The sequence below is a fragment of the Acidobacteriota bacterium genome, assembly GCA_039030395.1.
GTDB lineage: Bacteria > Acidobacteriota > Thermoanaerobaculia > Multivoradales > JBCCEF01 > JBCCEF01.
Window position 1 is genome coordinate 1 of record JBCCEF010000008.1, and the last position, 57,671, is coordinate 57,671.

The following is a 57,671-nucleotide window of genomic DNA, read 5'->3' on the forward strand; positions in this document are numbered from 1 at the left end:
CGAAGCACGCAGCGCCATCACTCGGTGGATCCGCTGGTACAACCACCAGCGGCCTCACCAGGCCCTGCGCTACCTCAGCCCGGTCGAACACCGGGCGCAACAACTACAGTCGGTGGCTTGACTTGAGGGGGTCACTACACGGCTCCCTTAGAAGAGAATCAGGACCCGATCGACCCGCAGGGATATGTTGTACAGATGGTGCCTAGAGCCGATGTCTCCAAGCTCCTGACATTTCCTGCATCTACCTGGTTTCAAGCCCCGCCTGGCAAGTACAAGGCTTGGGTCGAAGGCAACTGGACGATCAGCCCGTTCCCTGTCGTCCTGGGATTCAGCGACACTCCCTTCCGCAAGCGTGGAAGATCCCTGGGAATCATCGTCGTCCCGGCAGGAAAAGTAGCCTTGGATCCAGAAGCTCAGGCCCCGGAGAAGGGCTACCTGAGCTTGCTCCATACGGAGAGCCACAATCGCGGTACGGCGCCCAAGTTCGAACTTTCCCGTCGAGTCACCGGCCAGGATCTCCACGAAGGCACACTGATGCCGGCCGGGGCGGTGCTTGCCGGTCTCTATGACGAAGATCGGCGCGAGTATCGAACCCTCCAGGAAGTCCTGATCGAATCAGGCAAGCTCTCCCGCATTACCCCTGAACCGCCCGCCCCGGGCACCAGCACTCTTATCGCCGTACTCGAGCGCCCCAATTTCATACTCAGCCATGAAGACCATGACTTAGTGATCACTGCCACCCTCCCCGGGGAAGAGCCGACAACACCCGATTTGGTGGTACCGGCATCGCGGCGAGTGTATGCAGTTTGGTACGAGCTGGAGGCTCTTCAAGCGCGAGTCGATGTTCACTCACCCTCGGTATTCCTCGAACCCCAGGACGTTCAACTACGACCGGGTCATGTCGAAGACATCCGAGCGACTCTACAGCCACTGCCGAGCCTTGATCTGAGCCTCGACCTGGCGCCTCCTTTGCGAGAAAGCTCACTGACGGTGGCAGTGACGACTTATCCAGGTCGCGAAGTGTTGGAGCGCGTGGAACTTCCCCCAACGGCCGCGCATCACCGGTTCGACCGGCTTCCTCGGTCGCCGGTGGAGGTCGTCCTGGAAGTGGATCCCTGGCAGTTTAGAGAGCGGGTTGATCTATCCGACGGAAAGAACCAGCTAGTCGAGTTTCGGCCCCGCCCTCATACTTTGCGCGGCACCGTCTACCGAGGATCCGAAGGACACGAGGCCACAATCTCCTTTCGAAGCGGCCATCCTGATCGAAGACTCGTTGTCGATTCCGATACCCAGGGCGAATACGAGGCGTTCCTCTTCCCAGATTCCTTCTACCGGGCAGTGATGATTCAACTCAAGGATCACAGCGGTCCTCCATTCGTGGATTTGGTAATGCAGCCGCTCGACCAGATCGATACCCTTGACTTTCATCTGCCCGGTGCCACGTACAAGGTCAGAGTCATCGATGAGACGACCGGTGTAGGGATCCCGGATGCGACAGTGTACGCATCCAACCGGTTTCTCGATGGAGGAAAAGAGGGGCCCGAAAGGAGAGTCTCTCAATCCACGACTACCGACGAGGAAGGAATCGCCGAGCTGCAGCCGTTGCGGCCTGGGACTGTTGAACTGACGGCACGCGCTGAGCAGTACTTACCCAGCTCGCCGGTACGGGAAGCGATTCCCGATGCCGAGGACGAGCAGGAACTCGAACTAACTCTTCAGCCCGAAGGAAAGACAGCAAGACTCCGATTGTTACTGCCTTCCGGCCTCCCAGCCTCAGGAGCACGGCTGTTGGCCTTGAGCGATCTCAACCAAAAACAACCGCTATGGGAGGGGCAAGCAGATCACCAAGGAGAGCTCGAAGTACCGCACTCAGTGGATACTGCTCTCCTGCTTGTCCGCCACCCGACCGCCGGTTTTCTGCTCAAGTCCTGGACCGGAGGATCGGATGAAATCGAGTGGTCACTGCCATCGAGGGCCAGTCCACTAAAGATCCAGGTCCTTGACCCGGCCGGAGATCCGGTGGCCCTCGCGATGGTCAAACTCAAGATCGCGGAGCATTGGCTTGCTGGATCTACGCTCGCCTGGCTCACCGAGTCCCGCGGCGGAGCAAATCAGAGAGGAATCTGGCAAGCAACCAGTATTCCAGCCGGCCCGATCGAGATTCTGGCCTGGCGCCGCGAAGCAACACTCTCCGCGTTGGCTGGTGTTCTGGACCCCCAGGCTGTCGCACTCGAATACCCGTGGCCTTCAACTGTTGAGGTGATCGCCGCGGAATAGCAGTTCGCTGCGTATCTACTGCAGTCCCCCATCCGTCATGTCGTAGGCATCGAGCGCCTTTTCCAGCTCGTCGTCCGAAAGGAGCTTCTTTTCCTGCATCAGCTCGCGCACGGTGCGGCCGGTTTTCCAGGATTCCTTGGCGATTTCGGCGGCCTGGTCGTAGCCGATTCGGGGGGCCAGGGAGGTGACCATCGCCAGGGATTTTTCCACCAGCTCGGCGGCGCGCTCGCGGCGGGCGGTGATGCCGTCGACGCAGCGCTCGGCCATCAGCCGGGAGCCGTTGGCAAGGATCTCGATGGACTGGAGCAGGTTGTAGGCAATCACCGGCATCATCACGTTCAGTTCGAAGATGCCGCTCATGCCTGCCAAAGCGATGGTGGTGTCGTTGCCGATCACCTGCGCCGAAACCATCAGCAGCGATTCGGAGATCACCGGATTGACCTTGCCGGGCATGATGGAGCTCCCTGGCTGCAGACTGGGGATCTCGATCTCGCCGATGCCGCAGCGCGGGCCGGAGCCGAGCCAGCGCAGGTCGTTGGCGATTTTGGTGAGGGAGACGGCAAGGGTCTTCAGGGCGCCGGAGGTTTCGACGGCGGCGTCCTTGGCGGCCATCGCCTCGAAGCGGTTGGGAGCCGGCACGAAGGGATGGCCGGTATCCGCGGAGATGGCGGCGATCACCCGGTCGGCGAACTCCGGCGGAGCGTTCAAGCCGGTGCCGACGGCGGTACCCCCCAGAGCCAGTTCGGCGAGGCGCGGCTTGGCCGCCGCCAGCCGGTCGAGGCCGTAGCGGATCTGCTGAGCGTAGCTGCCGAACTCCTGGCCGAGGCGCACCGGCACCGCGTCCTGCAGGTGGGTGCGGCCGATCTTGACCACGTCGTCGAACTCCGACGCCTTCTTCTCCAGCGATCCGGCGAGGGTCTCCAGGGCCGGCTCCAGATCCTCCACCAGGGCGCCGTAGGCGGACAGGTGGATGGCTGTGGGGATGGTGTCGTTGCTCGACTGGCTGGCGTTGACGTGGTCGTTCGGGTGCACGGGGCTTTTCGACCCCAGCTCGCCGCCCATCAGCTCGATGGCGCGGTTGGAGATCACCTCGTTGGTGTTCATGTTGGTGGAGGTGCCGGAGCCGGTCTGGAAGATGTCCAGCGGGAACTGGCGATCGTGCTTCCCTTCGACCACCTCGCGGGCAGCTTGGACGATGGCGTCCTTGACATCCCCGGGAATCAGCCCGAGGTCGGCGTTGACCTTCGCCGCCTCGCCCTTGATCCGCCCCATGGCGGCGATGAAGCGGCGCGGGAAGCGTAACCCGCTCACCGGAAAGTTCTGCCGCGCCCGCTCGGTCTGCGCGCCGTAGTAGCCGTCCGCCGGAACCTCGACCTCGCCGAGGCTGTCCTTCTCGATTCGGGTGTTGCTCATGGGGAATATCCTTTGCCCCGCGCCGTCACGTCGGGGTCGTTTTCGGGGGTAGTGAAGCCTCATTTCCGCACCGCCGCCGGTGCTCTTTCGATCCTCTCACAGACCCGATCCACCGTTGGGTCTCAAGAGATCTCGATCACCCGCTCGTCCGCCACCACCAGCACCCGATCCCCTGCCGCCGGGCGCACCGTGGCGTGGCCGGTAAAGCTGCCGAAGGCGGGCAGCACGCCGACCTGCGGACCGAAGTGGAAGCACGGCAGGCGCAAGCGCTCCCGGCCGCGGCCGGCACCGCGTAGGTGAACCGCCGGGTGGAGGTGGCCGGCGAGGACGTACCCGGAAGGGTCCGGCTCCGGGAAGTGCGCGAGGCGAAAAGGGGCTTCGTCGAAGGGCGCCTCCACGCTACGAATCGAGAACTCCTCGGGTGGATCGCCGGCATGGCGATCGTGGTTGCCGCGCACCAATTCGACGGTCAACTCGCAGTGCCGTTCCCGCCAGCGGCGGAGGGCATCCAGCACTTCGCTGGAGCGTCCGGCGCGGGCGTGCCAGAAGTCGCCGAGGAACACCAGCCGCTCGGCTCCGGTAGCGGCGAGGGCACGACCGAGGCGTTCGAGGTCCGCCGACGTGCCAGCCTCCGGCACCGCCAATCCGCCGGCCCGGAACGCCGCTGCCTTGCCCCAGTGGGGATCCGCCACCAACAGCATCGCCCGCGAGGGCCAGTAGAGAGCCCGTTCCGGCAGCGCGCACATGGATTCACCCGCCACTTCAAGGGCAAGGGCGCCGGCCGGTGGCACGTTCAAGGCTTCAGCCATTGCGCGTTGCCGCTCGCTCGTAGCGCAGGCGCATGCGCCGAATACGGTCCACCAGCCCCTCGCCGGAGGTGGTCTCGCGCATGCGATCCACCAGCAGCGGAAAGGCCAAGGGCGAGGGTCGGCCGCACTCTACCCGCACCACCGTTCCGGCGTTCAGCCGTTCGAGGGTGGCCCGCAGCCGACTGGCTTCGAGCTGGCGCTCGCGCACCTCGCGATAGGCCTGCTGGAGCAAGAGGTTCTCCGGATCGTGCCGGTCGAAGACATCGAAAAACAGCCCGCTCGACGCCTGGAGCTGGCGCATCGTCTTGCCCTTGCCGGGATAGCCCTGGAACACCAGACCGGCGACCCGCGCGATCTCCCGGAACTGGCGGCGGGCGAGTTCGGACGCATCGAGGGCGGCGGGCAGGTCGTCGGCCAGCCCCTCCGGCGACAGCAAGCCGGCGGTCAGCGGCTCGCCGAGGGCCGGCGGCTCCGGCGACAGCAGATCGATGCCGTAGTCGTTGACCGCCCAGGTGAAGGTGTTCGGCGCGATGCGCGACAGCCGGTAGGCCCACAGGGCCGCTAGGCCTTCGTGCACCAAGCGGCCGGCGAAGGGGTAGACGAAGAGGTGGTGCCCCTCCCGCCGGCTCCGGCCCGAGGGGCTGAGCAGGTCCGGCAGTTCTTCGACCAACAGCTCGCCTGCCGCCGGCAGCGCGGAGATCTCTTCCTGGAGGGCCAGCAGGGGCCGCAGCGCCTTCATCTCCAGTCCGGCAAGGCGCCCCTCGCGGGCCTCCGTCAGGCGGCGGCGCACCGCCCGCGACAGGGAGGTCGACAGAGGCATGCGCCCGCCGGCCCAGCGGGGCACCGCGTGGACCTTGCTCTCAGCCACCCGCACCCAAGCGGTGAGGTCGCGCAGAGAGTGTAGCTCCAGGGTCCGGCCTGCGAACTGGAAGCGATCCCCCGGCCGCAGTCGGGCGATGAAGGACTCCTCCACCGTACCCAGCCTCCGACCGCCGCGGAAGCGCACTTCGATCGAGGAATCGCCGACGATGGTGCCGATGGACAGGCGGTGGCGGCGGGCCAGGGCGCCGTCGCGGATCGCTAGCCGGCCGTCCCTCTCCACCAGCTTCGAGAACTCCGGGTAGGCCTTCAAGGCCGAGCCGCCGCGGGTGACAAAGTCGAGGGTCCATTGCCACTCGGCGTCGCTCAACTCGGCGAAGGCGCGACTGCTCCGCGCCTCGGCGAGCACCTGGTCCGGATCGAAGCCTTCGCCGAGGCCGAGGGTCACCAGATGCTGCGCCAACACGTCCAGGGGCAGCACCGGCGGCCGGCGCTCTTCAATCTCCTGCGCCCTGGCCGCGTCGCGCACGGCGGCGATCTCCAGCAGTTCCAGGGCGTGAGTGGGTACGCAGGTCACCCGGCTTTCGCGGCCCGGTGAGTGGCCGCTGCGGCCGGCCCGCTGGAGGAGCCGGGCGACGCCCTTCGGGCTGCCGATTTGGAGCACCCGGTCCACCGGCGAGAAGTCCACCCCGAGATCGAGGGTCGAAGTCGCCACCACGCAGCGGAGCGTGCCCTGCCGCAAGCCGTTTTCCACCCACTCCCGCACCGAGCGGTCGAGGGAGCCGTGGTGCAGCGCCAGCGCGCCCGCCCAGTCCGGCCGCGCTTCGAGGATCGCCTGGTACCAGCGCTCCGCCTGGGAGCGGGTGTTGGTGAAGACCAGCGCGCTTTCGGCCTCGTCCACCGCCGCCACCACCTGCGGCAGCAGCCGCAGCCCGAGGTGGCCGGCCCACGGAAAGCGCTCCATCTCCGGCGGGATCAGGGCGTCGATGGTGATGCGCTTCTTCTCGTCGCCGTGGATCGACAGCGCCTCCGGCCCGGCCAGGGCCACCGCCGCTTCCTCCAGGTTGCCGAGGGTGGCCGACAGGCCCCACACCTTGAGATCCGGGCGCAGGGTGCGGAGCCGCGCCAGGGCCAGTTCCACCTGTACGCCGCGCTTGTTGCCGAGGAGTTCGTGCCACTCGTCCACCACCACCGCCGAGAGGTCCGCAAGACGCGCGTCGAGCTTGGACCGGGTGAGCTGAAGGCAAAGGCTCTCGGGGGTGGTCACCAGCACCGTCGGCAGCCGCCGCTGCTGCCGCGCCCGCACCGCCGGGGAGGTATCGCCGGTACGGCTCTCGATGCGCCAGGGCAGCTCGAGGTCCGCCACCGGCGCCCGCAGCGCGCCGACGGTGTCTTCCGCCAGGGCGCGCATGGGGGTGATCCACAGCAGCCGGAGAGGGGCGGAGCGCTTCGCCGTGCCCTTGGCCTTACCGGCGTCGCGCTCCGCCAGGCCGGCCATCACCTCCGCCAGCCACAGGGCGTAGGTCTTACCGCTGCCGGTGGCCGAGTGCACCAGGCCGCTCCGGCCGCGCCTCCAGGCGGTCCACACTCGCTTCTGGAAGGGCCGCGCCCGCCAGCCGCGCTCCGCCAGCCAACCTTCCACTTGCTGTCGGGGAGTCACGGCCCTTCGCCGCCTTCGGATGCCGGCAGCAGCGCCTTGACGGTCTCCAGGGTGTCGGCGTCGGCGGGCTGTTTGTCCGTCCGCCAGCGGGCCATGCGGGGAAAACGCACCGCCACCCCGGACTTGTGGCGGCTGGAGGCGCGAATGCCCTCGAAGGCCAGCTCGAACACCAGCTCCGCCTTGACCGAGCGCACCGGACCGAAGCGCTCCAGGGTATTGCGCCGAACGAAGCGATCGACCTTGCGGATCTCGGCGTCGGTCAGGCCGGAGTAGGCCTTGGCGAAGGGCACCAGAGCGTCGCCGTCCCACACGCCGAAGGTGTAGTCCGTGTATTGGGACGCGCGGCGACCATGGCCGCGTTGGGCGTAGATCATCACCGCGTCGACGGTGTAGGGGTCGACCTTCCACTTCCACCAGTCGCCCTTCTTGCGGCCTACCCTGTAGGACGACTCGCGGCGTTTGAGCATCAGCCCTTCGGCGCGCTCCCGGCGTGCGGTCTCCCGGCGCGCCGCCAGCTCCTCCCAGGACGCCGACTCGACCGTCGCCGACAGCCGCAGCACCTCGCCGCCGCGGTCAGCGATCAACGCTTTCAGGCGGCGACGGCGCTCGGCGAAGGGCAAGGCGCGCAGGTCCTCGCCGCCCTCTTCGAGCAGGTCGTAGGCGACCAGCACCACCGGCACCTCGGAGAGTATCTTCGGACCGAGCTTCTTGCGGCCGATGCGCCGCTGGAGCTGAGCGAAGGGCATCACCCCGTCGTCACCCCAGGGCAGAATCTCGCCGTCGAGCACAGTGCCGTCCGGCAGCCCCGAGGCGGCCACTTCGAGTTCCGGGAAGCGTTCGGCGATGGGCTCCTCGCCGCGCGACCAGATGAAGGTCAAGCCCTGGCGGCGGATCACCTGGGAGCGGATGCCGTCCCATTTCCACTCGGCGATCCAGTCGTCCACCGGACCGAGGGACAGCGCCAGTTCGTCCACCGCCGCTTCGAGGGGATGGGCCAGGCAGAAGGGGTAAGGGCGCGACACCTCCGCGTCCCGCGTGTCCGGCGACAGCAAGGCACGGTAAGCCTCGGCGGTGGGCTGCCAGGAACCCATCAACCGGTGAGAGAGGGTAGCGTCATCGACGCCGCTCGCCTGCGACAGACCGCGCACCACCAGCCGCCGAGAAACGCCCACCCGGAACGCCCCGGTGATCAGCTTGTGCCAGACGAAGATCTGCTGCTCGCCGAGTTGCCGCCAGGCGGCGACCATGCGCTCGCGCTGGGCCTCGTCGCCGAGGCCGGCCAGCGGCAGCAGGCGCTCTTCCACCCACCGGTGGAGAGGGCAGTCGCTCGGGCGCTCCGCTGCCGGCAGCAGCAGGGCGAGGGTCTCGGCCAGGTCCCCCACCGCTTCGTAGCACTCCTCCAGCAGCCACTCCGGCGTGCCCGTTTCGGCGCTCACCCACTCCCGCAGGAGGCGTGTCTTGACCAGCCTCTTCGGCCGGTTGCCGGAGAGGAAATGCACCGCCCAGGCCGCGTCGCGCGCCGGGGCCGAGCGGAAGTAGTCCGCCAGGGCGGCGATCTTCTCGTTGGTGCGGGTGGTCTCGTCGAGCCGCGCGAAGAGGTCCGTGAAGGCCTTCACGAGGCCTCCCCGCCGGGCGCTGTCTCGGATTTCGATTCCGTCGATTCCGCCTCGTCGAGTTCGCCTTCGAAGCGCGAGGCGACGGCCATCGCCTCGATCCCCCGCTCCCGCAGCCAGCGCACCACCGCCTCGCGGTAGCCGTGGGTCACCCACACCCGCTCGGCGCCGGTCGCCTCCAGCACCTCGACCAGCGCCGGCCAGTCGACGTGGTCGGAGAGCACGAAGCCGCGGTCCATCGCCCGCCGACGGCGGGTGCCGCGGATCCGCATCCAGCCGGAGGCGAAGCCGGTGGAGACCTCTCCGAAGCGGCGCATCCAGGGAGTGCCGTTGGCGGAGGGCGGAGCGACGACTAGAGATCCAGCCCAATCGGTACTGTCCGGCGCGGCGGACACCAGGGTCGTGTCCGGCAAGGCAACGCCGGAGTCACGGTAGTCGCCGGTCAAGTTCTCCACCGCCCCATGGGTGAAGATGGGGCCGATCGACGGATCGACCCCCGCCAGCAGCCGCTGGGCCTTGCCGAGGGCGTAGCCGAAGAGCAGACTCGCCCGCCCGGCCTCGGCGTTCTTCCGCCACCAGCCGTTGACCTGGTCGAAAACCTCCGCCTGCGGCGCCCAGCGGAAAATCGGCAGGCCAAAGGTGGACTCGGTGACGAAGGTGTTGCAGGGCACCAGTTCGAAGGGTGCGCAGGTGGCATCCGGCTCGGTCTTGTAGTCGCCGGAGACCACCCACACCTCGCCGCCGCGATCCAGGCGGATCTGCGCCGAACCGAGGATGTGACCGGCCGGATGGAACGAGACCCTCACCGGCCCCAGGGACAAGCTCTCGCCCCAGGGCACCGTTTCGATCACCGCCTCGTCGCCCATCCGCCGGCGCAGCACCCGTTCCCCGGCCTCGGCGGCCAGGTATGCACCGCAGCCCCAGTGCGCGTGGTCGGCGTGGGAGTGGGTGACCAGCGCCCGCGGCACCGGCCGCCAGGGGTCGATGTGGAAGTCCCCCTCGGGACAGTAGAATCCGCTCTCGTCGAGAATCAGCATCGGTTGGGAAGGACATCATAGGGCGGCGGCCACGGGTGATAACGTCCCGCCGTTGTGGGTTCATTCCCGCAGCACCTCGACACCCCTGGCCGCGAGCAGAATCTTGGGCAAGAGGCCACCCGGGGGGTGATAACGTCGCGCCATCGCCGCCCTTTTTCGGGACCTGGCTTCCTCTCCGCCAGATCATCAAACGACGAGAAACATGATGAAGATCACCGAGACCTTCTCCCCCCAGCTCTTCGCCGGCAAAACGGTGTTCGTCACCGGCGGCGGCAGCGGCATCAATCTCGGCATCGCCAAGAACTTCGCCGCCGTCGGCGCCAAGCTCGCGATCTGTGGTCGGACCCAGGCGCGCCTGGACGGCGCTCAGAAAAAACTGGAGGCGCTGGGCGCCGAGGTGTTCACGGCGGTCGCCGATGTGCGCGACTACGAGGCCCTGGCGGCGGCCTTCGCCGGCACGGCGGACGCCCTGGGGCCGATTCATACGCTGGTGTGCGGTGCCGCCGGCAACTTCTTGGCGCCGGCCGAGGAGTTGAGCCCGAACGGTTTCAAGGTGGTGGTGGATATCGATCTGATCGGCAGCTTCAACGCCAGCCGGGCGGCCTTTGAGCAGTTGAAAAGCACCGAGGGCGCCAACCTGATCTTCATCTCCGCTGGCCAGGCCTTCGTCCCCTACTGGGCGCAAACCCACGCCGGAGCCGCCAAGGCGGGGATCGACAATCTGATGCAGAACCTGGCGATGGAATGGGGACGCTTCGGCATCCGCTCGAACAGCATCGCCCCGGGACCGATCGAGGGTACCGAGGGCATGCGCAAGCTGGCGCCGGAAGACCTGAGCTTCCACCAGCAGTTCAAGGCGGCGATTCCCCTCGGGCGCTACGGCACGGTGGACGACATCGGCCAGGCGGCGGTGTTTCTGGCCTCGCCGCTGGCGGACTACATCACCGGCACCCGCCTGGTGGCCGACGGCGGCCAGAACTTGCCGGGCTCGGGCATCTTCACCGCCATGGCGCTGGAGGCGATGAAGGGCGAGCGGAAGTCCTAGGAAACGATCTTCCCGTCCCTCCGAATCGATCGCTTGATCGAGCGATCTGCTAGTCAGTAGATCGCTACCGAGGTCGAAGACCGAGGCGGCGGCGAGAGCCGCCGAGGACGGGGGTGAGCCACAAGAATCGCACTTCTTGTGGCGAGGGGGGCGCCTAGCCCCCCTAAAACTAGGGCCGCTCTCTGAGCGGCAGGGCGCCGCGTCCTTCCCTCGCCGGCCGCAGCGGACCGTCACCGCGCGGATCATCCGCCTCGGGGACCCGGGGCACACCCCGACGGTGGCCGCCGGGGCGACCGGACCCGGTCATCCCACCGTCCAGGATCACCAGATTGCCCACATCGACGGCGCCGGGTCCCACCCCGTTGCCCACCATCTCGTTGGTGATGATGTCCGTGCGGCCATCGCCGTTGACGTCGCCGGCGGCGGCGCTGTAGCAAAGGGTGTCGCCGATGTCCGGCGACTGGCCCTGGCCGCTGGGGTCGGCCACTCCGCCGCGCGCTCCTTCGATCAGGGTAATGCGCACCCGGCGGGTGGGCGGCAAGCGACCCACCGCGGTGTCGATCACCTCCGGCCAGCGCCCCCGCTGGCCGAAGAAGACGTGCATGCTGCCGGCGTGGAAGCGATCCTGCGGGTTGTCGTGCGGGTTGCCGATCATCAGGTCGGCAATGCCATCGCCGTTGAAGTCGCCGTGGGCCACCGTGTCGGAACCGATGGCGCCGGTGACCGGACCGATAAAGGTGGTCTTCTGCAACCCGCCGGGCAGTTGGTGGATGGCGAAGGTCCGTCCGCGCAGGCGCTCGGCGCGGTAAAGCACGTAGCCGGCGCCGGACACCGGGCGATCCCCGTTCGGGCTCTCGTCGCCTACCAGGTCGCCGACAAAGAGGTCCGGCCGGCCGTCGTCGTCGTAGTCGAGGCCGCCCAGGAGTTCCTCACCGAACGAGACGTTGCGCGGACCGCCGTCGATGGTGGTGAGCGAGGCCGGCGGGGCACCCAGGTCGAGGGTGAAGCCGTTCGGCCAGGGTACCGGCGGAAAGGAATCGTCCCACACGATCCACATGCGCCCTCCGGGGGGTCCGCCGGATCCGTCGCCGGTGAATTGCCCGTCCGGGGAAAGCACCCCGCCGGCGCGGTTGAAGGCGGCGCTGACCAGCACTTCGGCGCGGCCGTTGCGGTCCAGGTCGCCGAGTTGGTGGGTGGCCCCGAAGTGGAAGTCCACAGCGCCCGGCGGCGGCACGACCTTGGCGATCTGCCCGGGCAGCGCACCGGCCCCGAAGCCGGACAGGTCCACTGAGCCGGACGTCGCCAGATGGGAGCCACCGCGCACGATGTAGAGGGCGCCGCGGAACGGCTCACCGGGAATGGACTCCTGATCCGCCGCCATCACCAGCTCATCGATACCGTCACCATCCACGTCGCCGGTGCGGGTCCAGATGCCGAGACGGTCGTTGCCGCTGGCGCCGACGAAGGTGAGCACCTGGATCGAGGCCGGCGGATTGCGCAGATCCAACACCCCAGCGCCATTGGCCAGGTTGCGCAGGGCGGGACTGCCGACCACCACCGTGAGGGCGCCGGCGCCGCTCTTGCCCGGCGCGCTGAAGTTCTGGCGGCAGATCAGAAAATCGCCCAGGCCGTCACCGGTGATATCCCCCATCCACACCTCGCTGCCGGTGGCCTCGAAGGGCGCATCGCCGAGCACCCGCAGCACGCGGCTCTGCCGTACTCCGAGATTGACGTTCGCCCGGGTGGTGCCGTTGCCAAACACCAGATGGGCCTCGCCGGCCAGGGTCCGGCCGGCCGCCGGAGTGGCGGTCATGTGGCCGATGGCGTAGTCGCCGAAGCCGTCCCCGTCCACGTCGAAGCCGCCGGCCACCGGTGTGCCGAAACGCCCGGTGGTGGTGGGTCCCGGCGCGCCGGACACGCGGATCAGCGGATCGCGGCCGGCCTGGAGATCGGCGATGTCGATGGTCAACGCCGGTCCTCGGGTGACACCGCGGGCGGCGACGGGCTCCGTCGGCACGCACCACAGGGTGAGGGCGAGGACGGTGGAACATGCGAGGGTGAGGCGCAGTCTCATGATCATTCTCCTCGGAAGCGGCAAGCAGCGTGGGTGTCGAACGACATGGCTTTGTTCGAAGATTCTACCGAACGACAAAAGCCGGTCCCGTTGGGGACCGGCCCTCGGAGACTCTCGGCAAGCTCTCGCTCAGTCAGTCGTCATCGTCACCGTCATCGTCGCCGTGTCCGCGTCGCCGACGCGGCGAGACGAACTCACCGTCGAAGATCACCAGGTTGCCGACATCGATCGCCGTCGGGTCCACCCCGTTGCCGATCATCTCGTTAGTGATGATGTCCGCCTGGCCATCGCCGTTCACATCGCCGGCGGCGGCGCTATAGCAGAGGGTGTCGCCGTCGTCCGGCGGCGGGAAAATTCCGTCGGGATTCGGCAGGCCGCCGCGCGCCCCCTCCACCAAGGTGATCTTCACTCGGCGCGAGCGCGGCAGCTCGCCGGGCGCCGTATCGATGGTGCGGGGCCAGCGGCCGTGGCGGCCGAAGAGAATGTGCATGGTGCCGGCGTGGAAGCGATCCTGCGGGTTGTCGTGCGGGTTGCCGATCACCAGATCGTCGATGCCGTCACCGTTCAGATCGCCGTGGGTCACCGTGTCGGAACCGATCGCGCCGGCCACCGGACCGAGGATCTTCGACACTCTGAACCGCCGCGGCAGGTGGTCCACATTGAGCGTCTTCCCCCTCAGCCGGTGAGCGCGATAGAAGACATAGCCGACACCGGAACCTGGACGATCCTGGGCATCGGTGCCGTCGCCCACCAGGTCGCCGACGAACAGATCCGGCCGCCGGTCGCCGTCATAGTCGAGGCCGCCGAGCACTTCCTCGCCGAAGGAGACATTCTGGACGCCGCCGCTCAGAGTGGTGGTGGACCACGGCGGATCGGTGAGATCGATCACCTGCCCGGGAGGCCACGAGCCGTAGGGGAAGGCGTCGTCCCAGACGATCCACAGGCGCCCACCGGGGGGCCCCCCGACGGCGTCGCCGGTGAAATTGCCGTCCGGGGAGAGCACCGCACCGGCCCGGTTGAGGGCGGCGGCGATGAACACCTCCGAGCGGCCGTTGCGGTTCAGATCGCCGGTTTGCAGGGTCGAACCGAAGTGGAAATCATCGGAGCCGGCCGGCGGATCGATGCGCAGCATGTCGTCGGTCATCGCGGGCGTACCGAAGTCCGCCAGATCGACCTGGCCGGAGCGCGCCAGGTGAGCTCCGCCGCGCACCACGTACACAGCGCCGCGGAAGGTCTCGCCGGGAATGGAGACCTGATCCGCCGCCATCACCAGCTCATCGACTCCATCGCCGTCGACATCGCCGGTACGGGACCAGATGCCGAGACGATCGTTCTCCGCTGCACCGACAAAGGTCAATACGTGGACCGACGCCGGGGGGCTGCGCAGATCGAGCACTCCGGTGTCGGCGGCCAAGGTCCGCAGCTCCGGCCCACCGACCACCACCGTCAAAGCGCCGGCACCGACCCGCCCACCGGGATCGAAGTTCTGGCGGTGGACCAACAGGTCGCCGAGACCGTCGCCGGTGATATCGCCCATCCACAGCTCCGAGCCGGTGGCCTCGAAAAAGCCGTCGCCCAAGACCCGTAGCACCCGCGGCGAGGGCACCGCGAGATCGACGGCACCGCTCGACGTGCCGTCGCCGAAGACGAGCTGCGCCTCACCGGCGAAGATCCGATCCGGTCCGTTGGTGGTGGTCATGTGGCCGACGGCATAGTCCTGGTGGCCGTCGCCGTCGACATCGAATCCGCCGGCCACCGGGGTGCCGAGCTGGCCGAGGGTGGTGGGTCCCGGAGCGCCGGAAACGCGGATCAGAGGATCCACCCCGGCGGTCAAGTCAGCGATGTCGAGGGTCAGGGCCGGGCCGGCGGGCCGATGGGCCAGGGCCACGGGGGCGAGGGTGAGAGCAACGAGAGCGGCGAGTGCCGCGAGAAGCTTCAGTCTCAAGGTCATTCTCCTTTGGTGCAGTCAAGGGTGGGAAGCAATGAACGACACGATGGAGCGCGCCGCGTCCGGCTCTACCGCTGACTCCGAGGAGAACTACCGAGGGTAGCAAGAAACGAAAAGAGGCGCCTGGGACGGGCGCCGCCGCATGTGATCTACGACAGGTGTACGAGAGGACCCGAAATAGGTTTCAGAGAAACCCAAAAAATGGGAAGTCGTTCATGAGGAACGACGAAAACGGTGGAACGAGGAGGCTGGAAGCTACGGCGACCGGCGAGGCCTCTTCCTCCGGGCCGTCGGGCGCTTGCCAGGAACCTGGGATGGCCGAAGCTCTTGTGGGATCAAGCGCCAGTTGCGCGGATCGAGGGCGGCGGCGCGGCGGAAACTCTCCCGCGCCTCCTCCAATTGCCCGGCCGCAGCCTCGGCCCGGCCGAGATTGAGGTAAATCTCCGGCCGCGGCTCGATCTCTAAGGCCCGGCGGTAGACCTCCACCGCCTCCTCGGGCCGGCCGAGGAGAAGGTACTGGCTGCCCTCGGCCAGGAGAATGCGCGAGTCCACCGGATTGAGGCCGCGCGCCATCTCCATGAACTCCACGTGGTTCCAGTAGATCGCCGGATTCGCTCGACCCGAAGCCGCCAAGCTGACGCTCACCTGCTCCACCTGGTGTAAAAGACGACTGGCCTCCAGCAGGTTGCGAGTGCGCACCACCTGGAAGACAAGGGTCAGCACCAGCAGGAGCAAGACGAGAACCATCCAGCGGCGAACGGTCATCGGCGCTTCCGTTTCTTGGCTTTCTTTCGGCTGGCGGCGGGAGGGCCGGATTTAGGCGAAACCGCAGCCACGGCGGCCGGCTCCGGCAACTCGCCTTCGCCCGGCGACAGAATCCAGGACAGAAAGAGCAGCGCCGGAAAGGCCACCAAGGCCACTCGAAAGGGAAAGTGCGCCACGGCGAGAATGCCGAGCCCTACACATCCCGCATAGGCCAGCGGACGATCCGCGGGTTCCAGCCCTCGCAGCCGGCGCCACAGGACCCACAGGGCCCAGGCCAGCGCCGCCACGCCCACCAGTCCCCACTCCGCAGCCACTTCCAAGAATTCATTGTGGGCGTTGACGAACATCACTTGCCGGGGCCGCTGCAAAAAGAGATGGCCATCGTCCGTCAGGGCGATCTTGGCCTCGGCAAACTCCGCCGAATAGGCGCCGTGCCCCACCCCGGTCAAGGGGTTCCGCTGCACCATCCACCAGGCGGTGCTCCAGCCATCGAGGCGGCCAGTGAGAACTTTGTTCCACTCGCCGGAGGTCAGCTCCGTGACCTTCGCGACCACCTTGGAGCGCAGCGGTGCCACCGCCGCGATGGTCACCAACAGCACCGCCGCCGCTGCTCCCAGGGCGGTCAGAGCACGGCGCCTCGGGAGCTGGACCAGCCACAGGCAGGCACTGCCCAGCACCACCGCCAACACTGCCGCCACGGTCTGCGAAACGGCGATGCCGTAGAGGCAAACCACTACCGTTACGAGGGCCGCCAAGGCCGAAGGCCGATGCTGGCGACGACGCCAGCCCCACTCTTGCGCCAGCAGCGCCGGCAGCACGAGAAAAGCCGCGAGCACCCCGGCATTGCCGGCCAAGGAGGTCAGCCCCAAACGCGCTGCCTCCTCGCCGCCGGAGAACGCGAAGGGCCGGTACAGCTCGTGAAATTGCAGGATGGCGAGGGCTCCCAGAACCACCGCCGGCAACGCCAAGAGCACCAGCAGCCGCCGCTGGCGCCGCGGTGAAAGGCCGACACTCCAACCGATCACGCAGGCCACCCCGATCCATAGATCCGGCAGCGCCTGGCGGACGTGCGCCCCATGGGACGAGACCACCAGGCCGAGGGAGGCGACGAGCCCCAGCGGCAACAGAGCGCGCACCGCCGGCACTTCCCACAGCTCTTTCGGACCGAGGTCCAGGGAGGCGAGGCGAGGATTGAGCAGCGCCCGGAGCGCCAAGGCGAGGAGGGAAGCCAGGGCAAACATCTCGGCGACCATCTGCTTCGGCAGGTCGAAAGCGTCGGCGGCCGCCGGCACCAGCACGAAGGGAGTGACCACCAGCAGCCCGCCGACGAGGATCTCGCCGAGCCCCAGCAACCGCGCATCCGTCGAGCGGGAGATCACGACGTTGGGAGCGAAGAGTGGATCACGAAAAAGGAGTCAATCAACCGATGAGAGGGCTCAAATCAAGGCGTTTTCAGTCTACACCAGAGCCATCCGAGGAGCGCGCCCAGAGCATCCGCGGCAAGGTCCCAAGGATCCCCGCTCCGGTAGCTGAGAAGCATCTGCACCGCTTCCGTCACCGCACCGTAGGCGATGGCCCAGATCAGCGGCAGCCACCGGGCACCCCGGCCGGCCCTCGCCCGGTCGAGGAGCGGCACGAACACCAGAAAGAGCAGGCCGTGGCCGACCTTGTCGAGGGGCAAGGCAAAGGTCGGCAACGAATCACTCACGCCAAAATCCGGCAGCGGCAGCCACAGGAGCATGGCGATGCCGACGGCCCAAGCCAGGGCCGAGGTACGGGCGGGGAAAGGGGATGAATCCGACATGTCGTGGGGAGGGGGTAGCGAAGAGCGCAGCGGGCTCCATCCTATTCGTCTACTATTCCAACATGGCCACCCGTTCGATGCGATCGGTGCGAATCACGCTGGTTGCGAGCGCTCTCCTCCTTGGGCTGATCGCCACCGTGCAGGAGATCTCCCGCCGGCACCGGCAAGGCGATCTGGTGGAGAACTTGAGAACAGCCACCGGTCCGGAGATCGCGGACCGCCTGGCGACCTCGGTCTTGCGCTCGCCGGATCCGGCCCGTGCCCGCCTCGACCGGGCGCGGGCCCTGGTCGCCCTGGAGCTGCTGCCGGATCCGGCCGCCCGGCCGCCGGCCGCGGGCCGCGAGGCCCGTCTCCAATGGGTGCGGGACCAGACCCGGGCAGTCTACCGGCAGCGTCCCTCCGCCTGGCAGGCACCGATGCTCGAAGGCGCCGCCCGCTACCTGGAGCGTTCCCTGGCCCGAGACCCCCGCCTGATCACCGAGGCGCGAGCCTGGGAACAGCCCCTCGAGACCAGCCTTGCCCTTGCCCCCGGCAAAGACGAGGCGAACCGCTTCCTGGCGGCCGCCTACCTGGAGATCTGGCCTTTTCTCTCAGCCGAGAAACAGGCCATCGCGCGCGATCTGCTGCGCCGGGTGATGGCCGACCCAGGGACCTTCAGTGAGTTGATCGAACCCTGGCTGCGGGTAGCCGACGACCGCGCCACGGCCTTTTCCGCCCTGCCGGAGTCCGCCTTCGCCTGGGAGCGATTGCTCCGCACCTATGCCGCCGACCACGACTGGCGCGGCTACCTCGCCGCCCTGCCGCGAGCCGAAGAAGTGCGCCGCTCTCAGCTCGAAAAGCTACTCGACGAGGCGCGCCAACGTCGGGCCGGCGGCGACCGCCGGGTCGCTCGCCAGCGCTACTTCAGCGCGCTCACCGAGGCCCGCCCCGGAGGAGGCGCGCAGCCGATCGTCCAGATCCTCCTGCGGGAGGTCGCCCCGGGGCCCGCGCCGAGCGGCTCGGAACGCACCCTCAACGCCTGGCTCGACTGGTCCCTCGCTCTCTGCGCCATCGACCGTTGTCCCTTTGACCAGCCGGCTCTCGGACGCCTGGGGGTTCTAGCGCGCGACCTGTCCCCGGCCCGAGAGGCCTTCGCCCGGGCGGCCGCCGGCCACTTCGACGAAGCGCTCTTCCTCGAAGAGCGGTCCCACTCGACCGGTAGCGATTGGAGCCCCTATTTCAGCCTCAAGGCCCGCGAGCTGGCTCGCCGGGGGCGGCGCGAAGAAGCTCGGACCGCCCTCCTCGAAGCCCTACCGATGGACCCGCTCACCCGGCGGGTACGACGGGAACTCAGCCCGGATTCCGCCACCGACAGCGCCCCCCTCGCCGCCGACTGGGCCTGGGAAGAGAACATCGCCCGCTTGCCGATGGAGATTTTCGCGCCCTGCCGCCTGGCGGTGGACCTGGCCGACGTACCGGCGGACGGCGCGGTGGTCGAACTACAGATCAACGGCACCGAGGCCGGAGCCTTCTCCGCCCGGGCCAACGCCACCCTGCGCCCCACGGAGCCCCTCGGCGTCCTCGAGCCGGGCCTCCACCTGGTGCAGCTCAGCACCCTCGCCGGCCGGCCGGTGCGGCCGGTGGCCGCGCGTTGTTCGTAGCTCCCTAACGGTCGTCGGCAGCGGGCGCAGCGCTTTGCTCCCACGCCGCCACGCCCTCTTCCGGCTCGACGCCGAGGGCGTCCGCCACCCGGTTGATGTAGTTGAAGTAGGCGATCGCCTGCACCGCATCGTGGATCGCCGCATCGCCGAAGCCGTGCCGGCGCAAGGTCTCGACGTGGTGTCGGCGGTGCGACGCCGGATCCGCCGTCAGGGTCTCCGCGAAGGTGCACAGGGCACGGTCCGCCTCGACCAGATCCGCTCGGCGCCAGTCGCTGGCGATGGCCCGCACGAAATCGTCCGCCGCGGCGTCCTCGGTGATCCCGAAACTGTCGGCGACCTCGGCACGGAGGTCGTGGGCGTGGGCGCGGGTTCAATAGCGGCAGTGGTTGGCGGCGGAAACGACCACCGCCAGCATCTCCCGGTGGCCGCGCGACAGCGGCGAGGGGCCGTGCATCACGGCACCATAGAAGTCCATCGAGGTTCTGAGCACCCGCGGATTCTGGCCCATGATCGAAACGATATTCCACAGTCGCCCGGCACGGGCAACGGCCGCGTCGTACTGGCGCTTGAGAAAGCCCGTCGCGGCCGCCGGCGAGATCACCTCGATCCAGGGCATGGTCAGACCGGAGCCGGCGAAGGCTCTCCGGAGGCCTCGGCAGCCGGTCCCGACTCGCCTTCCACAGCCGGGTCGGACTCAGTGACCCGGTAGGGCCGCAACTCGTCGGCGGTGGCCGCCAAGGCCAGCAGGGTGACCCGCTCGACCCGGCCGAGATCGATCGAGGCGCGGCGGAAATTCGGCTTGTCGTCGTGCCAGCCGCAGAGGAAGACGGCAGGGCGATCCTTCTTCTCGCCGTCCTCCTCGTCGCTGTCCTCGAACAGGGCCAACACGGCTTCTTTGGCCCCCTCGATCTCCAGGTCGACCTCCACAAGCTGCGCCTCCAGATGACGGATGCGGCGGTTCCAGCGTTCGAGATCGAAGGGCTCCCCACCGAACAGATCGATGTAGGCCCGGCGCAGCCGGCCGAACTCCTTCGAAGGCCGGTTGAGGGCCACCACCGGGTGCTCGATGCCGAACTCCTCGCGCACCATCTCGGAGCACAGCACGTTCAGGTCGTCGTTGGGGGTCATCGCCAGCAGATCGTTGTCGCGCTCAATACCGGCGGCCTCGTAGGTGGAGGCGTTGCGGGCGTCGCCGCGCACCACGGCGATGCCCGCCGCCTTCAGCATGCGCAGCTTCTCGCTCACCGAATCGATCACTACCACCTTACGGCCAGCCTCCGCCAGGCGGCGGGCCAGCAGTCGGCTGAGCTGCGTCGAACCCACCAGGATGCTGCGCCGGCGCTGCGGATCCTTCTCGAAGCCCAACACCCGCGGCAGTACCAGGGCCATCATCGTCGCCCAGGCGCCGGAGACGAGGATCAGCAGGTAAATCAAGCCTTCCAGGATCACCGCTCCCTCTTCCAGGCCGTACTGGCGAAGCTGAATCGCCGAAAGGGAAGCCACCGCCGCCGCCACGATTCCGCGCGGCGCCGTCAACGCCAGCACCAGCCGGGATCGGACGTCCATATGCGACGGCCAGACGGACACCAGCACCGACAGCGGCCGCACCAGCAGGATCATCACCACCATCACCGCCACGCCCTTCCATCCGAGCTGCATCATCGACGACAGGTCGAGCTGACCGGAGAGCAGGATGAACAGGATCGAGATCAGGAACACCGTGAGCTGCCCCTTGAACATCTTGACCGAGGCGAGGTCCGGCACGTCCGAAGCGGAGAGAGTGAAGCCCATCACCACCGAGGCGAGGATTCCCGACTGCGGCGCCAGGCGCTCGGCCACCATGTAGCAGGCGAGGAGCAGGGCGAGAATCGCCAGATTGCGCAGCTCGCCGGCGAGCAGCCGGCTGCGGGCGGCGAACTTCGCCAACGAGCCGGCGACGAAACCCAAAGCCGCGCCGGTGGCGGCGAGCACGGCCACCTCCCCGACGATCTCCTGGAAACCCATCTCCGCGGCGCGTTCGATCCACTGCAGCACCAGGTAGGCGAGCACGGCGCCGATGGCGTCGATGATCAGCCCTTCCGACACCAGCACCGCGCGGATTGACGACGGGCAGATCATGTGGCGCAGCAGCGGCACGATCACCGTCGGGCCGGTCACCGTGACGATGGCGCCAAACAGCGCCGCCGTCTCCCAGGGCATGCCGGTGATCGCCTGGGCCACCCAGGCGCCGCCAACGCCGGTCACCACCACGCCAAGGGTGAGCAGATTGCGCACCGGCGCCCCCACCTTGCGCAGTTCCTTCGGGTCGAGGGACAGACCGCCCTCGAACAGGATCACCGCCACCCCGAGGTGGATGAAGACTTCCAAACCGTGGCCCAGGGCCTTGGGGTCGAACAGATGGAAACCCATGGGGCCGGCGGCCATGCCGAGCAGCAGAAGCGGCAGGATGGCCGGCAGCTTGAACCGCTCGGCGAGGACCTGCGCCAAGATGCCCAGAAAACTCGCGATGACGATGGTGTCTAGAATCTCGTGCATGTTTTAATGATCACCTAAAGAATTCGCCCAGGCAATGAGTCGAGTGCGGCGAGACGGCCGCACCCCTCCCCCCACGTCACGAATCGGAGCGCGCGAAGAACGGCCGCTTCTTCGAAAAGTCGATCGGCATCTCTCCCCGAATGCGGTCCAGCAGCTCGACGGTCACCTCCCGGATTCCCTCGCGTTCCGCCCAACTCTCCACCCGCTGGGTCACCACCCCGCGCACAAAGCTCGGAATGCGCTCAATGCGCGCCCGGGCCTCGGGGGTCCAGGTCAGCTCCGGCGCCACGTCCATGCCGTAGGTCACCGGCCGTACGAGGGCCACCGGCTCCGGTGTGCCTTGCGGCTCGTAGGCGCAGGATTCGTCCGCCGCCAGCAGGTCGCCGGCGTGGGCGAAGGCGCGGGCCCGGCAGCCCCCACACACGGAGCGGTACTCGCAGCGCCCGCACTTGCCGCCCAGCTCCCCTTCGCGTAGCGCCGCGAAGACCTCCGAGCCGCGCCAGATCTCACCGAAGGACTGCCGCCGCAGATCGCCCGCCGTCCGCGGCATATAGGGACACGGCGTCACCTTGCCGTCGGGCATGATGCGGCAGTACTGCACGCCACACGGGCAGCGGGTCGCGTAGTGCAGCAGCGGCGAGTCCGGATCGTCCTCGTAGACGTGGCGCATGATCTGCGGTTGGCACTTCGAGCGCACCATCATCCGGCCCCGGTACTCACGCTGCAGCCGCACCAGATCCTCCAACACCCCCTCGTTCTCCGCCGGAGCCAAGGATCGCATGCCCTCGCCGCGGCCGGTCTCGACCAGGAAGTACAGATTGAAACAAACCGCGCCGCGATCCGCCGCCCAGGCGACAAGCGGCTTCAGCTCGTGGCGATTGCCGGAAGTCAGGGTGGTCTGGATCACAAAATCCAGCCGCGCTTCGCGCAGCCGCTCCACCGCCTCGAAGGTACTCTCCAGGGCTCCGTCGCCGTGACGAAAACGGTTGTGGTATCTCGCCTCGAGGGAGTCGATGCTCACCGCCACGCCGGTCACCCCGGCGTCCTTGAGGGAAGCGATGCGCTCCGCCGTCAACATCGTGCCGTTGGTCCCCACCACCACCGTCGCGCCACCGGCCGTGGCGTGGGCGGCGATGTCCTCCAGGTCGTCCCGCAGCAGCGGCTCCCCACCGCTCAGGATGAACATCGGCGAAGGATTGAACGCCAGGATCTCGTCCGAAATGCGGCGCACCTCGTCGAAGGTCAAGTCTTCGGTCGTCGCCTGCCAGGGTCCGGCGGCGATGTAGCAGTGCGCACAGGCGAGGTTGCAGCGCTCGGTGAGATTCCACGCCACCACATGCGGCACCGCCGCGGCCGGCGACGGCAGAGGGGAAAACTCTTCAACGACGGAAACGGTCATGGGTTGGGCCAAATCATCGCACACGCCCGAGCGGGCGGACAAGGCGGGATTCCCGGCTACTTCTCACCGGCCCTGCCTTGCGTGGTCCCTCGGCCCACCGCCTGACGCTTCTACTCTTGGCTACCGACACACCTCTCGAGCACCCGACCTGCCAATCACATCTCGAAGGTGCATCGGCTGTCGTTTTCTTTGACGTGCATCCGATCCTTGGAGGGCTTCACCGTGGGCTACCGAGACTTCGTTCTGACCTTCTCCGAATTGGAGAGCAACGATTACCAGGTAAAAGCCGAGTCGGACGGATTCCAAACGGAAGTGCGCACCCTTCCGTTCGACCGCCTGGACGCTTCTTCGTGGAAGGCGTTAACCGGCAATTTCGTGATCCCCGCCTCGCCGGACTCGGCGCGGGAAACCGGCGACCTCCTCTACCGCGCGCTCTTCTCCGGCAAGATCGGAAAGTTCTTCTCCCAGCGACTGGGAGGAGCGGAAGACAACGGCGGCCTGCGGCTGATCTTCCGGTTCGATGCCGAGCGACAAGAGAAGCTCCTTCGGCTGCCTTGGGAAACGCTGTTTCGGAAAGAGAGCAAGAGCTTCCTCGCCCTCTCCCCGCGCACCCCCATCCTGCGGCAAATCGAGATCCCAGAACACCGGGCGCCGACCGTCTGCAATGACGATCTGCACATCCTCATCGCCACCTCCGACGCCGGGGGTACCCCGCTGCAGCTCGCGCGCGAGGTACGAGAGATCGAGGCCATCTTCGCCGACGATCCCAGGGTCACCGTCGAAACCGTTCGCCCCCACAATGTGCAGGAGCTACGCGAAGCCCTGCAGCAAAGCGAAGCCCACATCCTCCACTACATGGGTCACGGGGACTACCGGCTGTGGAACGGCGAAGGGCATCTCTACGTCGGCGAAACCGCCGTCACCGGTAACGAACTCGCCCAGCAGCTCCACGACGTGGACTCCCTCCGCCTGATCTTCCTCAACGCCTGCCACAGCGCCCGGGACGCGCAGACGCCGCAGATCGATCCCTTCGCCGGCGTGGCGACGGCGCTCTTGCGCAGTGGATTCCCGTCGGTGCTCGCCATGAACCGGGCGATCACCGACTCCGCCGCGATCGCCTTCAGCCGAAAGTTCTACAAGCGGCTGGCGGCCGGCGATGACCTGCCCTCGGCGGTCTCCGAAGGGCGCCTGGCGATCTGCGAAACGGATCGGCACTCGGTGCAGTGGTCCACCCCGGTCCTCTTTGCCAACCACGCCGACGCGCGCTTGCTTTCCGGTCCTTGGAGCCCGACGCGCCCTGGCTGGGAGACCCTCTTCCAGCCGCCGCGGATCTACGCCGTCGCCTCGGGCACCGTCTTGTGTCTCGCACTCCTGGCGAGCTGCCTGGGCCTTCGCCCCGAGACGAATTCGCCGACTACCCCCGAAGGAGAAGTCTCCTCCTCCGAATTTCCGATGCCTCCGCGGGAGCCCAGACTCATCTTGACCGAGGTTTTCTACGATCCAAGCGGCGACGACCGCGGCCTGGAGTGGATCGAGCTCTACAACGCCACCGACGAGCCCATCGACCTGGCGGGCTACAGCATCGGCGCTGGAGGGAAGGACTACACTACGAGCCGGTATCAGCTGGCAGGGGTGATCGGACCCGGCGAGACCTTCGTCGTCGGAGGTCCGATCTCCGTGGACAAAAACTACCGGCCTCAGTTCCAGCTCGCATTGGACCTACTCGGCGAGATTCAGAATGCCGACTCGACACCGGCGGACGGGGTTGCTCTGTTCGACGTCCCCGCCAGTGAGATCAAGATCGACACCCTCCCCATCGACGCCGTTCGGTACGGCGACGAGAACAGCAGCGGCCTGCCCGACGAGCGGGGCGACACGGAAAACGTCGAAGTCTCCGATGCGCCCAGGGACACTTCGATCGAACGCTTCACTCTGGACGGTCGCTGGCGCATCACCTCCATTCCCGGCCCGAACCGAGTTCGCTTCGAGGACCCCGATCCCGAGAACTGAGGGACTCCGAGAAACGAAAAAGCCCGCCCCACCGAGATGGAGCGGGCTCAACCTTACGACGGAAAGTCGAAGCCTACAGGGCCGGGTTGGCGCACAGGGTGAACGTAATGCCGTTGCCGCTGTAGCCGAACACCCGCCAGCGGTACTTCCGCGAGCTTGTGGTGGTGTAGCTGATCGACTCCGTAGAACTGGCGCTCGTGCTGCTCGCCACGTTCGACCAGGAGCAGCCAAACCAACTGCAGCTCTCGCGCTGCAGATAGAGGTCGATGTCCGGCGCCGAGCCGGTGAGGGTGGCGTTGAAGCCACCGCTCGTCGTGACGCCCGAAGTGACCAGGCTTTGGCCGGCGTTGATGGTGCCGGTGTAGGTGGTGAAGCCGGACGGGCAACTGCCCGGTCCCGGACCGCTACCCGGGCAACCCGGCACGCCGACGGCGCACCAGGCGTCGTTCACCGAGTCGACCTCGGCGGAGCCGTAGAGATCGCCGGCCGCCGACACGGTGGCGTTGCGCGCCGCCTGGAAGTTCGAAGAGGCAGTCAGGTAGGTGGTCTGGGCACGGTAGAAGATCTGCTCCGCCTTGGACATGCCGATGGCCGTGACGTTGGTCGGATCGAGACCGCGCGGGTGCGTGCCGCCCTGCACCAGCAAGTAGAAGGCCAGATTGGCGATGCCGGAGTTCCAGTGCACGCCACCGTTGTCGGCGCTACCGGTGTAGCGCGTCGGCCAGTAGTCGCGGGAACTGCCGTCCAGGGTCGGATTGTTCATGTAGCGCAGGGCGTCGCCGGAAGTGCCCGGCGTCCAGGTGTCTTCACCGACCAGCCAGGTACCGGAGTTGATGCTGCCGTCCCGGTAGGCCTCGGCGCCGGCGGCGAAGATGTCCGACATGCCCTCGTTCAGGGCGCCGGACTCGTTCTGGTAGATCAAGTTGGAGGTGAACTGCGTCACCGCGTGGGTCAACTCGTGGGCGACCACGTCGAAGGCGTCGCCCAGCGGGCCGGAGGTGGAGCCGTCGCCGTCACCGTAGACGAGCTGCGAGCCGTTCCAGAAGGCGTTCACATAGTTCGAACGGTGGTGACCGGTGGAGTTGATGGTCGCGCCAGAGCCGTTGTAGGAGTCGCGGCCGAACCGGGCGTTGAAGTAGTCGTAGGCGGTGCTGGTGTTGTTGTGGATCGTCGTTTCCACGGCGTCCGCGCCGGTGCACGAGCCGTTGGTGCAGCGCAGGCTGCCGGGCAGCGAAGAACCGTTGTTGCCGTCATAGGTGCGCCAGCTCTTGGCGTAGTGCACCTGCGGGTGGCGGGCCGCCAGGGCGCCGGTCACCGCATTGGCGAACACCTGATCCACCTGGTAGCGGCCGTCCAGGTCCTCGTACTCGTAGGTGCCGCGCCAGGCCAGGTGGCCATCTTCGTCCGCGCCGATCACGTAGACGAGCTGCGGCTGGTCGAGGCTCTTGGTGCCGAAGATGCCGGCTTCCGCCAGCGCCATCGCCAACGCGTCGGCGGCCTTGATGCGGCTCTCCGTCGGCAGGCCCTTGTTGGGCAGGAAGTTACCGTTGACGGCGTAGACCTCACCGGTGTCCGCCTCGGCGTGCACGATGAGCTGGGCGCCGATCACCGGCAGGCCGTTGATCTGCTGGTCGATCCGAACGTGGACCTTGCCGATGTGGTCCCGCTGAACCTGCTGGACCACCAGATGCTCGTCACCGGCCGCGTCGAACTTGCGGACCACCAGGTCACCCAAGAAATCGACCGCCGCCAGGTCGACGGCGAGGCCCTTGTCGAGGGTACCCAGGTCACCCTTGACCCAGGTCGGTACACCATTCTTGTCCTGACTCACGATCTGCTCGTCCCCGGCCTTCGAACCGGCGGCGAGCATGGGTCCAGCGAGAACCAGCGAGAGTACAACCACGGCGGCGGTTATTTGACGCTTCATGCAGTGCCTCCTGACAATCGGGGCCACGGAACCTCCCTTCCGGGGTCCCCGGTGAGTGACTGTCCAGCCACACAGTGGCTGTCGACAGAGCCCGCTGTTCGACCCGGCATCGGAACGACCCAGCGGAAAGCCCAAAGCACATGCACCTCCGCATGCAGCGGAAATGTGCATGTATTCATAGGCTTATTTCAGAATCCATTACCAGAAAGATTAGTGCCTGAAACTGGAGGATCGGGACAGCTGCGTCGAGGAGTTCTCGGATCTCCGATAAGATCAAGCCTTATTGGGGTAACTCTTTGAGTGCGCTTTTACTGCCAAAGTCGGAAACGGGGACAGACTCACCGTCGCCTCTACGCGCTCAAGCCAGGCCGACCGTTGGCAGAGACTAGGGTGGACTTGCTGGTCTTGGAGGCAGGAAGAGAAGAATTGCGAAGATGAGATCCGAAACACGAAACGTTGGCCAAAAGCGGTTTTGCCTCCAGATCTCAAGCCGGAGGGTCAGAATGCTGAGGGTGTGCCTGTTATCCCTCTTGCTCGGCCTGGCAAGGCTGACCTATCCAAACCTCGCCGTCGCGTCCGACCCGGTCGCTGAGGCTCGTCTGGGAGGCGATCCAACCGGTATTGCCGGGCGAGTGACCCAGGCAACGGATGGCAGCGGGGTCGCCATCGCCAACGTCAACATCTATGACACCGACAAGAACCTCGTCGTGGCCTGGAATAGCGACAACGATGGCGATTTCCTGGTTTCGGGCCTCGACCCGGGAACGTACTTCGCCGCCGCCGGGCCCTCACCCTTCTCAGCCAATCTCGTTCTCGGACAAGTGTTCGACGGCATGGACTGTCCCACCAGGTTCTTGGAGTCGTGCGATTTTTCTCTGGCGACGGCGATCGAAGTGACGGCCGGAGCCGTCATAACGGGCGTTGATTTCTCGTTGCCCCGCGGCGCGACCATCACCGGTCGCGTACTGGACGCCGGTAGCGGTGAGCCCGTCGAGCAGGCTTTCATTCGGATTCTCGACGAAGAGGGCCAGAGTCAGAGAGTCGCCGGTACCGACGTGGCCGGTCGGTATCGGGCGCTGGGTCTAGGAGCAGGCAGGGTGTTCGCCCAGGCCGAGGGAGGAATCGACGGCAACCATGGCGCCGAAGCGTATCCGGGCATTCCATGCGCAGGTTCTTGCGAGCCCACGGACGGCGACCTGATCGAGGTGGACATCAACGAACTCATCAACGGAATCGACTTCACCCTTCCGCCTCTCGGTCGGCTCCGGGGCACCGTCGTCGACGAGTTTGGCATTCCTTTTCGGTCTGCTGGCATCACGGTCTTCGACGAAGGCGGTCAGTTTCTCGATTCCAAGCAAATAGACTACTTCGGCTCTTACCTGTTCCAGGGATTGACGAGTGGTTCCTATCGAGTTCAAGCTGACGGTCCGGTCGGCATCATCCGAGAGGCGTACGATGACATCGCCTGCGAACCCTCTTGTAGTAGTACCGCCGGAGACTTGATTCCGATCGTCGAGGGTCAAACCACCGGCGGCATCGACCTTCGGCTTGCCGAACGGGGGCACCTCTCCGGCACGGTCCACGACCAACTCACCGGCAGTGGTTTGAATGCCGTGGTGATGATCTTCGATGCAGCAGGGAGCCTCTTCGACTCCACGGATTCCGCCGACTCGACCTTTGGCATGGCCCTCCCGGAAGGGCAGTACTTCGCCGTGGCATCGACCGATGGGTACGTCCCACAGCTCTTCGCCAGCATCGCCTGCCCAGGCGCTCCGATCCCGGCCTGTGATCCCACGACCGGAACGCCCATCGACGTCAAACCCGGAATCCTGACCGCGGCAGTCGATTTCGGCCTCGTTCCGCTGGCGAAAGCGGGCGGAACCCACCTCCGCGGCCGGGTTCTCGATGCCGATTCGGACCAGTCCGTGGGCGGCGCAACGGTCCACCTCTGGAGGAGCAACGGCACGCTCTTGGACTCCACACCGTCGAGTCCGCTAGGCGCCTTTCAGTTCTCCGATCTCACTCCCGGAACCTACTTTGCCACCGCCGAGAACGGAGACGATCACAAACCGGGACTGTTTGAAGACCTGCCCTGCTCGGGGCCCGGCTTTCCCGGTTGCGATCCCACGACTGGTACGCCGATCACCGTGATCCTGGACGAGACGACCGATGGCGTCGACATGGCGCTGGAACCACGCGGCAAGATCGCGGGCAAGGTCACTCAACAAGCGAACGACCTGCCATTGGAGGCCGCGGAGATCGTCCTCTTCAATAGCGATGGAGTCGAAGTGGCGCGGAGCCCCTCGGACGAGACCGGCGCGTTCGAGATCGCCCGCCGAGCCGGCACCTACTTCGCCATGGCCAGCCGCGAGCGGTTCGAGACGGAGCTGTTCGACAGTCGGTCCTGCGTCAACCAAGTGTGTGATCCCACCGAGGGAACACCTCTCATCGTTCCCGAAACCGGCGTCGTCGCGAACGTCGACTTCGCGCTCCGGAGGCAGGGAGCCATCACCGGTCGGCTGTTCGGCCGATCGACCGGCGAGGCCCTCGGGTTCTCCATCGTAAGGGCCTTCGACTCGGCGGGAGAACAAGTTGATACCGTCTCGACCGACCAAACCGGTATCTTCCGACTGAACCTCGATCCGGGAACGTACACCATCGGAGGACTCGATCCCCGCTACATGACGGAGATCTTCGACGGGATCCCTTGCCCGAACTTCGACTGCGATCGAACCCAAGGTACGCCGCTTGTGGTCGCACCAGCCACCGAAACGGTCGTCGACCTCACCCCGCCCATCGCCCAAGGCATCGCGGGAAGGGTGATCGACGCGGAAACGAAAGAACCTCTCGCCGGCATCATCGTCGATCTGTGGGACCCTGCACTCAACGTTCTCAAATCGACCCTGACCTTTCCGGATGGAACCTACGCCCTCTACCGCGGAGCCGGTGAGTACCATGTCTCGACGGACAACTTCTTGGGCTTCGAGCACAAGGTGTTCGACGACATATCCTGTCCGCTCGGTTCGGCGTTCGAAGAGAAGTGCGACCCGCGCCTGGGATCCCTGCTGGAGATCCAGAGTTCGAAGCCAACCGTTCACCAGGTCGACTTTGCCCTGCGACGGGTCGAGGTCTTCAACGACGGCTTCGAATCGGGCACGACGGACAACTGGTCCTCCACCGTTCCGGCAACTCCCTGAGTCGGCAAGGCGACTCGACGCTCCGCTCTTGCCCTGGCAGCTCCCGCGCTATAGCCTGTCGGCAAGTTCATGAACACCACCACAGCGGGACAGCCGGCGGAGCGAGATTCGAGCGCGGATCCGGTCGGTGCCGCCATCGCGAGATTCCAGGCGGGAACCGGGCGCCAGGAAGCGTTTCGCTTGCTCTACGAGACGTACTTTCACGCCATCCGCCGACTTTTCCTGCGTAAGGGTTTGAGCCTCGAAGACAGCGTTGACCTCACCCAAGAGACCTTCTTGCGGGTTTATACCTCTCTGGACGGCTATGAGCACCGGCAGCGATTCGCCCCGTGGCTCTATCGGGTGGCGACGACATTGTTCCTCAAGCGCCATCGCGCTCTGGCAACCCAGAAACGCTCGGCGGTGGAGGTTTCCCACGAGGCGCTGGATCGGCCTTCCGGCGGCCTGACCATCGCCAGTCGGCAACTCGACGACCTGGTGAACACCGAGCGCCGGGACCAGCTCAAGGAAGCGGTCCGCGAACTACCCGAGCAGATGCGGGCGTGCCTGACCCTGCGCCTCTATCATCAGCTCACCTACGAGGAGATCGCCACGGTGCAAAAGATCTCCGTCGAGACCGTCAAGGCGCACCTGTTCCGGGCGCGCAAGAGACTCCGCACCGAGCTACAGGAACCGCCGTGAAGGGTCACGCACAGGGTTTGTGAAGAACTTCTCATGCAGCCATGGGCCAGGAAGGTACGACGATGACCGAGTCAAAGGAACACGAGCCGGCGCGCGGCGAGCTGCTGGCGGCCCTCGCCGAGGAGGCCCGCGGCGCGGCGGGAGGGCCGGTGGAGGCGGAGGAGTTGGTGGCCTACCTCGAAGGAAACCTCGAACCGGAGGATCAGCGAAGGATTCACCAGCGCATCCTCGGCGACCCGGAGACCGCACGGCAGTTGCTGGATCTCGACGAACTGCTGGCGGCCGAGACCGGGCGCCTCTCCTCGGCGCGCGGTGTGGCGGACTTTGCAACGGAGGCCGGCTGGCGAGATCTGGAGGGGCGCCTGGCGGCGGAGGAAGCTGGCCCGCAAGAGGAGGCCAGGTCTCCGCGTCGCGCCGCCAACCTCCGGCTGTGGCAGAGCGCCGCCGCCGTCGGGCTGGTGGTGGCGTCGGTGCTCGGTATCCGCCTCGGTACCCTGGCGCCGCGGGCGGCCTCCACCCTCGCCGATGCCCAGCCGGCCGTTTCGCTGGACCTGGTGGCGGATCTCCGCGGCCCCGGTGCCCCGCCGGTGGTGACCGTGCCGGAGGGCGCTCGCCTGCACCTGGAGATCGCCCCTACCGAGCGCTGCGCCGAGTACGAGGTGGAGATCGACTCACCCCAGGCCGCCGGAACACGCTTGCCGCTGACTCCCAACGAGCGCGGTTCGCTGGTCCTGGGGCTCGCTGGAGATCCGGGCGACTATCGCCTGAGCCTGACCGGTTGTGACCCGCCGCGGGAGATCGAGCAGCACCGCTTCCGGGTGGCGCAACCCTAGCCCGGCCTTCTCACCGGCAACCCACTGCGAGTCCGCATGCCACCGAATCTGCTGCGTCCACGGTTTTGGCACGGTTGGCTGCTGGCGGTCGCCCTCGTCATCGGCTGCTCGCCGGCCGCCCCACCGCCGGCAGGCGAATCCCCGTTGGTCTGCCAGGAACTCGGGAACCTTCCCCCACCCGGCGCCGACGGAGTGACCGTGGAACTGGCCGGGGAAACGTGCCACCGGTACCGCGTCACCCTGGCCGCCGGCGACCTGCTGCGCGTCTCCGCCGAGCAGCAGACCGTCGACTTCGCGCTGGCGCTGACCGACTCGAACGGAGCGACCCTCGTCGAAGCGGACCGGCCGACGAGCAACTTCGGGGCCGAACTCGTGCTCGCCGTGGTGGACGCGGACGGCGAGTACCACGTGAACCTCACCTCCTTCCCGCAGGACGAACCGGGGCAGTACCGGCTGCAGGTGGACGTCCGCCACCCCGCTTCCGAGGCGGAACGTGAGATTGCGGCGGCCTATCGCGCCGCGCTGACGACCGCCTCCTCGTCACGGGAGGCGGCGGTCCAAGGCTGGCGGGAGGCGGCAAGGGTCTTCGCCCGCCACGGCGAAATCCGGCTCGAAGGCGAAGCGCGGTTCCTGGCCGCCTTTGGCACTTCCTTCGAGGATCCGGCTCGGGCCGAGGGTTTTCGGCAGGCGGCGGATCTCCTCCGCCGCGCCGACCAACCCGGCTGGCAGGCTCTCGCGGAGCAAAACCTCTGCTCCGCTCTGGTGGCGCGATCGCTGGCGCAGGAAGCCCTCGCCGCCTGCGAGCGGGCCGCGACCCACCTTCCTCCCGACGACGCTCGTGCCCAGGCGGCCATCGCCCACAGCGCGGGCCTCGCCCACCGCATGGTCGGCGAGCTGCAGCCGGCTCTCGACCGCTTCGAGCAGGCCCTGGCCCTCTGGTCAGCGGAGGACGCCGACCTCAGTCCGGTCACCCTGCACGAACTCGGAGTGCTGAAGGCCCGCTTTCTGGGCGACGACCTCGCCGGCTCTCAGCATCTGCTGGCGGCCCTGCGGGCATTCGGCGCCACCTCTGCATCGCGCCCCGCCACGCTGAGCCAGCTCGGCCGCCTGGAATACGAACGGGGAGACCTGCCGGCGGCCCGCGCCTATCTCGACCAAGCCCTCGACGCGACGGGCAATTCCTGCCGACACGCCACGACCACGGCACGCCAGGCGCTGGTGATGCAAGCCCAAGGCGAGGACGTCGCGGCGCGACGCCTCGCCGCCGCAGCCAACCGCCTGGTCGCCAGCGGGGGCTGTCCACGCGATACCGGGTCCGTGCTTCTGTTGACGGCGGAGCTGGCCGAGAAGGGCGGCGCCTGGGACGAGGCCCGGGCTCGACATCGCCAAGCGGAGGCTCACTACGGACGGTGGGGGGATCGCACCGGAGTTGCGGAGAGCCTGGCCGGCGTGGCGCGGGCGGAACACGCCCTCGGACGGCCGGAAGCCGCGCTGGCCGCCGCCCGCGGCGCCCTGGCCCAGGCCGAGGCCGTCCGGCCGACGGTCCTGCGCCACGACCTGCGTACCACCCTTTCCACCTCGGTGCAGGAAACCTACGATCTGGCGATCGCTCTCCTCCTCGACCTTGGGCGTGACCGAGAATCCTGGGCGATGGCCGAGCGTACCCGCGCCCGCGGGCTCAAAGACCTGCTGCTCGAATCCGGCGCCGGCCTCCGCCGCGCCGCCGCGCCCGAGCTGCTCGATCGGGAGCGATCCGCCCGACGCCGCCTCAACGATCTCGAGTCCCGCCGCATCGACCCGAACCGCGAGATGAAAGCGGACGAGCTGACGGCCCTCACCGAAGAGATCGCCGATGCCCTGTCAAACCTGGAAGCCATTCGGGGCGAACTCCGCCGAGAAAGCACCGAGTACGCCGAGTGGATCGGAGCCGGTCCGCCCCCGGCGGCGGAACTCCAGAAGTGGATCCCGCCGGATACCACGCTGCTCGAGTACCACCTCGGCGCCCAGCAGAGCGTGCTGTGGACGGTCACCGCTGAGACGGTGCGCGCCCACCGCCTGCCGCCGCGCGACGAATTGGAGCCACTGGCCGCTGAAGTCGCCGCCTGGATGAAACGAACCGGCGGCGCCGGACGACCCACGCCGGCCGCCTGCCGCCTCTCCGACGTTGTCCTCGGGCCAGCCCGGTCGGAACTCACGAATCGGCTGGTGATCGTCGCCGACGGCGGCCTCGAAGCGGTTTCCTTCGCCGCCCTGCCGGAATCGCAGTTCGGCGGACCGTGCCCCCAGGCACCACCGGTCGTCGCCGCCCTCGAAATCTCGTATCTGCCGTCCGCCGCGGTCTTGATGGCGGTCCGCCAGCGCGACGCGGAACGCTCGGCGGCGGAATCCTGGCTGGCGGTAGTGGCGGATCCGGTCTACGGCGGCGACGATCCCCGGCTGTCGCGCGGCGCCACTCCTGAAGCCGACGAGGAGGATTCCTGGCGCCGCCTCGCCTTCACGGCGGACGAAGCGGCGGCCCTGGTCGCCCGCCAGCCGGCCGGCAAGAGCCGCACCCTGACCGGCTTCGAGGCCAACCGGCAGGCGGTGATCGACGGCGCTCTGCGGGGCCATCGCCTGGTGCACTTCGCGGCCCACGGCGTGCTCGATCCCCTCCACCCCCTGCTGTCACGCTTGGTGCTGTCGCGGCGCGACCCCAGCGGCCAGCCGATCGACGGCGCCCTGCGGGCCCACGAGATCTACGACCTCGACCTGCCGTCAGAGCTGGTGGTGCTCTCCGCCTGCGACACCGGCCGTGGCCGGGCGGTGCGCGGCGAGGGACTCCAGGCGGGGCTACCGCGAGCGTTTCTCTACGCCGGAGCGTCCCGAGTGATGGTCAGCCTGTGGCCGGTGCGGGACCGCCACACGGGGGATCTCATGGAGCGGTTCTACGACGGACTCCTCACTCGCCGGCTGCCTCCTTCGCAGGCCCTCCAGGAAGCGCAGCTCGCCGCTTGGCGGGCAGGGGTGCCGCCCAGCGGCTGGGCGGGTTTTCTGCTGTTCGGTGAAGTCGAGGCCCTGCCGCCCTTCGAGCCGTAGTCGCTTCGGAGTCACCCGCGGGAACAGCGAAGGGATTGAGGTGAGTACCTGCGGCACTCCTGGAAGCCGCTTTGGTACACCTGATGGGCTCGCGGCGATCCCTGGCGCGCCCGTGAAATCTCTGCCCCTGAAACCCATGGGAGACATCCGATGACCCAAGACCCGAAATCCTCCAGCTCGCGACACCTGCACATCACCATCCACGAAGACTCCGGGAATATCGCCTCGGGACGGGACGACCGTCGATTCGTTGGCGGCAGCGATCCGAGGCCTTCCGCCGTCTCCCTGCCGCCACCTTCGGACCCCGCGAAGTCCGCCGTCTCCCTGCCGCCGGCGAGCAATCCCGACGAGAAGATCCGCCGCCTCGGCACCGACTGCGCGCCGGGGGCGCCCTGGGCCGCCGTCCAGGCGACGGTGCAGGACTGCCCGCCGGCGTCGTGCTCGTGCTGCTGCGACGCAGATCGTGGCGGCGCCCGCGCCTCCACCGCCGAGCAAGAGGACTGGAGCGGCTTCGTGATCGTGCGGCTGATCGCCGGCATCCGGTCCCTGACCGCCGAGAGCCTGTGGCAGCTCGCCCACGAACTTCATCTACCGGGCCTCGCCTCGGTCCTTCGGCTCGAATTCGCCGAGGAGACTTGGGGCCCCGGACCACACGAGGATCCGCCGGCAGAGGAACCCTACCCACCGAACGTCCTGGAGTCCTGGCCGCTGATCCACTCCGAAGCTTGCGCCACCCGGGAGGACATCATCAAGGCCATCGATGCCGCCGAGCAAGCAGCCGCCACGTCGAACGTTCCGCCGCTCTTCAGCCTGGTTTCATACTGGCGGGTCGACGTCCGGCGGCATCCGACACGGGTTCCGGAGCTGATCGCCCGATTCCAGGCGTTGGCGGAAGTGGCTCTGGCCTACGCCGAGATCACCGCCACCGACCCGTCCTTCGATTCCGACCAGGAGTACTTCGAGCGCGGGCCCGTGGGATTCGGAGCGCGGTTCGCGAGGGAACGGTTGGTCCAGACCCCTGCCTCGATCAAGGTCTGTGATCTCGAACAAGCCTGGCACCTCGACCATCGCGAGTTCACCCAGGGGAGCACTTCGCTGCTGAATCCACCCTTCGTCGGCGCCAACCGCAATGACGACGACAAGAACCAGGGCTCCCACGGCACGGCGGTCATCGGGGAACTCGGCGGCATCGCCGACCCGTCGCCGCCGGATGACAAGATCATCACCGGAGCGGCTGAAGGCTTCGGCAACTTCCCTTTGGCCTCGCACTACCTGCCGCTGAACTTCCCGGATGCGAGGCGCGGCACCAACGGCCACATCACCTCGGCCATCGCCTACGCGACGGTCCTGGGCAGTCCACCGCTCACACCCGGCGACATCCTGCTCCTCGAAGTGCAGCGCGGCGGCAAGCCCACCGAGATTGCCGATCCGGCGGACCGCGACGCCATTCGCCTGGCTTCGGCGTTGGGGGTGATCGTGGTCGAGGCAGCGGGCAACGGCGGCGTGGATCTCGACCGCTATCGCAACCCACACAGCGGCCGCAGCCTCAACCCGCGGGATCCGAGTTTCATCGACTCCGGCGCCATCCTGGTGGGCGCGGCGGCCGCCGAGCTGCCGCACGATCGCAGAGACTTTTCGTGTTTCGGTGCGCGGGTCGACTGCTACGCCTGGGGAGACCGGGTGACCACCTGCGGCTACGGCGATCTCTACGGCGAAGACGAAACCGACTTCTACACCGACACCTTCTCCGGCACCTCCAGCGCCTCGCCGATGGTCGCCGGCGCGGCGGCGCTCATCCAGGCCTTCGCAGGCTCCAACGGCGGAAAGCTGTTGCCCCTTCGCATGCGCAAGGTGCTTTCCGATCCCCAGACCGGAACTCCCCAAGGTCCCAACGTGCCCGGCGCCATCGGCATCATGCCGGACCTCGGCGAAATCCTCACCCGGCGATTGCAGCTCACCGAGAACGTGTACCTCCGCCGCACTCCGCAAGACGACGGCTCCCAGGAGGTCGCCACCGGAGCGTTGAGCTCCAGCCCGGACATCGTCATGACCTTCGGCCCGGACACGGACGCCGCACAGCGGCTGGGAGAAGGCCCTGCCGCCTCGGATCCGGCGCCCGGCGAGCCGATCAACACCCAGCGCTTTCTCGACCCGATCTCAAAACTTCGGCTGTACCTGCGGGCGCGCAACCGAGGCAGCGCCGAGGGCTTCGCCCGAGCTTTGCTCTTCACCAGCTCGGCGGCGACCTTCATCACGCCGGATCGATGGAACCAGACCGCGGAGATCGGACTGAAGGAGGTTCCGGTGGGCGACACTTTGCGGGTCTCGGAAGGAGTCCTCAGGACCGACTTGCGTGGAATTCCCTGGAACAACCAAGGAAACCTGAAGCTGGATCCGCCCCCCAGCTTCCTCGCCGTCTACCAGACCGCCCGCAAGGCCTTCGGACCGAACCTCCCTCAGCCCGACCAACCGCTCCCGCCCGGACCTCCCTACTTCCGCTTGCGGGAATTCCTCGACTTCCTGCGTGGACCGGGCGTGGCCTGGCGTAACGTCTATCCGGTCGAGGTCGAACCGAACGGCCAGGAATCCGCCGTCACCCTGTCCTTCCTCTTCGCCGGCACGCCGGACCGCTCTCGTTCCTTCGACTTCGAGATCGAACAGCGCCTTCCCGCCGGTACCGGCCTGGCGTTGGGCCTCGAGAGCGCAGCACTGCAGTCCAAACTGGTAAGAGACCGAAAGGACCTTCCGAACAGCGGACCGATCGACCTTGCGCAGCGGCGAACGGAACTCCCCCGAGTGCGTATCGCCCCCGACGAGAACGGCGCCGCGAGCTTCCAGATCGACGGCCCCCTGCGCACCGGCCACAGCCTGTCGATCCGGCAGATCTGGCGGGGAATCGAAGTCGGCCGCATCTCCTGGTGGTTCCGGGAGGCGCCATAGCTCACCGGAAAGGCACCCTGAAAGTCAAAGCAAAAAGAGGCCGCGATCCCATGACGGGCGCGGCCTCTTTCCTTGGTCGGAGCGAGCCAGAAACTCAATCGTCGGCGTCACCGCGGCCGGCATCGCGAATCATCTGGGCGTTCTCCAGGCGGGCGAGCTGCGTTTGGAGTTCCAGATAGCGGCGCTCCGCCCGGAACATCCCTTCGGCGGCGCGGTCGTCCAAGGTGCGAGTGCCCTCGCCGAAAATCTCGTCGATAAACTCCAGCAGGCGATCCAGGAAGCCGCCGAGGGAAATGCCGAAGACATTCTTCAACAGCTTCTTGATCAGGATGGCGATCCCGCCCACGCCGCCGAGGCCCGGGATGCTGGAGATCGAGCGGGCGGCGGACAAGCCGCTGGACATGAGCTGCGGACCGGCATAGTTCTGGAACTGCCGATCGAACTCCGCCTGCTGCTCCCTCGGCGCGCCATCGTAAACCTCCATTACCCGCGACGAGAGCTGCTCGATCTGCGCCCGCGCCATCTCGTCGAGGCCCGTGATGATCGGCGCCAGCTCCTTGTCCGGCAGCAGCGAAATGGCCTTCTGATTGAAGATCGACGTGAACTGGTCGAAGCCCTTGAAGTACTTCACCAAATCGTCGCGACCGGCGGGCGGTTTTCCTTGACTCTTCGAATCGGGCATGGATCTCTCCTCTTCGGTTGGGAATTGGGCACGACAACCCCGGCGCCCCATGGCGATGGCGGATCTGTGCCCGAAGATGGAGAGGGAAATCCCAACGGAAGAGAAAAGGGTGACACCCGTCGGTTCTCGAATCGGCCTGACGGAGGGCGAACTACCGTTCGCGGATGGGTTTGAGAGAGGGGATGTTGGGGCTGGTCGGCAGTGGAGTCCTGAAGGCTAGTCCTTGAGGGGATTCTTCCAGCGAAGACCGGGGAAACGAGAGAAATCCGAGTCGTTTGAGTGCAGCTCGGCCTGGTACTCGATCGCGAGGGCGGCCAGATGGCAGTCTGTACTGAGCTTGCTCGAAGCCGCGGTACCGACCATCAGCTCATCAAGCAAGTCGAGATGTCGAGAGCCTGGCTGGAGAACCTGAACGGTCGGGCGATCCAGCCAAGCTCGCATCTCCTCCAACGCTTCTCTCGGCGACAAGGGCTCGTCAAACAGCGAATGATTGGACACCAGGCGCAGAAAACCCAACAGCACGACCCAGGGCAGGCCCACCATGGTTCTTCCAGAGAGACTCGTTTCCCACCACTCCATCGCTCGGATGTGATGGGGTGAGTCTGGATTGTAGGCGTACAGAAGAAGGTTGATGTCCGGAAGGATCACTCTTGTTCCGCCTCCTTGCGGACTTTCTCTAGAAAGTCTTCTACCGCCAGTTCATCGACTAGTTGATTGAACTTGAGGGGATCGATTCCCGGTCGCAATCCACGCGCCTTCTTTCCGATCTTGAAAGGCGGCAAGGTCGCTGCTGGCAACTCACCTCGACCGAAACCACGGCGAAGGGTCGCGTTGACGACCTCTTTGAAGGTCTTGCCGGTGAGGCGAGCCGTGTCCTTCAACCTACGTGCTAGATCGTCGTCGAGTGTGAGCGTGGTTCTCATGCAGACATCATGATGCCTCAGTTAGTCGCTGTCAAGATGCGCAACCTTCACTTCGGCGTTCAAGTTCCGGCCCCCTTCCCCAGTTGGATGTCGGCTCGTTCAGTCCCACGGGTCCGACCTAGCAGAACAGCACGCTTCAACGTTTCCTTAGGTAGCGTAGCCGGGTCGAGCCAGGGGCCAGGCGCCTTTCAGGTCAAACACTCTCTCCCCCTTGACCGTATTACAGATGTAGTCCATACTGACTACATCAGTAATCAACCAAGAGGACGCGATGAGCACACCAGGGATCCGCATTTCCGACGCCGAGTGGCAGGTGATGAACGTGTTGTGGCGGCAATCGCCTTTGACCGCCCGGGAGGTGGTCGCCGCTCTCGGCGATGACACCGGCTGGCATCCCAAGACGGTGCGGACGCTCCTCGGGCGGCTGGTCAAGAAGAAGGCGCTGACCTTCGAGGAGGATGGCCACCTCTACCGCTACAGCCCGGCGGTGCGGCGAGAGGAGTGCGTCGAGCGAGAGGGGCGCTCCTTCGTGGAGCGGGTCTTCGGCGGCGATCGCCACTCGCTGCTTCTCCACTTCGCGCGCCGGGCGGACCTATCCCAGGAGGAAGCCGATGAACTGCGCCGCATTCTCGACGGTGCGGACGAGGGCAGCGAGAGATGAGCGCCTTCCTCGCCGGTTTCCTGGTGCACTCCCTCAAGGCGGCGGCGGTGGTGCTGCTGGTCCTTCTCGTTCAGTTTCTCTTCCGCCGCTGGCTCCCGGCCCGTTTCGTCTACGCGCTGTGGGCTCTGGTCCTCTTGCGGCTGTTGATGCCGGCGGCACCGATCAGTTCCTGGAGCCTGTTTCACCTGCCGGTGGAGGGCGGAAAGAGACTTCCCGGCCTGATCGACCTGGCCACCACTCCGGCGCCGGTCCCTGAATCCGAGGCCTCCTCCCCCACCCTCTGGCAGCGCACCTGCGAGCAGCGGGGCCTTCTCGTCCAGATTCTGTGGCTGGCCGGTATCGTCGGCTTGGCGGCCCGGCAGTTGCTTCACGAAGGGCGTCTGCGCTCTCGCCTTGCCGACCGCAAACGCAGTACCGACCCCCGGATTCTGGAACCACTGGAAGACGCGAGAACGATTCTCGGCCTCCACCGTGCCCCGGAAGTCTTCGAAACCTCGGCGGTGACCTCGCCGGCGCTCCACGGTTTTCTCCGGCCGCGCGTTCTGCTCCCTCCGGGGACCGCCGAAGGTCTTTCGGAAGAATCGCTGCGGCACGTTCTGCTGCACGAACTCGCCCACATCAAGCAGCGCGACCACTGGATTCAGGCCACGGCCTCGGTGCTGCGTTGGCTGCACTGGTTCAATCCACTGATTCACCTGGCCTACCGCCGCATGCAGTCGGATCGCGAGCCGGCTTGCGATGCGCTGGTCCTCGGCCACCTTTCGCCACGGGCGCGACGCGCCTACGGCTCCACCTTGATCAGCCTGTCCGCCGGTCCTCGAGGGGAAGCATCCGGATCGCTGGTAGGCATGGCTGAGACCTATCAACACCTGAGGAGAAGAGTCTCCATGATCGCGAAATTCAGTATCCGTCCCCTCCGCGTCTCCGCCGTCCTGGCCTGCGCCATGATCGTCCTCGCCGTCGTCAGCTTGACCGACCAGCCCGCCGTGGCCGCCGACACCGAACAGGCGGACATGGCAGCACAGAAGGAGACCATCACCGACCTCCGCACCATCGGCTCCGCTCTCCACAAGTGGGGCAACGACCAGGCAAAGATAGAAGAGGGCTCGCTGGACTACGGCGACACCCTCGACTGGCAAATCTGTCCCGCAGTCGAGTGGTCCGAGATCGAGGCCATCCTGGTGCCGCGCTATCTGCCGGAAGTCCCCAAGATCGATGGCTGGGGCAACACCTACGAGTTCGCGGCCAATCTCGGCCAGCCCGGCAGCCAACCGTGCTGGATCGGAATCCGCAGCACCGGCAAGGATGGACGCTTTGAGAGCAAGCCCTACGTCATCAGCGGCTTCGAGCACAACCAGTGGGAGCGGGACATCGTCTGGATCGACGGGTTCTTCATGACCTGGCCCACGATGCAGTGATCGTCAAAGCCGGAACCGCCGGCCGAAGGGTCGGCGGTCCTGCCGATACACTGCCTGGATGCACCTAAACGAAGAAGAGTTCGCCAGATCGACGAGCCGGCCGAGGACCCGCGGTCACCGAAAGCTGGCGTCGCTCGGCTCCGCCGCCGCGGCTCTACTTCTCACGGTGTCGGTCGGTCTGCCGGTGGTTCCGGCAGCAGCCGAATCAGCCGACGGCGGAGCGGCTGCACCGCTGGTCGAGGAGCTGATCGATCTGATCCGGGAAAACTACATCCTCGACCAGAGGATCCCCAACATCGAACAAACACTCAGGGAGCAGCTCGCCGGCAACGCCTACGAGGGATTGGAGGCGGCCTTGGCCTTCTCCCTGACCCGGGACCTGCGGGAAGCGAGTTCCGATCTCCATTTCGGCGTCCAGGTTCGACCGCCGGCCAGGGCGAGCCACGAAGCCGCGACTCCTCCTGCAGGTGCGCAAGGAGGATTGAGGCGGGTGGAGGTCCTGGCGGGCAACGTCGGCTACCTCGAAATCGCCGCTTTCGTCGATCCAGCCCAGGGTGCCGAAGCCGTCGACGCCGCCTTCGCCGAGCTGGCCGGGACCGACGCGCTACTGATCGACGTCCGCACCAGCCGGGGCGGCCACCCGGCGATGGTGGCCTATTTGGCCAGCTACCTTTTCACCGGCGAGCCGTTCGTCTTGAGCCGCATCTACTGGCGCAACCGCGACGAGACGATGGAGTTCCGAACCCGCACCGACCTCCCCTCACCGCGCTACCCCGATCGCCCCGTCTTCGTACTCACCAGCGCCGACACTCCTTCGGCGGCGGAAGGTTTCAGCTATCACCTGAAGCACTTTGGGCGAGCCACCCTGGTCGGCGAGACCACCGCCGGGGCGGCGCATCCGATCCAGATCTTTCCCCTCGGAGAAAACTTCCGGGTGGCCATCCCCACCGCCCGGGCGATCAACCCTCGCACCGGCACGAACTGGGAGGGCAAGGGCGTAGAGCCCGACGAGGACGTCCCGGCCCACCAAGCCCTGAATACCGCCCATCGCTGCGCCGTCGAGGCCCTACTTGAGCAAGCCTCCGAGCCCAACGAAACGGATACCCTGAGAAGAATCTTGACCGGCCTGGAGTGACCGATAGAAAACGGAATGAGGCGTGCCCCCCAGCCTCAGGTGGCAATCGACCTTCCTGCACCTCGATTGGGGGGAAGCTCGGGTGGCACTTCTATGGGAGCGAGCCAACCTTGAGGTCGGCTGCCTGTGTGCAGCGGCGCCCTACCTCGGGCGCAGTCCGTGTGGTACCCAAAGCGGCTCGGCATCGTACATGTTGACATAAAGAATCACCGGCTCCGCCTGCCCATCCCAGCGCACTTCGTAGACATCCAAAAGCCCACCGCCCAGATCGGAGTTGACCGTCTCGAAGGGGCAACATGCACCCTTGCGCGAGTAGGTAATGGGCTGACCTTGCGGTCCGACGATGCTGTTCAAGAACTGACGTGAGTTGGAAGGACCCTGCCCAGCAGCGGCACCGCCAACGCAAATGGGATCCGCTTCCGAATAGCCACAGGTTTCCGATGGCGCCATCTGGAGGCCGGACAATCCCTTTCGATCGCCGGTGGCGCCGCTCGGTACCATATGGCCGTTTTGCGATTGGCTACTGACGATGTTCGGCTCTTCCAAGGTCGACGAGCTACAACCCCAGAAAGCCGAAGCGCAACCGATCAAGAAAAGCACGACACACATCGCGTGGTGGGTAGACCACTTCATAGGAACTCCTTCCTGATGGCTAAGCCGATGTTCCTGCCGACACATCGGAATCACTTCGGTGGCAGAGTCGTTACAAACCGTTCGCACCGGCGCACCCAGTTCGCCAGGTCTTCATCGGCGGCGTAGCCTTCGGGTTCGACGTACAGGTATCCCCTGAGGGGCCGACCGGTGAAGTCCATCTGGCGGGCGTGGGGTTCGGCAAGGAAGTCTTCGTAGCGCTCGGGGCCGACCCGCACCATCAGGGTATCGGCGTTGACGCCGACGCACATGTGGCCGCCGACGATGAAGGCCAGGCCGCCGAACATCTTCTTTTCGACCACCGGTGCGGGAGGGTCCTGGGCGCGAAAGTGATCGCGGACGCGCTCGGCGAGTCCTTCGTCGTAGGCCATACTCAGTCCCTCCGACTACATCCCAAATCGATCCCTCGCTTCGTCCAGGATCTTCTCGTCCACCAGGCGATGGCCGTTGGACTTGGCGTATTGCTCGATGCCCTGGCGGGCCATGGGGCGAACGAATTCGGGGATGTTCTCCAGCCTTTCGAGGGCGGCGGTGGTCCAGCCGACGCCTTCGTCCGCCGTCGGCATGTCGCCGATCATGCCGGAGAAAGGACACTTTGAGGCACCCTCCGCGTCACCCGCGGAGGCGCCCGACCCGGAGCCGATCTTGATGCCCAGGGACTGTACCATCTCCGTTTCCATCGGGTTGGTGAGCATCGCCATACGGTGGGTGCAGGTGGGACACTCGTAGACCGCGGTCAGGGAGCCGCGCTCGTCCGGCGGCGCCGCGTTGTCCAGCTTCATGGGCTCATCGCAGGTAATACACAAGAATTTCATCGTTCAGGTCTCCAGGGACTGCTAGGTTGGGGACGGCGGGGTTTGCGCGGCGGGAAGCGGCGATGCGAGCAGGCGGTCGACAACTCCTGCGAGGGCCGCGGCGGAAGGCGGCAGGGCCGCCGCCTCGGGCCAGCCGCGGTCGCAGATCGACGCCAGTTCGGGATCGAAGGGCACGCGCCCGAGGAGCGGCGCATCGAGGATTTCGTCACCCTCCGGGAAAAGCGGCCGCACACCGTCGCACTCGCGGCAGTAGTAGCCGGCCATGTTGAGGACGTAGCCCGTCAGCGGCGAGTCCGTCTCTTCCAACGCGGCGACGGAACGCGACACCACGCCGCGCGCCAGATCCGAAGGGATGGTCACCAGCACGAAGGCTGCCCGGGGACCGAGAAAATCGGCGAAGTGGACGGTGCGCTCCGCTCCCGGCGGCAGGTCGAGGAGCAGGAAATCCAAAGTTCCCCAGTCCACCGCGGCGAGGAGCTGGCCGAAGACCGAGAACTCGCGGGTAGCGCGCCACACGTAGCTGTGGCCGGCGGCGCCATGTTCCGGATCGAACGGTTTGTCGCCGCCGAAGACACTGCCCATGGAGAGGACTCCGAGGCCATCGGATCGGCGCGGCAGGATCAAGCCGTTCGCGCCGGGCACCCAGGGAGTTTCTTCCAATCCGGCCATGCGGGCCTGGCAGGGGCCGTTGAAGTCGGCGTCGAAGAGGGCGACGGAGTGGCCCCGCCGGCGGAGCACCTGCGCCAAGGCCATGGTCAAAGTGCTCTTGCCGACGCCGCCCTTGCCGGAGCCGACGGCCACCAAATGGCGCACTCCGGCTAGAGATTCTTCCAGCTCGGCTCGCTGGGCAGTGACCTGGCCGACGATGTCGGATCCGCCGTCGCCTTCGATGTCGAAGTAGCTCTTCATAGAGGTTTCGCCCGGGCAGCATACCGCGTGAAGCGAACGCCGGAGCGCAGCCCGCAGCCGGTGGGCCAGCCTCCCGGCAGTTCCTCCGGCGCCGTTCGCCACAGCATCACCGGCGCGCCGGCTTCGGCGGCGAGGTGACCGAGGAGCGGACCGAGCCAGCGATCTCGAGCCGCGCCATCGGCAGCCCCCCAGGCCAGCACGCGGGTCGCGCCGGCTGGCCCCTCGCGGTCGTGGAGCACCCAGGCTTCGATGCGTGCCGGCGAAGCGACGGCGACGCCGGACAGGCGCTCGGTGCTCTGGCGCAGGGTCAGCTCGGAGCGGTCCCAAGGAGCGTCCGGGGAGAAGGAGAGCAGGTCGTTTGCCGCGAGGTCTTCCACCGAAACGGGGATCACCAGCTCTGCCGGCAGGGTGCGCGTGTTCTCCGGCGGCAGAACGAGGTCCTGGAATGTCGTTTCGGCGGAGTAACCGGAGGCTTCGAAGACCGCCTCGCGTCCCGCCGGCACTTCGGCCACCAACCGCTCGGGGCCAAGGACGGCGAGTTTCTGGCTCAAAGAGGTCAGCAGATGTTTGGCGTGGCCTTGGCCGCGTTCCTCTTCGCGCACTCCCAGCCGCAACACCGCCACGGCATCGGCCCGCTTGGTGGCGGTGAGGACGGCGACGGGGGTTTCGCCGGCCAGAGCGACGAGGGAGTTGCTGGGCCAGAGATCCAATTCCTTCATCTCCTGGCGAAACCGCTCGGCGGTCATCGGCGGGCCGGCGATCTCCGGCGGGATGTAGGGGTCGTAGCAGGTGCGGACCGCCTCCACCAGCAGCGGCAGATTGTCCGGACGGCAGAAGCGGTAGGCGGGCATTCCGAGTCACTAGTGTCCTGCGACTGAACCCACAGAGCGCGGCGCCGGCTATGCCGCCGTGGCCGGGGTGACCCCGAGGTCTCTTCTCGGGTGAGGGGGCGCCGGCGAGGCGCGGCCCCCTCGCAAAAAAATGCCGGTCAGGGAGCTGAAACCATGGACGCAGCCCTATTCAGCCCCCGGCTAGCTAGGAGTCGTCGGTCGGCGGCTGAAGTTCCACCCGGCGCTTTTCGAGGTTGGACATCACGCCCACCTCGTTCAAGGAAACCGGCGTGCCGACCTTGCGGGACACCGTCCTGGAGGCGGCCGGCTTTGGCGCCGGTTCAGTCTTCGCCTTGCCGGCCTGCAGAGCGGCCATCGGGCAACCGCCGCCCTTGGCGGCCAGATCGCCCGGCGCCGCGTCCGCCGGCGGCGGCGCCGCCGCAACCCCTTCGGCCTCCTGTTCGGCAATCATCTCGGCCATCAACTGTAGGCCGTGCTCGATGCCCTCTTCGACCAGCTCTAGGGTGATCTCTTCGGCACCCTGCTCGGCGGCGAATTCCTCGACCCGCGTCTGGGTCTTGTCCCGCATGTAGCCGACGGGCACCCGGAAGATGCGTTCGATGGCGGCGGAGTTCCAATCGAGGCGCGACAGCAGCGGGTTGTTCTTGCCGTCGCGGGCGAGGATCTTGAGCTCCGGCCCGTCTTCCTCGACCGCCGGTTGCTGAACTTCCGGAGCCTTCACCTCTTGTTCCGGCGCCGTTCCGGCGGCCGGGGTGGCGGCGGGCTTGTAGAGCACGCCGGTCTCTTCCTCGATGAAGTGCTGGGCGAGATCGAGGGTGATGGGGTCGACCCGTCGGCCGTGGGCGGCCTTTTCGATGCGCGCCTTGGCGCGGCGCCGCTGGTAGCGATCGTCGATCGCCCGCAAGGCCTTCTTGGCCTCCTGGGTCCAGCGCAGCTTGCGGCCGTCGTAGGTGGTCTCTTCCTCGACTCCGCCCTCCATCTTGGCGATCTCCTCGACCATCTCCGGAGTGATCACCTCGAAGTCCTGGGCGCCGCAGACGGTGCAGCGCACCGGATCCGGCACCCGGGCGGCGAGGCCGCAATGCTTGCAGAGGGAGACCGCCTCGCGCTGCGCCTTCTCGAAGGCCAGGGCCTCGGCCAGCTTCTCGGTGGCCTGCTGAGAGCTCTTCGGCATGAAGCGGTCCATCGCCTCGGTCACCAGATCGCTCGACACCACGCTGTGGCCCTGCTCGATGGCGAGGCGCAGGATGGCGGTGCGGGCGATGCCCTTGACCATGTCCGGCACGCGGGTCATGCGCTCTTCGGCTTCCGGCGTCCAGTGGATGGACTCCTCGGCCTTGAGATCGAGCTCCGGCACCTCGCGCCGATTGGTCAGCAGGAGATCACAGGGCGCCAGGCGCAGCAGGTTTTCGGTATTGCTGCCGAGGCCCTCTTCATCCTCGCCGGCGTGGACGCCGACGCGACCGATGATCATCACCCAGGGCTTGGTTTTGCGGGTGTGATCGAGGAGCTTCTGGAAGGCCTTGCCGTCGAGCAGGGTCTTGGTGACGTCCAGCCCGTGCTTCCGTGCGATGGCCGCCGCCACGTTGATGTGCGACTGGTAAATCTCCGCCAAGCCGGTGTCGATGATCTCCTCGTGAAGCTGGTTCTGCTCCTCGAAGCGGAAGATCTTGGCGGCCTTTTCGGTGAGCACCTCGACGATGCCCTTGAACACCGCGTAGTGGAGGTACGGATCGTAAACTCCCACCACTTCGAGCTTCTTGCCGCAGCTCTTGGCGAGTTCGATGCCGGTCATCAACGCGCCGAAGGACTCGGGACTGCCGTCGACCCCGACCATGATGGTGTCGCGCTCTTCTTCGCCGGCCTCGGGCACGTGCTTGGTGACCCAGGTGTCGCGCTCAATCTCGCGGCTCACCCGGCCGCAAACGGCGCCCACCTGGCTGTCCTTGGTACGGCCGATGCCGACCACCCCGAGCACCACCAGGTCGTAGTCCGACTGGGCGATGTCGTTGATGATCTCGGCGGAGTGCTTGCCGTCCATCATCTTGCGCTCGCAGGTCAGGCCGGCCTGCTGGCAGAGCTGGTCCATGGTGTTCAGGTAGCAGTCGGAGATCAGCTCCAGGCCCATCGAGATCAGGCTGTCGTGGATCTTCCGCTGGCGGGCGAGTTCGCTCTCCACCAGGTACTCCTCCGGCAGCGTGAACTCCATCTGCTTAAAGCGGTAGTCGTGCATTCGGGCGGCGTAGACGTGGCAGCCGGTCATCGCCGAGCCGTAGGTCTTGCCGATGGCGATGGCGGTGTCCATCGCGCGATTCGAATGGGCCGAGTTGTCGACCGGAACGTAAATGCTTTGGTACATCGTCGATCTCCTAGTCTGCGAACGGCCATGCCGCCGCCCGCCCTTACCCGTTGCGATGGTCTACGCTGGCTCGCCGCTTTCCTTCTTTCGCGCCCGGCGGCGAACCCAGCCGATCAGCAGCAATTCCAGCCCCAGCACCCCGAGTCCCGCCCTCGCCATCGGTCCGATGGGGGAAGGCCGCTCCAGGGGTTCCAGGTACACGTGATTCCACACCGTCAGGGCGCGCTTGTTGCCGCGCTCGCGATTGAAGCCGTCCCATACGGAGAAGGCGATCGGCACGAACACCTCTTCGTCGAAGGAGACGGTGCCGCGCCCCTGCCGGCTGCGCTTGAAGATGACTGACCAACGGCCATTCTCGTAGGAAGCGGCGACTTCCGGATCGGCCCCTTCGCCGGGAGCGATGGCCGCCGTTCCGCGAGCGACGTAGGTGGTCGCCTCGTCGCCCTTGCCCATGTCCGCGAACCACAGCTCGACGGGATTCTGGGCATCGCCGAACAGGATGTACGGCCGCGCGATGCCGGTGGGCAGAGTGAGCGGGAGCTGGATGGCCACGGCATCCGAGAACTCGGTGTCCGGGCCGGTCGGGCCGGCATCGGCCGCTGCGTCGTCGCCACCGCCCCAGAAATCATCGTCGGCGCCGCCGTCGTCTTCGGCCTCACCCCAGAAGTCGTCGCCGCTGTCGTCACCGGCATCGTCGGCTACCGCGGCGTCGCCCCAGAAACCGCCGCCCTCGTCGACTGCGGCGCCGTCGTCTTCTTCGACCGCGGCGTCGCCCCAGAAGTCGCCCTCGTCGTCTTCTTCGACGGCCTCATCGCCCCAGAAACTACCTTCGTCGTCTTCTTCGACGGCCTCATCGCCCCAGAAACCGCCGTCCTCTTCGCCTCCGGCCGGAGCGCCCTCGCCGGCATCGGCGTGCCCTTCTTCCCACCGCCGCACGGCCAGGTCCGGGCCATTGGTGCCGGAGGTTTCTGCCCGCATGTCGTCCCACTCGACGAGGAAGGCGATGTCCTCGCGGTCGAACACCGCCCGCACCTTCACCGCCAGCGCCGAGGGATAGAAGTCGCGGCCCGGCTGGATGATCTGGCCGACGGTGGGCAACATCGCCTCCGGCGCATTGGCGAACACTTCGCGCCCCAGGGCGAGATCGATCTCGTTCTCCGCCCCGACAGCGCGGATGACGTTGGTGTAGGGCGGCTCTTCCCGGTCTTGGTTGTGGGAGGTGATGAAGGTGGCGATGGCCCACATCTGCTCGTCCGTCAGAGCACCGTTGAAGCTCGCCATGGGCGTGCCGTTGAAGCCGGTGTTCAAGGTGCGGTAGATGTCCTCCCGGGTGCCGCCGCCGCGAAAGGTCCAGGGCATGGTGAGGTTGGCCGGCCGCAGGTGGACGCCCCAGTCGTCGGTCTGGGTGGGTGCCGAGGAGCCGTCGCCACGCCCGTCGAGGCCGTGGCAACGGGCGCAACCGGTCTCCGGCGCCTGGTACAGTTCGCGGCCCTCCGCCGCCAGCTCTTCCGAGTAGGGCGGCGGCGAGGGAATGGCGATGGGATCGGCGAAGGCCTCCGGATCCTCGAAATCGTCGGAGAAGCTCTTGATGTATTCGACCACCGCGTCGAGTTCTGCCTCGGTCAAGTTCTCGAAGGCCGGCATGGTGCTGTAGGGCAGGCCCTTGCGAATCGCCCGTTCGAGGTCGGCGTCCGTCGGCAGGAAGCCGTTCGGGGTGGTGCGGATCTTGTACTTGCCGGCGGTGAAGTCGCGCGGCTCCGGGCGCATGCGCTTGGCCGCCACCCCCTGACCGTCGCCCTCGCGACCGTGGCAGTGGCTACAATACTTCTCGTACACCACCTCGCCGGTGGAGGGCGCGTCCTGGCCCACGGCCGCCAACGGCAGCAGCAGCGCAAGGAGCGCGACGAGGACCCTAATCATGGCCACCCACCTCGTGAATAGCCCGCGGCTGGTAGCCGGTGAAGTCGTAGAGGTAGGCGATCACGTCCCAAATCTCCTCCTCCGTCAGGAACTCTTCCCAGGCGGGCATCGCCGAATCCCACGGTCCGCCCTCTGCCGGCAAGCCGGGGCCGCCCTTGGCGATACGCCAGAAGAGGAACGACTCCTGGAGCTGGGCGATGGTGCCGGCGTCCTGGAAGTTGGTTGGGATGGGGTTCAGGCCGTGGGAGAAAACACCCTCCCCGGCCATCAGGTCACCGTGGCAGTAGAAGCAGTTCTGGTAGTAGATCTTGCGGCCGTTCTCGAGATGCGCCGCGAAGGCCGCCGGGTCCGACTCCTGGAGCTTCCGGTAGGGATTGTCCAGGGTGATCATGTCGTAGGCCTCGCCGTACACCTGGATCGAGTCCGGCGGCGCCGGGTGGACGGTGCGCGAGAACTGCGGGGCGACCGGCGGTCGGGTCATGTCGAGGTAAATGTTGGCCGCCACCGCCGCGGGAATGGCCAACGCCACCACCGCCAGCGGGATCAGGTACTTGCTCTCCACCAGGAAGGCGACGAGCGGCCGCCGCACCTCCTCCTGCCGGTCGCTGTCCGAGAAGACGTAGATCAAAAGCGACCCGACGATGATGCCGAGATAGATTTTGAACACCGAATCGGGAATCGGCGTGGCGAAACCGAACTTGAGAATCACCACCGAGGCCACCAACCAAGCGGCCAGCCAGGTGAGCATCTTCGGCTTCAAAAAGCGCAGCGCGAAGAGCGCCAGGACGACCGGGATCAGAACGAGAAGCTTCATCCCTGATCCCTCTGCTCGACGAGAACGTCGGCCATCTCCTGAACATCCGCCAGGGTCACCCCGGAGAGCTCGTCCCGGGCCGGGCCGTGGTTGATGATGGCGTTGACGATCTGGCCGCGGTCCAGCCGGTCACCGATGCCGGTGAAGGTCGGTCCCTCGGCGGCGTCACCGTGGCAGCGGGCGCAGCCGTAGGAGGCGAGCACCGCTACGGAACCGTCGGCCGGCGCGGCAGCGCCCTGCGCATCGGCAACCTGCGCGTCAGCGGCCGGCGCGGCATCGGCGACCGCCTCACCGGAACCGCCGCTCCTGGGATCCATGTCCATGGTGATGGTCGGGGTACCACCCAGGCTCTGGAGATACGCGATCACCGTCTTGATCTCGTCGTCCGTGAGGCCGATGGGCGGCTTGTCGGCCACCGGCATGCCGGGGTTGAAGCCCGGCACCAGGTAAGCGTCCGGTTCGTAGAGGGACTGGGCGAAGTACTGCACGTCGTTCATCCCCGGTACCCGCGAGGCGGCGCGGGTGGCGATGCCGTCCAAATCCGGGAAGCGCGCCGAGCCGTTGTGGCAGGTGATGCAGATGCCCTTGCCGTTGAAAATTTCCTGGCCGATCTCCACCATTTCGGCGGTGGAGACGTCCGTCGCGATCTCCACCACCTCCGGCGGGTAGACTTCCTTCTGCGGCACCTTCTGGCCGACCCAGGTGTAGAACAGGGTGGCGGCGACGGCGAGCACCGCCAGGCGCAGCTCGACGGGAATCTTCATGACCGCACGCTTCCGGACGCCGGCCCGCTCGGCGGATCGACGGTGGAGGAACGCGCCGCCGGCGAGGGCGACGGATCCGCCGAGAAGCCCACCGTCTGGGGGCTGCCCACGGCGTCCGTCACTTCGACCTCCGCCACCTTCTTCTTGTCCGTCAAGCTGGCCAGCCAGAAAACGAAGGCGATGAGCAGGAAGAAGATCAGCACCGTGAAAGACACCACTTTGGTGGCGTAGCCGAGGGTCGGCGTGAAGGCGTCCACCGAGGTGTCGCGGATGACGCCGTAGACGTGCCAGTGCTGACGCAGGCCGGATCGCACGTAGCCCATCAGCCCCATCAGCCAGGTGAAGGTCACCGCCAACACGATCAGGGCGTACTGCGACCGGTGGTCGATCTTGCCCCAGTTGGTGGTGGTGGTGCGGGCGCCGCGCAAGAGCGGGATGTCGATGATCGTCACCAGGACCATCGCCAGCAGCACCGCGCCGACTTGTGGAATGGACAGTTTGATGCGTACCGACGCCTCGACGAAGTAGCCGAGCACGCCGAAGAACACCACCGCCACCGCCGCCAGGCCGAGGATGCCGCCCTCCAGGCGATTGCCGAATTTGGCCCAGGAGACGGTCGGGAAGCGGCCGCTCCGACGGTACAGCAGAAAACTCAAGAAGGTCGCCAGGATCATCAGGTTGACGGCGGTGTTCTTGGCCGCCATCACTCCCAGGTAGCCGAGCTTCGGGTGGCGGGCGCCGCCCATCTGCTGGATCTCCTGGGCGCTGGAGATCGGCGAGCTGGGGGTGGCCCATACGGCAAAGCACACCACGATGATCAGCAGCAACCACTTGATGTAGGGCCGGAAGCGTTCCGCCCCTTCGATGCGGCCCATGCCCATCCACAGGTACCAGTTGGCAAACAGAAACAGGTTGCCGATCAGGATCGCCTGGATGATGAATAGCCAGGAGAAGGCGCCGCCCATCATCTGCAAGCCCATGGTCTGCGAGAAGGCGTAGATCTCCGACGCCAGCCAGTAGCCGGCGAAGGGCAGCGGCAGCAGGCCGGCGATGGCGACGAAGTTGCCGATGTAGCCCATCCAGTCGTAGTGGGCACGCTCTTCGGCGGTGCGCGCCTTCAAGAACTTGTAGGCCGCGTAGGCGCCGGCGATGGAGCCACCGAAGGCGACGTTGGCGATGATGCGGTGGATGTTGATCGGCATCCAGGTGTAATTGGTTACAGCTTCCCAGGTGCTGATCAGGGCGCCGCTCTCGGACACCCCCTGCGGCGAGGTCATGAAGGTCAGCCAGGCGTTGGCGATGAACATGATGCCGGTGCCGACCACGTTGAGCATGATGCCCAGAAAGATGTGGAACTTGGCCGAGAACTTCCCCCAGCCGTAGTAGTAGGCATAGAGGAAGCCCGCTTCGGCGAAGAACAGCAGCACGTAGGGCAGGAAGGTCGGCGAGAACACCGACATCAGATAGTTGGTGAATTTCGGGTACAGGATGATGAGCATGAAGGTCAGCCCCGCACCGAAGGTGGCGGTGAGGGAGAAGGACACGGAGAGCAGCTTGGTGAACTCGTAGGCCAGCTTGTCGTACCGCATGTCGCCAGTGCGGTAGCCGATGAACTCGATGACCACCGCGAACATCGGCACCGCCAGCACAAAGGCCGCAAACAGCAGGTGGAGCTGCGCCACGATCCAGATCGCCACCCGGCTGCCAACCTTCGGGAAGGCCCGGTACTCGGCTTCCTCGTAGGGCCGCGCCATGGCCTCCGCTTCGTCTGCCTCGGCCTGTTCCAGGAGCGCCTCGTCGCGCGGCGTGGTGGGAGCTTCCGCCGTGCGCACCGGCGAGCGATAGGACAGTTCGGTGTCGATGGTGAAGGCGAGCCAGGTGGCGCCGACGCCGGCCAGCACGAAGGCCAGCACGCCGAGGCCGATGAGCATCTTGGGAGTCTTCGCCGTCACGACAGCTCCTCGCGCTGGCACCTCATCTCGAGGCAGATCATCCTACGGCCCCTCACTCTGGAGCTCACGTACCCGGGCCACGATCGCCCAGCGGTCCTCCGGCGGGATCGGATAGCGGTAGCCGGACATCAGCCCCAGGCCGTTGGTGATGACCCCATAGAGCTCGCCGTCGGACAGGCCGCGGATGCGCTCCTCGTGCAAATCGGCGGACTCGACTCCACCCTGCTCGAAAAAGGCGCCGCGACCGCCACCGTTCTCACCGTGGCACGGTACGCAGTAGATGTCGTAGCGCTCGCGGCCGCGCACCAGCGTCGCCTCCTCGGAAGCAAAGGGCAGGGCCGCCCGCGGCATCGCCGCCACCGGCTGGCCGGTCTCGTCGAGGCCTTCTTCGAAGACCGTGTCTTCGCCCAGGGCGCCGCGCGCCACGGTGCCCGGCACCGGCGGCCGCATGGTGGCGCCATCGGCGAAGAAGGCGCTGGCCGCCTGCGCCTCGTAGCGCGGCTGGTCGTCCATGTTCGGCACCAGGTGGAAGGGCGGGCGGCTAGAGGTACAGCCCCGGCAGCCGGCGAGGCTCGCCAGCAGCAGCACGAAACCACCCCACCGCAGCGAGTGGCTCATCCCGCAGCCTCCTTGCTCCAGGCGGGATTCGGATTGCGCAGCTTGGCGAGATACGAGGTGCGAGGCTTGTTGTTGAGTTCCGCCAGCATCACGTAGTTGCGCGGCTCGCTCTTGGCCACTACCACCCGGCTGGTCTCGTCGGTGATGTCGCCGAAGGTGATGCAGTCCGCCGGACAGGCCTGCTGGCAGGCGGACCTCACGTCGCCGTCGGCGAGCGCTCGCGAGGCGCGCTTGGCCGCGATCTTCGCCTGATTGATGCGCTGGATGCAGTAGGTGCACTTCTCCATCACGCCCCGGGAGCGCACCGTGACGTCCGGATTCATCGCCACCTTCATCAACTCCGGGGTGTCCTTGGTGTAGTTGAAGAAGTTGAAGCGCCGCACCTTGTAGGGGCAGTTGTTCGAACAGTAGCGGGTGCCGATGCAGCGGTTGTAGACCATCGCGTTGATGCCTTCGCGATCGTGCACCGTCGCCGCCACCGGACAGACTTGCTCGCAGGGAGCGTTCTCGCAGTGCTGACAGGACACCGGCTGGAAGACCACCTCCGGCGCTGCCGGGTCGCCATTGAAGTAGCGATCGATGCGCAGCCAATGCATCTCGCGGCCGAGGGCCACTTGCTCCTTGCCCACCACCGGGATGTTGTTTTCGCTCTGGCAGGCGACGACGCAGGCGTTACAGCCGATGCAGGCGTTCAGATCAATCGCCATTCCCCATTGCGGACCGATGTCGTAGACCGGCTCTTCCCACAGCGAGCCGAGGTGGAGTTTCGCCTCCGGCGCCTGGGCGAAGGCCGGCTCCGCCCGGAACTGGTCGAGGGTGCCCTCGCGCACCAGCGGCCGCCCTTCGAGGGACCAGTGCTCCTGCGTTTGGGCCAGCAAATAGTCACCGCCCAGCACCTCCACCGCCAGGCCGCTGCCGCCGCCCGGCGCCTCGGAGGTCCTGAGCGCGAAGGCATCGACTCCGACCGCCGTTCCCACCCGCCCGGCATGGCGCCGGCCGTAGCCCAGGGCCAGCGCGACGGAGCCTTCCGCCTGCCCTGGCAGCACCCAGGCCGGTGCTTCGACGCTGCGCTTCCGGTAGGTCAGGCGAACCCGGTCGCCGGTGGAAACCCCCAGGCCTTCGGCCGTCGCCGGGGCGAAGAGGGCGGCGTTGTCCCAGGTGATCTTGGTGATCGGATCCGGCAGCTCCTGCAGCCAGCCCAGGTTGGCGTAGCGGCCGTCCCACAGGTCGCTCGCCGGATGGAAGGTCAGTTCGAGATCACCGCTCGCGGCAGTCGAAGAGCCGCCCGCCGGCGCGTTGGCGGCCACCGCCACCGCCGACGCCGCGGAGCCTTCCGCCACGCCATCGTGCAGGGTCCGCCGCCAGGTTTTCTCGTCGATACCGAAGGGGGTGTCGCCCCAGGTCTTCCGCACCAGTTCGTAGCCGGCGGTTTCGGCCTCGCCGGCCAGCATGGCGAGCACCTCGATGGCGCCGCGGCCGTGCCACAGGGGAGCAATCAACGGCTGCACGATGCTCAAGGTGCCGTCCGCCGCCCGGGCGTCGCTCCAGGCTTCGAGGAAGTGCGCTTCCGGCAGGTGCCAGGTGGCACGCTCGCCGGTCTCGTCGCGATAAAGGCCGAGGTGGATGGTGTTCGGCACCGCGGCCATCGCCTCGCCGAAGGCCAAATCCGCCGGCGCATCGAATACCGGATTGACGCCGAGGGTGACCAGGGTGTTGACGGAGCCGTCGGCCATCGCCGTAACCAGTCCGGCGAGCGCCTCTTCCGTTACCGCGTCGTCCGGGCCGGCCGGATGCAGAGTGACCGTGCGGCCGATGGCGCCCAGGGCGCTGTGGATCGCCAGCACCGCGCCGTGCACTTCCGGCGGCAGCTCCGGGGCGGCGATCACCAGGGCGGCGGATCCGGCGGCCCGCAGGTCCGCGACGATCGCGTCGAGCTGGGCCGCAACCGCAGCCGGCAGATCTCCTCCGCCGCCACCCCCGGCGCCGAGGGCCGCCGCCAGGGCCGAAGCCAAGGCCGGAAGCTGATCGAATCGCAGCGGAATGCGGTGATCCGCCGCCGCGCCGGTGACGGTCAGCGTGCTTTCGACGGAATACAGGCGGTTCATCGTGCCGCCGTCCACTCCGCGGCGCCGGCCGGCGGCGAAGCCGCGGCCATGGCGCAAAGCGTCGCCGCCGGTGAGCAGCGGATCGGCCCCCAGGGTGACGATCACCTCCGCCTCGTCCAGGTGATGAACCGGCCGCAAGGCTTGGCCGGTGGCCGCCTCGATACCGGCTACTACCCGGCCCTCGTGGATCGGCTCCCACACCACCCAGCGGGCGGCCGGGTAGCGCTGACGGAAAGCTTCCGCCAACCGGTCCCGGGTGGGCGACGGGTCGAGCCCGGCGAGCACCGCCAGGTCCGCGCCGTCGGCGGCGCCGTCGCCGCGGTTCTGGGCCCAGTAGGCGGCGAAATCGTCCCAGGTGGCCTCCTCCGGGTCACCGTCCTCGGCGCCGTGGCGGTGCGGATGCTGGGAGCGGTCCGGATCGTAGAGGTGGAGGGTCGAGGCCAGCATCCATGCATTGGCCGCCCCGCCGGAGGACGGATGGAGTGGATTGCCCTCGAGCTTGGTGGGCCGGCCGCCGTGGCTTTCGACCAGCGCGCCAAAGGCATGACCGCCCTGCTTGAAGGTGGTGGCGTAAAACTCGGCGATGCCTGGAATGCGGCCTTCCGGCGCGTTGACGTAGGGGACGATGGTCTCCACCGGCCGCCGGCAGCCGACCGCACCGCCGAGGGCGACGGTGGCCCCCATCAGCCCGAGCATCTTCCGGCGGCTGATGCCGTCCGGCGTCTCGGAAGCACCCTCGGGGAACTCGTCCACCGCAGGCGCCGGCTCCGGAGCGGCAGTCCGCCACCTTTCCAGACTCCGCCAGTAGGCCTTGTCCGGGGCGGACGCTCGTCGTGTGCGGGGCTTCGTCATGGCATCACCGATGGCAAGCCGAGCAGTCTTCCGGCGGCGCAATCTGCAGGTCGGCGATCACAGCTTGAGCGAAGATGAGCTGGTCGTCCGGCGGAATCCAGGTGGTGTTGGTCAATTCCTCTCGCGGACGCAGGTGCATCTCCGGCTGCCGGTGGCACTCCAAGCACCAGGCCATGGAGAGGGGCTCGACCTGCCGCACCACCTCCATCGAGCGGATATCGCCGTGGCAACTGGAACAACCGACGCCGGCCAGCAGGTGAACGCTGTGATCGAAGTAGGAATAGTCCGCCAGGTCGTGGATTCGGATCCACTCCATCGGCCGCCCGGTCGCAGCGCTCTCATACAGCGGCTGGAGCGATTCCTTGTCGCGGCCGACGAGCTGATGGCAATTCATGCACACCTGCGTCGGCGGCACCGAGGCCACCGCCGAGACCTCCACTGCACCGTGGCAGTAGCGGCAGTCGAGGCGCATGTCGCCAGCGTGCAGCTTGTGGCTGAAGGGCACCGGCTGCCGCGGCTGGTAACCGACTTCGAGATGTTTCGGGGAGAGGAAATACCAGACGAAAGCGCTTCCCAAAGCCGGCACCAATAGCGCCACGCCGGCGGCCACGACCGGTAGACGATTGATGCGCTTAGGGAAAATCTGCGCCAATTCTAAAAACCTCTGGGAAGCAGGCGCATTCGCGTGGCGCCGCTTCCAAGGATGTAAGTTGTCCTTTCGAGGATACGTGGCCGATCCGG

At 66.8% G+C, this 57,671-nt stretch carries 43 protein-coding genes; 12 read left to right on the forward strand and 31 right to left on the reverse strand.

Annotated elements, in window-relative coordinates; genetic code table 11:
• The first annotated feature begins 195 nt into the window (after positions 1-195).
• Positions 196-2,277 carry a carboxypeptidase-like regulatory domain-containing protein gene (locus AAF481_09765; GenBank protein ID MEM7481448.1) on the forward strand — a complete coding sequence of 694 codons (2,082 nt, stop codon included), beginning with the start codon at positions 196-198 and terminating at the stop codon, positions 2,275-2,277.
• Positions 2,278-2,292: 15 nt separating this feature from the next.
• On the opposite strand, the gene AAF481_09770 is transcribed toward AAF481_09765, so the two are convergent.
• From AAF481_09770 to AAF481_09790, 5 genes are all read right to left on the reverse strand, one after another.
• Positions 2,293-3,690 carry a class II fumarate hydratase gene (locus tag AAF481_09770; GenBank protein MEM7481449.1) on the reverse strand — a complete coding sequence of 466 codons (1,398 nt, stop codon included), beginning with the start codon at positions 3,688-3,690 and terminating at the stop codon, positions 2,293-2,295.
• A 122-nt stretch (positions 3,691-3,812) separates the two neighbouring features.
• The gene (pdeM, locus tag AAF481_09775; protein ID MEM7481450.1) at positions 3,813-4,499 is read right to left on the reverse strand and encodes a ligase-associated DNA damage response endonuclease PdeM; all 687 of its coding nucleotides are present in this window, start codon (positions 4,497-4,499) and stop codon (positions 3,813-3,815) included.
• Positions 4,492-6,978, reverse strand: coding sequence for a ligase-associated DNA damage response DEXH box helicase (locus tag AAF481_09780; protein MEM7481451.1), 2,487 nt, complete (start codon positions 6,976-6,978; stop codon positions 4,492-4,494). The genes pdeM and AAF481_09780 overlap by 8 nt, the downstream gene beginning before the upstream one ends.
• Positions 6,975-8,594 (reverse strand): ATP-dependent DNA ligase, encoded by a 1,620-nt coding sequence (locus AAF481_09785; GenBank protein ID MEM7481452.1) that lies wholly within the window; start codon positions 8,592-8,594, stop codon positions 6,975-6,977. The genes AAF481_09780 and AAF481_09785 overlap by 4 nt, the downstream gene beginning before the upstream one ends.
• Entirely contained in the window at positions 8,591-9,628 is a 1,038-nt protein-coding gene (locus tag AAF481_09790) for a ligase-associated DNA damage response exonuclease (protein ID MEM7481453.1), read from the reverse strand. Before AAF481_09790 ends, AAF481_09785 begins: the two co-directional genes overlap by 4 nt.
• Positions 9,629-9,833: 205 nt before the next feature.
• Between AAF481_09790 and AAF481_09795 the strand changes: the two genes are divergently transcribed.
• On the forward strand, positions 9,834-10,673 hold the full coding sequence (locus AAF481_09795) for an SDR family oxidoreductase (GenBank protein ID MEM7481454.1): 840 nt from the start codon (positions 9,834-9,836) through the stop codon (positions 10,671-10,673).
• Positions 10,674-10,842: 169 nt separating this feature from the next.
• Here the strand turns inward: AAF481_09795 and AAF481_09800 are convergent, their stop codons facing one another.
• From AAF481_09800 to AAF481_09820, 5 genes are all read right to left on the reverse strand, one after another.
• The gene (locus tag AAF481_09800; GenBank protein MEM7481455.1) at positions 10,843-12,747 is read right to left on the reverse strand and encodes a hypothetical protein; all 1,905 of its coding nucleotides are present in this window, start codon (positions 12,745-12,747) and stop codon (positions 10,843-10,845) included.
• A gap of 133 nt (positions 12,748-12,880) precedes the next feature.
• Positions 12,881-14,692: a hypothetical protein gene (locus AAF481_09805; GenBank protein ID MEM7481456.1), complete on the reverse strand. Its 1,812-nt coding sequence runs from the start codon at positions 14,690-14,692 to the stop codon at positions 12,881-12,883.
• 258 nt (positions 14,693-14,950) lie between these two features.
• Positions 14,951-15,460 carry a tetratricopeptide repeat protein gene (locus AAF481_09810; GenBank protein ID MEM7481457.1) on the reverse strand — a complete coding sequence of 170 codons (510 nt, stop codon included), beginning with the start codon at positions 15,458-15,460 and terminating at the stop codon, positions 14,951-14,953.
• A complete protein-coding gene (locus AAF481_09815) occupies positions 15,457-16,839 on the reverse strand; it encodes an O-antigen ligase family protein (GenBank protein ID MEM7481458.1) in 1,383 nt (460 codons plus the stop codon). The genes AAF481_09810 and AAF481_09815 overlap by 4 nt, the downstream gene beginning before the upstream one ends.
• A 62-nt stretch (positions 16,840-16,901) precedes the next feature.
• Positions 16,902-17,264: a VanZ family protein gene (locus tag AAF481_09820; protein ID MEM7481459.1), complete on the reverse strand. Its 363-nt coding sequence runs from the start codon at positions 17,262-17,264 to the stop codon at positions 16,902-16,904.
• Positions 17,265-17,350: 86 nt separating this feature from the next.
• Here AAF481_09820 and AAF481_09825 point away from each other — a divergent pair, with 86 nt between their 5' ends.
• Positions 17,351-18,904 carry a hypothetical protein gene (locus AAF481_09825; GenBank protein ID MEM7481460.1) on the forward strand — a complete coding sequence of 518 codons (1,554 nt, stop codon included), beginning with the start codon at positions 17,351-17,353 and terminating at the stop codon, positions 18,902-18,904.
• Between the two features lie 4 nt (positions 18,905-18,908).
• Here the strand turns inward: AAF481_09825 and AAF481_09830 are convergent, their stop codons facing one another.
• The 4 genes from AAF481_09830 to AAF481_09845 form a co-directional block, all read right to left on the reverse strand.
• Positions 18,909-19,193, reverse strand: a complete 285-nt coding sequence (locus AAF481_09830; protein ID MEM7481461.1) for a hypothetical protein — start codon at positions 19,191-19,193, stop codon at positions 18,909-18,911.
• An 81-nt stretch (positions 19,194-19,274) separates the two neighbouring features.
• Positions 19,275-19,520: a carboxymuconolactone decarboxylase family protein gene (locus tag AAF481_09835; protein MEM7481462.1), complete on the reverse strand. Its 246-nt coding sequence runs from the start codon at positions 19,518-19,520 to the stop codon at positions 19,275-19,277.
• 2 nt (positions 19,521-19,522) lie between these two features.
• Complete coding sequence (locus AAF481_09840; protein ID MEM7481463.1) at positions 19,523-21,439, reverse strand: sodium:proton antiporter; 1,917 nt, start codon at positions 21,437-21,439, stop codon at positions 19,523-19,525.
• A gap of 76 nt (positions 21,440-21,515) precedes the next feature.
• On the reverse strand, positions 21,516-22,838 hold the full coding sequence (locus tag AAF481_09845) for a radical SAM protein (protein MEM7481464.1): 1,323 nt from the start codon (positions 22,836-22,838) through the stop codon (positions 21,516-21,518).
• A gap of 222 nt (positions 22,839-23,060) precedes the next feature.
• On the opposite strand from AAF481_09845, the gene AAF481_09850 reads away from it, so the two are divergent.
• A complete protein-coding gene (locus AAF481_09850) occupies positions 23,061-24,848 on the forward strand; it encodes a CHAT domain-containing protein (GenBank protein MEM7481465.1) in 1,788 nt (595 codons plus the stop codon).
• 73 nt (positions 24,849-24,921) lie between these two features.
• Here AAF481_09850 and AAF481_09855 read toward each other — a convergent pair whose 3' ends face one another.
• Complete coding sequence (locus AAF481_09855; protein ID MEM7481466.1) at positions 24,922-26,775, reverse strand: M4 family metallopeptidase; 1,854 nt, start codon at positions 26,773-26,775, stop codon at positions 24,922-24,924.
• 503 nt (positions 26,776-27,278) lie between these two features.
• Between AAF481_09855 and AAF481_09860 the strand changes: the two genes are divergently transcribed.
• From AAF481_09860 to AAF481_09880, 5 genes are all read left to right on the forward strand, one after another.
• Positions 27,279-29,972 (forward strand): carboxypeptidase regulatory-like domain-containing protein, encoded by a 2,694-nt coding sequence (locus tag AAF481_09860; protein ID MEM7481467.1) that lies wholly within the window; start codon positions 27,279-27,281, stop codon positions 29,970-29,972.
• 69 nt (positions 29,973-30,041) lie between these two features.
• Positions 30,042-30,653, forward strand: a complete 612-nt coding sequence (locus AAF481_09865) for an RNA polymerase sigma factor (protein MEM7481468.1) — start codon at positions 30,042-30,044, stop codon at positions 30,651-30,653.
• Between the two features lie 62 nt (positions 30,654-30,715).
• On the forward strand, positions 30,716-31,486 hold the full coding sequence (locus AAF481_09870) for a hypothetical protein (GenBank protein ID MEM7481469.1): 771 nt from the start codon (positions 30,716-30,718) through the stop codon (positions 31,484-31,486).
• Positions 31,487-31,522: 36 nt separating this feature from the next.
• Positions 31,523-34,561, forward strand: coding sequence for a CHAT domain-containing protein (locus tag AAF481_09875; GenBank protein ID MEM7481470.1), 3,039 nt, complete (start codon positions 31,523-31,525; stop codon positions 34,559-34,561).
• A 150-nt stretch (positions 34,562-34,711) separates the two neighbouring features.
• Positions 34,712-37,501, forward strand: a complete 2,790-nt coding sequence (locus AAF481_09880; protein MEM7481471.1) for a S8 family serine peptidase — start codon at positions 34,712-34,714, stop codon at positions 37,499-37,501.
• Positions 37,502-37,595: 94 nt separating this feature from the next.
• Here AAF481_09880 and AAF481_09885 read toward each other — a convergent pair whose 3' ends face one another.
• The 3 genes from AAF481_09885 to AAF481_09895 all read right to left on the reverse strand — a co-directional run bounded on the left by AAF481_09885 (position 37,596) and on the right by AAF481_09895 (position 39,106).
• Positions 37,596-38,183 (reverse strand): hypothetical protein, encoded by a 588-nt coding sequence (locus AAF481_09885; GenBank protein ID MEM7481472.1) that lies wholly within the window; start codon positions 38,181-38,183, stop codon positions 37,596-37,598.
• 216 nt (positions 38,184-38,399) lie between these two features.
• Positions 38,400-38,831 carry a type II toxin-antitoxin system VapC family toxin gene (locus AAF481_09890; protein MEM7481473.1) on the reverse strand — a complete coding sequence of 144 codons (432 nt, stop codon included), beginning with the start codon at positions 38,829-38,831 and terminating at the stop codon, positions 38,400-38,402.
• On the reverse strand, positions 38,828-39,106 hold the full coding sequence (locus tag AAF481_09895; protein MEM7481474.1) for a DUF2191 domain-containing protein: 279 nt from the start codon (positions 39,104-39,106) through the stop codon (positions 38,828-38,830). Before AAF481_09895 ends, AAF481_09890 begins: the two co-directional genes overlap by 4 nt.
• Positions 39,107-39,377: 271 nt before the next feature.
• On the opposite strand from AAF481_09895, the gene AAF481_09900 reads away from it, so the two are divergent.
• Genes AAF481_09900 through AAF481_09910 form a run of 3 tightly spaced genes read left to right on the forward strand, consistent with a single transcriptional unit; the run spans position 39,378 to position 42,320 of the window.
• Positions 39,378-39,767, forward strand: coding sequence for a BlaI/MecI/CopY family transcriptional regulator (locus AAF481_09900; GenBank protein MEM7481475.1), 390 nt, complete (start codon positions 39,378-39,380; stop codon positions 39,765-39,767).
• A complete protein-coding gene (locus AAF481_09905) occupies positions 39,764-41,185 on the forward strand; it encodes a M56 family metallopeptidase (GenBank protein MEM7481476.1) in 1,422 nt (473 codons plus the stop codon). Before AAF481_09900 ends, AAF481_09905 begins: the two co-directional genes overlap by 4 nt.
• Positions 41,186-41,243: 58 nt before the next feature.
• Complete coding sequence (locus tag AAF481_09910; protein ID MEM7481477.1) at positions 41,244-42,320, forward strand: S41 family peptidase; 1,077 nt, start codon at positions 41,244-41,246, stop codon at positions 42,318-42,320.
• Between the two features lie 141 nt (positions 42,321-42,461).
• Here AAF481_09910 and AAF481_09915 read toward each other — a convergent pair whose 3' ends face one another.
• From AAF481_09915 to AAF481_09975, 13 genes are all read right to left on the reverse strand, one after another.
• Complete coding sequence (locus AAF481_09915; GenBank protein MEM7481478.1) at positions 42,462-42,953, reverse strand: hypothetical protein; 492 nt, start codon at positions 42,951-42,953, stop codon at positions 42,462-42,464.
• A gap of 50 nt (positions 42,954-43,003) precedes the next feature.
• Complete coding sequence (locus AAF481_09920) at positions 43,004-43,342, reverse strand: TfoX/Sxy family protein (protein ID MEM7481479.1); 339 nt, start codon at positions 43,340-43,342, stop codon at positions 43,004-43,006.
• Between the two features lie 15 nt (positions 43,343-43,357).
• On the reverse strand, positions 43,358-43,786 hold the full coding sequence (locus AAF481_09925) for a PCP reductase family protein (GenBank protein ID MEM7481480.1): 429 nt from the start codon (positions 43,784-43,786) through the stop codon (positions 43,358-43,360).
• Between the two features lie 21 nt (positions 43,787-43,807).
• The gene (locus AAF481_09930) at positions 43,808-44,695 is read right to left on the reverse strand and encodes a P-loop NTPase (protein ID MEM7481481.1); all 888 of its coding nucleotides are present in this window, start codon (positions 44,693-44,695) and stop codon (positions 43,808-43,810) included.
• Positions 44,692-45,546 carry a GNAT family N-acetyltransferase gene (locus tag AAF481_09935; GenBank protein MEM7481482.1) on the reverse strand — a complete coding sequence of 285 codons (855 nt, stop codon included), beginning with the start codon at positions 45,544-45,546 and terminating at the stop codon, positions 44,692-44,694. The genes AAF481_09930 and AAF481_09935 overlap by 4 nt, the downstream gene beginning before the upstream one ends.
• A 184-nt stretch (positions 45,547-45,730) precedes the next feature.
• Positions 45,731-47,905 (reverse strand): universal stress protein, encoded by a 2,175-nt coding sequence (locus AAF481_09940; GenBank protein ID MEM7481483.1) that lies wholly within the window; start codon positions 47,903-47,905, stop codon positions 45,731-45,733.
• Positions 47,906-47,965: 60 nt separating this feature from the next.
• Positions 47,966-49,825: a c-type cytochrome gene (locus AAF481_09945; protein MEM7481484.1), complete on the reverse strand. Its 1,860-nt coding sequence runs from the start codon at positions 49,823-49,825 to the stop codon at positions 47,966-47,968.
• Entirely contained in the window at positions 49,818-50,639 is an 822-nt protein-coding gene (locus tag AAF481_09950) for a cytochrome c (GenBank protein ID MEM7481485.1), read from the reverse strand. The genes AAF481_09945 and AAF481_09950 overlap by 8 nt, the downstream gene beginning before the upstream one ends.
• Positions 50,636-51,403: a cytochrome c gene (locus AAF481_09955; GenBank protein ID MEM7481486.1), complete on the reverse strand. Its 768-nt coding sequence runs from the start codon at positions 51,401-51,403 to the stop codon at positions 50,636-50,638. Before AAF481_09955 ends, AAF481_09950 begins: the two co-directional genes overlap by 4 nt.
• On the reverse strand, positions 51,400-53,355 hold the full coding sequence (locus AAF481_09960) for a cytochrome ubiquinol oxidase subunit I (protein ID MEM7481487.1): 1,956 nt from the start codon (positions 53,353-53,355) through the stop codon (positions 51,400-51,402). Before AAF481_09960 ends, AAF481_09955 begins: the two co-directional genes overlap by 4 nt.
• A 42-nt stretch (positions 53,356-53,397) precedes the next feature.
• On the reverse strand, positions 53,398-53,973 hold the full coding sequence (locus AAF481_09965) for a cytochrome c (protein ID MEM7481488.1): 576 nt from the start codon (positions 53,971-53,973) through the stop codon (positions 53,398-53,400).
• Positions 53,970-56,930, reverse strand: coding sequence for a TAT-variant-translocated molybdopterin oxidoreductase (locus AAF481_09970; GenBank protein MEM7481489.1), 2,961 nt, complete (start codon positions 56,928-56,930; stop codon positions 53,970-53,972). Before AAF481_09970 ends, AAF481_09965 begins: the two co-directional genes overlap by 4 nt.
• 4 nt (positions 56,931-56,934) lie before the next feature.
• A complete protein-coding gene (locus tag AAF481_09975) occupies positions 56,935-57,582 on the reverse strand; it encodes a cytochrome c3 family protein (protein ID MEM7481490.1) in 648 nt (215 codons plus the stop codon).
• Positions 57,583-57,671: the final 89 nt, after the last annotated feature.

Bases quoted from the DNA above. Each gene is read 5' to 3' on its own strand.
- AAF481_09765 (MEM7481448.1), top strand. From the start codon at position 196: ATGGTGCCTAGAGCCGATGTCTCCAAGCTCCTGACATTTCCTGCATCT.
- AAF481_09770 (MEM7481449.1), bottom strand. From the start codon at position 3,690: ATGAGCAACACCCGAATCGAGAAGGACAGCCTCGGCGAGGTCGAGGTT.
- pdeM (MEM7481450.1), bottom strand. From the start codon at position 4,499: ATGGCTGAAGCCTTGAACGTGCCACCGGCCGGCGCCCTTGCCCTTGAA.
- AAF481_09790 (MEM7481453.1), bottom strand. From the start codon at position 9,628: ATGCTGATTCTCGACGAGAGCGGATTCTACTGTCCCGAGGGGGACTTC.
- AAF481_09795 (MEM7481454.1), top strand. From the start codon at position 9,834: ATGAAGATCACCGAGACCTTCTCCCCCCAGCTCTTCGCCGGCAAAACG.
- AAF481_09800 (MEM7481455.1), bottom strand. From the start codon at position 12,747: ATGAGACTGCGCCTCACCCTCGCATGTTCCACCGTCCTCGCCCTCACC.
- AAF481_09810 (MEM7481457.1), bottom strand. From the start codon at position 15,460: ATGACCGTTCGCCGCTGGATGGTTCTCGTCTTGCTCCTGCTGGTGCTG.
- AAF481_09820 (MEM7481459.1), bottom strand. From the start codon at position 17,264: ATGTCGGATTCATCCCCTTTCCCCGCCCGTACCTCGGCCCTGGCTTGG.
- AAF481_09835 (MEM7481462.1), bottom strand. From the start codon at position 19,520: ATGCCCTGGATCGAGGTGATCTCGCCGGCGGCCGCGACGGGCTTTCTC.
- AAF481_09840 (MEM7481463.1), bottom strand. From the start codon at position 21,439: ATGCACGAGATTCTAGACACCATCGTCATCGCGAGTTTTCTGGGCATC.
- AAF481_09845 (MEM7481464.1), bottom strand. From the start codon at position 22,838: ATGACCGTTTCCGTCGTTGAAGAGTTTTCCCCTCTGCCGTCGCCGGCC.
- AAF481_09855 (MEM7481466.1), bottom strand. From the start codon at position 26,775: ATGAAGCGTCAAATAACCGCCGCCGTGGTTGTACTCTCGCTGGTTCTC.
- AAF481_09860 (MEM7481467.1), top strand. From the start codon at position 27,279: ATGCTGAGGGTGTGCCTGTTATCCCTCTTGCTCGGCCTGGCAAGGCTG.
- AAF481_09865 (MEM7481468.1), top strand. From the start codon at position 30,042: ATGAACACCACCACAGCGGGACAGCCGGCGGAGCGAGATTCGAGCGCG.
- AAF481_09870 (MEM7481469.1), top strand. From the start codon at position 30,716: ATGACCGAGTCAAAGGAACACGAGCCGGCGCGCGGCGAGCTGCTGGCG.
- AAF481_09875 (MEM7481470.1), top strand. From the start codon at position 31,523: ATGCCACCGAATCTGCTGCGTCCACGGTTTTGGCACGGTTGGCTGCTG.
- AAF481_09880 (MEM7481471.1), top strand. From the start codon at position 34,712: ATGACCCAAGACCCGAAATCCTCCAGCTCGCGACACCTGCACATCACC.
- AAF481_09885 (MEM7481472.1), bottom strand. From the start codon at position 38,183: ATGCCCGATTCGAAGAGTCAAGGAAAACCGCCCGCCGGTCGCGACGAT.
- AAF481_09895 (MEM7481474.1), bottom strand. From the start codon at position 39,106: ATGAGAACCACGCTCACACTCGACGACGATCTAGCACGTAGGTTGAAG.
- AAF481_09900 (MEM7481475.1), top strand. From the start codon at position 39,378: ATGAGCACACCAGGGATCCGCATTTCCGACGCCGAGTGGCAGGTGATG.
- AAF481_09905 (MEM7481476.1), top strand. From the start codon at position 39,764: ATGAGCGCCTTCCTCGCCGGTTTCCTGGTGCACTCCCTCAAGGCGGCG.
- AAF481_09910 (MEM7481477.1), top strand. From the start codon at position 41,244: ATGCACCTAAACGAAGAAGAGTTCGCCAGATCGACGAGCCGGCCGAGG.
- AAF481_09915 (MEM7481478.1), bottom strand. From the start codon at position 42,953: ATGAAGTGGTCTACCCACCACGCGATGTGTGTCGTGCTTTTCTTGATC.
- AAF481_09920 (MEM7481479.1), bottom strand. From the start codon at position 43,342: ATGGCCTACGACGAAGGACTCGCCGAGCGCGTCCGCGATCACTTTCGC.
- AAF481_09925 (MEM7481480.1), bottom strand. From the start codon at position 43,786: ATGAAATTCTTGTGTATTACCTGCGATGAGCCCATGAAGCTGGACAAC.
- AAF481_09930 (MEM7481481.1), bottom strand. From the start codon at position 44,695: ATGAAGAGCTACTTCGACATCGAAGGCGACGGCGGATCCGACATCGTC.
- AAF481_09935 (MEM7481482.1), bottom strand. From the start codon at position 45,546: ATGCCCGCCTACCGCTTCTGCCGTCCGGACAATCTGCCGCTGCTGGTG.
- AAF481_09940 (MEM7481483.1), bottom strand. From the start codon at position 47,905: ATGTACCAAAGCATTTACGTTCCGGTCGACAACTCGGCCCATTCGAAT.
- AAF481_09945 (MEM7481484.1), bottom strand. From the start codon at position 49,825: ATGATTAGGGTCCTCGTCGCGCTCCTTGCGCTGCTGCTGCCGTTGGCG.
- AAF481_09950 (MEM7481485.1), bottom strand. From the start codon at position 50,639: ATGAAGCTTCTCGTTCTGATCCCGGTCGTCCTGGCGCTCTTCGCGCTG.
- AAF481_09955 (MEM7481486.1), bottom strand. From the start codon at position 51,403: ATGAAGATTCCCGTCGAGCTGCGCCTGGCGGTGCTCGCCGTCGCCGCC.
- AAF481_09965 (MEM7481488.1), bottom strand. From the start codon at position 53,973: ATGAGCCACTCGCTGCGGTGGGGTGGTTTCGTGCTGCTGCTGGCGAGC.
- AAF481_09970 (MEM7481489.1), bottom strand. From the start codon at position 56,930: ATGACGAAGCCCCGCACACGACGAGCGTCCGCCCCGGACAAGGCCTAC.